Annotated in this window: 40 protein-coding genes and 1 pseudogene; 18 read left to right on the top strand and 23 right to left on the bottom strand. The window is 62.8% G+C overall.

What is annotated here, in order from left to right:
• Positions 1-99: 99 nt before the first annotated feature.
• A pseudogene (locus FFS35_RS18125) lies at positions 100-519 on the top strand (glycosidase); the annotation flags it as partial.
• A 100-nt stretch (positions 520-619) separates the two neighbouring features.
• Here FFS35_RS18125 and FFS35_RS18120 read toward each other — a convergent pair.
• The 18 genes from FFS35_RS18120 to FFS35_RS18035 all read right to left on the bottom strand — a co-directional run bounded on the left by FFS35_RS18120 (position 620) and on the right by FFS35_RS18035 (position 16,802).
• Positions 620-1,387 carry an HAD-IIB family hydrolase gene (locus FFS35_RS18120; protein ID WP_024018495.1) on the bottom strand — a complete coding sequence of 256 codons (768 nt, stop codon included), beginning with the start codon at positions 1,385-1,387 and terminating at the stop codon, positions 620-622.
• A gap of 202 nt (positions 1,388-1,589) precedes the next feature.
• The gene (locus tag FFS35_RS18115; RefSeq protein ID WP_024018496.1) at positions 1,590-2,405 is read right to left on the bottom strand and encodes a Cof-type HAD-IIB family hydrolase; all 816 of its coding nucleotides are present in this window, start codon (positions 2,403-2,405) and stop codon (positions 1,590-1,592) included.
• Positions 2,402-3,832 (bottom strand): glucose-6-phosphate dehydrogenase, encoded by a 1,431-nt coding sequence (gene zwf, locus FFS35_RS18110; RefSeq protein WP_024018497.1) that lies wholly within the window; start codon positions 3,830-3,832, stop codon positions 2,402-2,404. The genes FFS35_RS18115 and zwf overlap by 4 nt, the downstream gene beginning before the upstream one ends.
• The gene (gnd, locus tag FFS35_RS18105) at positions 3,829-4,842 is read right to left on the bottom strand and encodes a phosphogluconate dehydrogenase (NAD(+)-dependent, decarboxylating) (RefSeq protein WP_119750000.1); all 1,014 of its coding nucleotides are present in this window, start codon (positions 4,840-4,842) and stop codon (positions 3,829-3,831) included. The genes zwf and gnd overlap by 4 nt, the downstream gene beginning before the upstream one ends.
• Before the next feature lie 81 nt (positions 4,843-4,923).
• Positions 4,924-7,329, bottom strand: coding sequence for a glycosyltransferase family 4 protein (locus FFS35_RS18100; RefSeq protein WP_024018499.1), 2,406 nt, complete (start codon positions 7,327-7,329; stop codon positions 4,924-4,926).
• Positions 7,330-7,794: 465 nt separating this feature from the next.
• Positions 7,795-9,081 (bottom strand): divalent metal cation transporter, encoded by a 1,287-nt coding sequence (locus FFS35_RS18095; protein WP_052028229.1) that lies wholly within the window; start codon positions 9,079-9,081, stop codon positions 7,795-7,797.
• Positions 9,082-9,358: 277 nt separating this feature from the next.
• Positions 9,359-10,054, bottom strand: coding sequence for a cytochrome c3 family protein (locus FFS35_RS18090; protein WP_024018501.1), 696 nt, complete (start codon positions 10,052-10,054; stop codon positions 9,359-9,361).
• The gene (locus FFS35_RS18085; RefSeq protein WP_024018502.1) at positions 10,051-10,734 is read right to left on the bottom strand and encodes an iron reductase; all 684 of its coding nucleotides are present in this window, start codon (positions 10,732-10,734) and stop codon (positions 10,051-10,053) included. The genes FFS35_RS18090 and FFS35_RS18085 overlap by 4 nt, the downstream gene beginning before the upstream one ends.
• 1 nt (position 10,735) lies before the next feature.
• Complete coding sequence (locus FFS35_RS18080; protein ID WP_024018503.1) at positions 10,736-12,715, bottom strand: FAD-binding oxidoreductase; 1,980 nt, start codon at positions 12,713-12,715, stop codon at positions 10,736-10,738.
• Between the two features lie 12 nt (positions 12,716-12,727).
• Positions 12,728-13,108: a hypothetical protein gene (locus FFS35_RS18075; RefSeq protein ID WP_024018504.1), complete on the bottom strand. Its 381-nt coding sequence runs from the start codon at positions 13,106-13,108 to the stop codon at positions 12,728-12,730.
• Between the two features lie 140 nt (positions 13,109-13,248).
• Entirely contained in the window at positions 13,249-13,620 is a 372-nt protein-coding gene (locus FFS35_RS18070; protein ID WP_024018505.1) for a DUF1622 domain-containing protein, read from the bottom strand.
• On the bottom strand, positions 13,620-14,084 hold the full coding sequence (locus tag FFS35_RS18065; protein ID WP_031308715.1) for a hypothetical protein: 465 nt from the start codon (positions 14,082-14,084) through the stop codon (positions 13,620-13,622). Before FFS35_RS18065 ends, FFS35_RS18070 begins: the two co-directional genes overlap by 1 nt.
• Complete coding sequence (locus FFS35_RS18060; RefSeq protein ID WP_024018507.1) at positions 14,081-14,545, bottom strand: heavy metal-responsive transcriptional regulator; 465 nt, start codon at positions 14,543-14,545, stop codon at positions 14,081-14,083. Before FFS35_RS18060 ends, FFS35_RS18065 begins: the two co-directional genes overlap by 4 nt.
• A gap of 102 nt (positions 14,546-14,647) precedes the next feature.
• Positions 14,648-14,986, bottom strand: coding sequence for a hypothetical protein (locus FFS35_RS18055; protein WP_137788266.1), 339 nt, complete (start codon positions 14,984-14,986; stop codon positions 14,648-14,650).
• An 86-nt stretch (positions 14,987-15,072) separates the two neighbouring features.
• On the bottom strand, positions 15,073-15,288 hold the full coding sequence (locus tag FFS35_RS18050; protein WP_024018509.1) for a hypothetical protein: 216 nt from the start codon (positions 15,286-15,288) through the stop codon (positions 15,073-15,075).
• A gap of 2 nt (positions 15,289-15,290) precedes the next feature.
• Complete coding sequence (locus FFS35_RS18045; RefSeq protein ID WP_082679233.1) at positions 15,291-15,770, bottom strand: MerR family transcriptional regulator; 480 nt, start codon at positions 15,768-15,770, stop codon at positions 15,291-15,293.
• Between the two features lie 174 nt (positions 15,771-15,944).
• Positions 15,945-16,307 (bottom strand): hypothetical protein, encoded by a 363-nt coding sequence (locus FFS35_RS18040; RefSeq protein WP_137788265.1) that lies wholly within the window; start codon positions 16,305-16,307, stop codon positions 15,945-15,947.
• Positions 16,308-16,442: 135 nt separating this feature from the next.
• The gene (locus FFS35_RS18035) at positions 16,443-16,802 is read right to left on the bottom strand and encodes a hypothetical protein (RefSeq protein WP_024018512.1); all 360 of its coding nucleotides are present in this window, start codon (positions 16,800-16,802) and stop codon (positions 16,443-16,445) included.
• 612 nt (positions 16,803-17,414) lie between these two features.
• Between FFS35_RS18035 and FFS35_RS18030 the strand changes: the two genes are divergently transcribed.
• From FFS35_RS18030 to FFS35_RS17985, 10 genes are all read left to right on the top strand, one after another.
• Positions 17,415-18,005 (top strand): DUF305 domain-containing protein, encoded by a 591-nt coding sequence (locus tag FFS35_RS18030; protein WP_024018513.1) that lies wholly within the window; start codon positions 17,415-17,417, stop codon positions 18,003-18,005.
• A 127-nt stretch (positions 18,006-18,132) separates the two neighbouring features.
• The gene (locus FFS35_RS18025; RefSeq protein WP_024018514.1) at positions 18,133-20,817 is read left to right on the top strand and encodes a vitamin K epoxide reductase family protein; all 2,685 of its coding nucleotides are present in this window, start codon (positions 18,133-18,135) and stop codon (positions 20,815-20,817) included.
• A 328-nt stretch (positions 20,818-21,145) separates the two neighbouring features.
• On the top strand, positions 21,146-21,592 hold the full coding sequence (locus tag FFS35_RS18020; RefSeq protein WP_031308719.1) for a DUF411 domain-containing protein: 447 nt from the start codon (positions 21,146-21,148) through the stop codon (positions 21,590-21,592).
• 43 nt (positions 21,593-21,635) lie between these two features.
• The gene (locus FFS35_RS18015) at positions 21,636-21,995 is read left to right on the top strand and encodes a hypothetical protein (RefSeq protein ID WP_024018516.1); all 360 of its coding nucleotides are present in this window, start codon (positions 21,636-21,638) and stop codon (positions 21,993-21,995) included.
• A gap of 103 nt (positions 21,996-22,098) precedes the next feature.
• The gene (locus FFS35_RS18010) at positions 22,099-22,380 is read left to right on the top strand and encodes a hypothetical protein (protein WP_024018517.1); all 282 of its coding nucleotides are present in this window, start codon (positions 22,099-22,101) and stop codon (positions 22,378-22,380) included.
• 128 nt (positions 22,381-22,508) lie between these two features.
• Positions 22,509-23,738: a TolC family protein gene (locus FFS35_RS18005; RefSeq protein ID WP_024018518.1), complete on the top strand. Its 1,230-nt coding sequence runs from the start codon at positions 22,509-22,511 to the stop codon at positions 23,736-23,738.
• Complete coding sequence (locus FFS35_RS18000) at positions 23,735-25,216, top strand: efflux RND transporter periplasmic adaptor subunit (RefSeq protein WP_137788264.1); 1,482 nt, start codon at positions 23,735-23,737, stop codon at positions 25,214-25,216. Before FFS35_RS18005 ends, FFS35_RS18000 begins: the two co-directional genes overlap by 4 nt.
• Positions 25,213-28,356 (top strand): efflux RND transporter permease subunit, encoded by a 3,144-nt coding sequence (locus tag FFS35_RS17995; protein ID WP_137788263.1) that lies wholly within the window; start codon positions 25,213-25,215, stop codon positions 28,354-28,356. The genes FFS35_RS18000 and FFS35_RS17995 overlap by 4 nt, the downstream gene beginning before the upstream one ends.
• An 11-nt stretch (positions 28,357-28,367) precedes the next feature.
• A complete protein-coding gene (locus FFS35_RS17990) occupies positions 28,368-28,760 on the top strand; it encodes a copper-binding protein (RefSeq protein ID WP_171007680.1) in 393 nt (130 codons plus the stop codon).
• 118 nt (positions 28,761-28,878) lie between these two features.
• Complete coding sequence (locus tag FFS35_RS17985; RefSeq protein ID WP_249341734.1) at positions 28,879-29,463, top strand: YgjV family protein; 585 nt, start codon at positions 28,879-28,881, stop codon at positions 29,461-29,463.
• A 33-nt stretch (positions 29,464-29,496) separates the two neighbouring features.
• On the opposite strand, the gene FFS35_RS17980 is transcribed toward FFS35_RS17985, so the two are convergent.
• Entirely contained in the window at positions 29,497-29,766 is a 270-nt protein-coding gene (locus tag FFS35_RS17980; protein ID WP_088185138.1) for a metal-sensing transcriptional repressor, read from the bottom strand.
• A 117-nt stretch (positions 29,767-29,883) separates the two neighbouring features.
• On the opposite strand from FFS35_RS17980, the gene FFS35_RS17975 reads away from it, so the two are divergent.
• A complete protein-coding gene (locus FFS35_RS17975; RefSeq protein ID WP_137788269.1) occupies positions 29,884-31,221 on the top strand; it encodes an MFS transporter in 1,338 nt (445 codons plus the stop codon).
• Here the strand turns inward: FFS35_RS17975 and FFS35_RS20115 are convergent.
• Entirely contained in the window at positions 31,184-31,531 is a 348-nt protein-coding gene (locus FFS35_RS20115; protein ID WP_171007679.1) for a hypothetical protein, read from the bottom strand. The genes FFS35_RS17975 and FFS35_RS20115 overlap by 38 nt on opposite strands.
• A 196-nt stretch (positions 31,532-31,727) precedes the next feature.
• Between FFS35_RS20115 and FFS35_RS17965 the strand changes: the two genes are divergently transcribed.
• The 5 genes from FFS35_RS17965 (at position 31,728) to FFS35_RS17945 (ending at position 39,211) form a co-directional block, all read left to right on the top strand.
• Complete coding sequence (locus FFS35_RS17965; protein ID WP_137788260.1) at positions 31,728-32,996, top strand: TolC family protein; 1,269 nt, start codon at positions 31,728-31,730, stop codon at positions 32,994-32,996.
• Positions 32,993-34,147, top strand: a complete 1,155-nt coding sequence (locus FFS35_RS17960) for an efflux RND transporter periplasmic adaptor subunit (RefSeq protein WP_137788259.1) — start codon at positions 32,993-32,995, stop codon at positions 34,145-34,147. The genes FFS35_RS17965 and FFS35_RS17960 overlap by 4 nt, the downstream gene beginning before the upstream one ends.
• The gene (locus FFS35_RS17955) at positions 34,144-37,380 is read left to right on the top strand and encodes a CusA/CzcA family heavy metal efflux RND transporter (protein ID WP_137788258.1); all 3,237 of its coding nucleotides are present in this window, start codon (positions 34,144-34,146) and stop codon (positions 37,378-37,380) included. The genes FFS35_RS17960 and FFS35_RS17955 overlap by 4 nt, the downstream gene beginning before the upstream one ends.
• Positions 37,377-38,639 carry an aspartyl protease family protein gene (locus tag FFS35_RS17950; protein WP_349290339.1) on the top strand — a complete coding sequence of 421 codons (1,263 nt, stop codon included), beginning with the start codon at positions 37,377-37,379 and terminating at the stop codon, positions 38,637-38,639. The genes FFS35_RS17955 and FFS35_RS17950 overlap by 4 nt, the downstream gene beginning before the upstream one ends.
• Before the next feature lie 371 nt (positions 38,640-39,010).
• A complete protein-coding gene (locus tag FFS35_RS17945) occupies positions 39,011-39,211 on the top strand; it encodes a copper-binding protein (RefSeq protein WP_137788257.1) in 201 nt (66 codons plus the stop codon).
• Between the two features lie 82 nt (positions 39,212-39,293).
• Here FFS35_RS17945 and FFS35_RS20535 read toward each other — a convergent pair whose 3' ends face one another.
• Both FFS35_RS20535 and FFS35_RS17935 read right to left on the bottom strand, forming a co-directional pair.
• Positions 39,294-39,521, bottom strand: a complete 228-nt coding sequence (locus tag FFS35_RS20535; RefSeq protein ID WP_088185132.1) for a GDCCVxC domain-containing (seleno)protein — start codon at positions 39,519-39,521, stop codon at positions 39,294-39,296.
• Positions 39,514-39,885, bottom strand: coding sequence for a mercuric reductase (locus FFS35_RS17935; RefSeq protein ID WP_230189193.1), 372 nt, complete (start codon positions 39,883-39,885; stop codon positions 39,514-39,516). Before FFS35_RS17935 ends, FFS35_RS20535 begins: the two co-directional genes overlap by 8 nt.
• 89 nt (positions 39,886-39,974) lie before the next feature.
• Here FFS35_RS17935 and FFS35_RS17930 point away from each other — a divergent pair, with 89 nt between their 5' ends.
• Positions 39,975-40,388, top strand: a complete 414-nt coding sequence (locus tag FFS35_RS17930) for a helix-turn-helix domain-containing protein (protein WP_137788256.1) — start codon at positions 39,975-39,977, stop codon at positions 40,386-40,388.
• A 208-nt stretch (positions 40,389-40,596) separates the two neighbouring features.
• Here FFS35_RS17930 and FFS35_RS17925 read toward each other — a convergent pair whose 3' ends face one another.
• On the bottom strand, positions 40,597-41,283 hold the full coding sequence (locus FFS35_RS17925; protein ID WP_283214580.1) for an undecaprenyl-diphosphate phosphatase: 687 nt from the start codon (positions 41,281-41,283) through the stop codon (positions 40,597-40,599).
• Between the last annotated feature and the right edge of the window lie 71 nt (positions 41,284-41,354).

Genomic DNA, 41,354 nt, shown 5'->3' with positions numbered 1-41,354 from the left:
ACATTGGAGGATCTGGGCTTCATCTTCGTTCCTTCGTCACTACGACGAAGCCCAGATCCTCCTTAAATCACAACCTCAAATCTGTGCCATTGGTGCTGACGGCGGACAAGCAAGAACATCTGGCTACATTTTTCCGATGAGCTGCTGAACTGGGAAGGGGGCGAAAAGCTCATTACGCCAAAGTTCCCCTGGGAATTCGTGCAGGTGGGAAATTGCGGGTCGCCGATCGAGCTCGACGAAGGCTGGCTGGTGATGACCCACGGTGTCGGCACGGTGCGAAACTACTGCATCGGCGCGTGTCTGCTCGACAAGAACGACCCATCGAAGCTGCTGGCCCGCACGCCGCGCCCGGTGCTCTTCCCCAGTCCCCACGAGCGAGACGGTTACGTGCCCAACGTCGTCTACAGTTGCGGTGCGATTGTTCAGGGTCGGACGATGTTGCTCCCTTATGGCGTGGCGGACAGCTTTACTGCCTTCGCTACGGCATCGATCGACAATCTCCTCGATGTGATGGAGTAGGTCACTTTGGCTCACAGGGAATAGTCGGCCGCCGGGTGGAGAATTCTTGTTCCGGCCGGCGTGAGACGCGCCCGGGCGGCGGGTCATCTCGCACCTGTGGTTATTGCTCGGCCAGAGCGGGATCAGGCGCGAGGCAAGCGAGGATTGCCATGATCGCGGTTCGGGTCTCCGCCACGTCTCGTACGGGGATTACGTCGATTCCGGCTGCGCGAACGGGATCGTCATTGCCACCGGGATAGATCGCGTCCCCCATGAACAGCATGGCCGACTGCGGAATGCCGGATTCCTCGGAAAGACGGCGCATTCCGTAGGCCTTGTCGATACCTTGGCGAGTAATGTCGATGGAGGTTGATCCTCCCACGTTGACGGACAATTCCGGCAGTCGTGATCGAAGCGCCGCCTGCAGTGCCTTGCGCTTGGCGAAGTCGGGATCCCACGCTTTCTTTGCATCGAGCGGCGCCTCCTGTCCAAGTCCAGAGAAAGTAATCTGGCTTCCGCGGTCCTCGATCCGCTCGCCCCATATCTTCTCGTGCGCCAGGTCCATCTCGTCCAGAGCCTGTTCAAACGCGCGCAGAATGCGCTGGCGTTCGTCGGGGTCGAACACATCAGCATAGACTGGTTTCCAGCTGCTCTCGAAACGGTAGAGTTTGGTGCCCGTCGTCGGCATAATGAAGAGCTGCCGGAGGTTGGCACTGCTCGGCAGCAGCGACACGACTTGCGCTTCGAACTGCGGCCAGTCGCCACCGGAGATAACCGCGACGCCGACGAGATCGAGCAGCGCGGCAAGCAACTCGACCATATTCTGGTCGATCGGCTGCTTGCTTTCAGCCAGCGTGCCGTCGAGATCGAAGGCGAAAAGTCGCTTCATCGGTGGACTCCAATCAGGGTGCGGTCGCTCGGCAGGTAGGCGGCGCTAAGGCACGATCGCCGGCTCTGGTGGATCTCCGAACGCGATGCGCCTTTCCAAGATGCCGCAGCGGATCCGCCTTTGGCCCGGCTCGTGCGGCGCTGCACATTTTTTGCGCGCCACCTCGTCGCGCACATCGATGGCGCGACCGACAATGGCTGGATCATCTCGCAGCCTCCGTCTGGATGATATTGTCTATCGCCTGGGCAGCGCCGTCCTCCTCGTTCGACACAGTCACCTGGTCAGCGGCTGAGCGGACCGCGTCGGGACCCTGTCCCATCGCAATTGAGAGGCCAGCGCGCGCGAACATTGGAAGGTCATTGCGCTCGTCCCCCAAGACGGCAACGTTGGCGAGCGGCACTCCGATCGCGGCTGCCAGGGCGGCGACGCCATCACCTTTGTTGGCCTGGGCGGCGGTAATGTCGAGATAGTAAGGCTGTGAACGGCCGACAGTCGCAGAGCGTCCGAGCGCTGCCGCGATATCGCCGTCAAGTCGCGCGAGGAGTGCTTGGTCGTTGCTGACGCCGACGATCTTGTCAGTGTGTGCGAGCAATCCCGCGAAGTTGTCCCTGATTATCGGCTCGATGTTTGCCGCGCGGCGCTCGCGCGGAACGTACACATCGTCGGCCGCGCGTGCGTACCAGAGGCCGCCCGTGAACAGCCAGGGCGTGACGGCTGGGTGCTCGAGCAGGGCGAGCGTCCGCGCGGCGCACTCGGGATCGAGTTGGTCGGCCGAGATGACAGCCCCATCCGTCTCGACGATCGTGCCGCCATTGAAAGCGCCGATGACGCCCGGGAGTTCCAGCCGTCTCGCGATCCAAAGCATGCCGCTGGGCGGGCGAGCACTGATCAGGCTCACCGCAATACCAGCTGCTCTGGCGCGTCCAACTGCAGAGATGACGCCTTCGGAGAGGCTTTTGTCCTGGCGGACGAGCGTGCCATCTATATCGGAGACGATCAGGCGAATAGGGCTGCTCATCCCAGGTGATGCCAGCGTCGATGCGAGCGGTGCATCAGCGCATCCGCACTTTCTGGGCCGGCGCTGCCTGCGGCATAGTCCTCGGGAGTGCCCTGCGTCCACAGATCGAGGAGCGGCTGCACAGCGCGCCAGCCACCTTCGATTTGCGCGGCGCGCTGAAACAGCGTCTGGTCGCCGGATTGCACGTCATACAGCAAAGTTTCGTAGCCGGTCTGGTGGCCAACGTCGAAATGGTCACGGTAGCGGAAATCCATTGCCACTGGCGCAGTGTTCACGACGAGCCCAGGCCGCTTGACCACAAACTCGAGGCTGATGCCCTCGTCGGGCTGGATTTGCACCACAAGACGGTTGGGGGGCAGCCGGTCCACCACCGTCTCCTGGAAAAGCGCCAGCGGCACGTCGCGGAATTGGACGACGATCTCGGTATCACGGGTCGCCAGCGCCTTCCCGGTGCGTAGATAAAAGGGCACGCCCGACCACCGCCATGTCTCTACGTGCAACTTGAGTGCGGCGAAGGTCTCCGTGCGGCTGGCAGGGTCCACGTCGGGCTCGTCGAGATAGGCGGGAACGGCCTTGCCAGCGACTGAGCCCGAGCAATAGCGCCCGCGAATGGCCTCGGCCGGGTCGATCGGCAGGATGGCGGCAATCACCTTCTCCTTCTCCGTGCGGATCGCATCGGCATCGAAGCTGATCGGGGGCTCCATCGCTATCATCGCCAGTAGCTGGAAGAGATGATTGGGAACCATGTCCCGCAATGCGCCGGTGGCGTCGTAGAATCTGCCGCGGGTGCCGACGGTCACTGCCTCGGCCGCCGTTATCTGGACATGGTCAACGTAGCGGTTGTTCCAGACGGCCTCCATCATGGTGTTGCCGAAGCGTGTGACCATGATGTTCTGCACGGTCTCCTTCCCAAGGAAATGATCGATCCGGTAGATCTGGGACTCGCTGGCGCGGGAAAGGATTTGCCGGTTCAGCGCCTGCGCGGAGACAAGGTCGGTCCCGAACGGTTTTTCGATCACGACGCGGCGGAAACCATCGGTCTCGGTGAGCAGTCCTGCATCGCCGAGCTGATTGACGACGGTCCCGAAGAAAGTCGGCGCGGTGGCGAGGTAGAATATCGCGTTGCCGGCGAGTTGGCGGCCGAGACCCTGATACATTGCCGGGTCGGCGAAATCGCCTTTCAAATAGCGGATACGACTGCGGAGCCATTGCCAGTTGGCATCGTCCTCCACGCCTTCGTCAAGCGCCGCGCGCAGCTGTTCGTCGTCGATGTCATGATGGCTGACACCGACGAGCGCCAAATCCTCCTTCAGCAAGTCGGCCCGAGCGAGGTTGACGAGCGCGGGTATCAGCAAGCGGCGGGCGAGGTCTCCGAGTGCGCCGAAGATAACGAAGGTGGCAGAGGGCGCAGTCGGAGCATCGCTCATTGCGGCATCTCGACATGGCCACCGAAGCCGAACCGCATCGCCGAGAGCAGCTTGTCGCCGAACGTTGTGTCGACGCGGCTGCGGTAGCGCGCGAACAGTGCCGCTGAGAGCACGTAGGCAGGGACTGCCTCCTCCATTGCCGCCTCGATCGTCCAGTGACCCTCGCCGGAATCCGCGACCTGGCCGGAGAATTGTTCCAGCATTTGGTCCTTCGCGAGCGCCGTTGCGGTCAGATCGAGCAACCACGAGGAGATGACGCTTCCGCGACGCCAAACTTCGGCGATGTCCGTCAGGTTGAGGTCGAAGCGCTCGTCTTCCGGCAGCTTGGCCGATGACTTGCCCTTCAGGATGTCGAACCCCTCAGCATAGGCCTGCATCAAGCCATATTCGATGCCGTTGTGCACCATCTTGACGAAATGGCCCGAGCCGGCGGGACCGGTGTGGATATAGCCCTTCTCGGCACGGGCATCCTCGTTGGGATCGCCGCGATCCGGCGTGCGTGCGATCGTCCCGAAGCCTGGTGCCAGGGCCTCGAAGAGAGGATCGAGACTGACGAGCGTCGCAGCATCGCCTCCGATCATCATGCAATAGCCTCGGTCGAGGCCCCACACGCCGCCTGAGGTGCCCACATCGACATAGTGGAGCCCCTTCATGGCGCACAGCTTCGCCCGGCGGATGTCGTCCTTGTAGAAGCTGTTGCCGCCGTCGATGATTATGTCGCCTGGGGAGGCGAGGCCCATCAGCGTCTCGATCGTGCTCTCCGTCGGCGGTCCGGCTGGCAGCATCACCCAGAAGATGCGCGGCCCCTCCAGCGTGGCTGCGACCTCCTCAAGCGAAGCGGCGGGGGTCGCGCCTTCGCCGGCCAGCATGGCCACCAGCGGCGGGTTCCGATCATAGGCGACGATCTCGTGACCGCCGCGCATCAGACGGCGCGCGATATTGGCACCCATCCTGCCGAGGCCGATCATCGCTATACGCATCTGCTCATGCCTCAGCTTTCTGTACGGCATCCATCGCCAACGGACCGATGGAGTCGGTCGCGGACCTTTTGAGCGCTCGGGCCTTTTCAGCCGGCTGAGCCGATACCGTCGTCATGGATTTGGGCATCCACAGGAAAGCTGAGCTTCTGGGCGGTCTTCGGGAAGACCTGTTCGGACCCCGTTGGGTACCCGCCTGAGAGGCTTAGTACCGGCCGCGCAGAGTTCGACTACGCGTGCCGCTCTGCTCGACGAGCTATCCTGTTCGGCCGTGCTCAGGATCGCGGTCAGTGCGGAAAGATATGCGAGCGTCGATTCAGCGCCTTGGTTGGCATTGCGCCGGTCTGGATGGAGACCATCGAAGCAGGCGCCTCGTTCGACGTCCACGACGGGGATGCCAAGGTCGTTTGCCCCGAGAAACCAATTGAAGGCCCGGCGCGCTTCGCGCTTCCACCGGACGTCGCTGGTGACTCGGGCCGCGGTAAGGCATGCGCTCACCGCTGCACAAGCCTCGAGAGGCTGCTGGTCGAACGGCTGCGGGCGCCGCCTGTCGCTTCCAAATGTTTCGGTTCCGATCGGCCGAAAGTGCCCAGCTTCAGCCGTCTGCAGCGTCATCAGCCAGCGCAGCGTATCGAGGCCGGCATCAAGGTGAGACTCGTTGCCAGTGTCATGGCCGCTTTCGATGAGAGCTTCACACAATCGGGCATTGTCATAGCCGAGCCTGTCTTCGAACCAGATCCAGTCGGGCGCGGCGGCGTCAGACCAACGTTGGAACAAGCGATTGGACAGTTCTCCTCGCAGCTGTTCCAGATTGCGATGGCCCGGGAAGCGCCGGAGAAGCTTTGAGATGCCGAGCAGCCCGTAGGCCCAGGCACGCGGCGTGGTCAGCGCTACCAACGCCGGCGCCATCTCCAGCAAGCGCGCGGCGGCCCATCCGTCCAGGAATCGATCGTCTTTTCGCATTGCGACCGCCCCCAGCGCCCAGACCGTGCGGCCATGCGCGTCGTCGGCTCCCGCATCGTCGAGCCATGTGCGGTCGAACCCCATGAAATTGTGGACGCGGTTATCCTTTGGCGACCAGGCGTGCTCAACGAATGCGGCATATGTCAACGCAAGCTGCTCCTCGTGTGGAGTAAGAGAACGCAGCGTCGATAGTTCGGAGAGAAGCAACAGCGCGCGCGCGTTGTCATCGAGGCAATAGCCGTGTCTCCGGTCCGGAACCGCGAATTTTGTGTGCTGGGTTACGCCGACCATGTCGGTAAGAGCGGCGAGATGGTCCGTGTTTATCGGTGGAAGCGCCCTGTTCCAGGCTTCGTCATTTACAGGACGTATAGCCCGAGAAGCGCCGGAGCGTCTTTCAAATCGGACATCGGAGAAGACTTTCAGGTACTGCTTCGCCACGCTCGACCAGATCATCGCGCGACCGCGCTCGTACGCGCGGGTTCTAATCTCGCTACGCGACGCGCCATCGACGATCAATCGAGCGACGGCAGCTCCGAGTGCATCCGGTTCCGAAAAAGGCACCAGCACGCCACAATGGTCGGCGAGCAGTTCCTGCGCATACCAGAAGGGCGTGGAGACGACCGCTTTACCAAGGGCAACAGCGTAAGCGAGCGTTCCTGAAACGATCTGCGCTTCATTGGGGTAAGGCGATAGGTAGATATCGCATGCAGCCAAATGGTCGAGCAGCTCATCCAGTGAGAGATAACGGTCGACAAAGCAAATATTCTCGATGACGCCGAGTTCGGTTGCGAGTGCAACGAGGCTATCGCGATAGCGTTCGCCTTCATCCCTAACGAGGTTGGGGTGGGTCGCGCCGACAATCATATAGAGCAGATTGGGATGGTCGCGAACGAGTGCCGGCACTGCGCGAATTGCCGTTTCGATACCTTTGCCTGGACCAAGCAGGCCAAAGGTCATCAACAAGGTCCGGTCTGCAAGTCCCAGTTTGTGCTTCGCCATCGCCGGATCGATAAAGGCGCGGTCCGGAACGCCGTGGGGTATCACGGCGATGTGCTCGGTCGGGACATCATAGACGTCCTGCAGAATGCGCCGTCCTTTGTCCGCCATGACGACGAGGCGGGATGAGTGTTTGATGATGCCATCCATGACGCGACGTTGTGCAGGGTTGGGGTTGGCCAGTACGGTGTGCAGCGTCGTGACGATCGGAGCGTTGAGGCCGCTGAGAAGGCCAAGGATGAATTCACCGGCCTCACCTCCGAAGATCCCGAACTCGTGCTGAAGAGAAACGAGATCGACGTTCGACACGTTGAGGAAGTCGGCGGCGACTGCATAGGACGCGGGCGAGGCCTGCTGGATCTCCAGGGCGACATCGGGCGGATAGGCGTAAGTGTTGGCATCGTCCGTCAACGCGATCGTCATTGAAGAGAGATCGGAATCGCAGTTCTTCAACGCCTGCTGCAGATCGTTGGTGAAGGTGGCGATGCCACACTGCCTTGGAATGCAGGTTCCTACGACAGCGATACGCTTGAGCGGGGGAATGATCACAGAGTGGTTCATGCTCGACCTCAAATATGAAAATATCTCTCAGAGCGGCTCATGCCGCCTTGGGGGCCGCGTCCGCTGCTCCCTCGTGTTCGCGCCGCGGCAAGACGACGGTTGCCGAGCAATGGGGTTCATGATCCGACCGTGTTGTCGGGCTTCGACCACCGTCCAGAGTCAAGGCCAATATTCTGTCTCCACGCCTAAGCAGCTTGGACACAGGATTGCGCGGCCGCGCCGGCCTGACGGCGTTAATGCTGGCGCGGTGACTTGGGCGATTGGCTTGCATTTCTTCGATTTATGGCAAGCACACACACGTCGCGTTACGTAATGTGCGCAGGACTTGCTGACCGGCGTCGCCTGAGCCAGGCCGCGCGTCGGCCGGATTCACGATGCTGAAATTGCTGAGGGCGGAACGCGTCAATCTCGTGCCAAGCTTGATCTGTGCGTGCGAGCGCTGGATCGCCAGGGGATCATCATCATTTATCGCGCGGTCGGGGCGATCCACGAAACTGTGGTCATTATGGCAACACCGACCATGACCAGACAGGCTGCGCCACCGAGCAGTTGCAGCCGCCGAGGAATGGGCTGGCCGTTCATCGCTTCGGAATCCGAGCCGAGCCATATCACCAGGGCAATAAGTGGGGCTGCAACAAAGCCGTTGACGACAGCACTCCATAGCAATGCCCTCATCGGATCGATCGAGGAGAAGTGCACAAGCACACCCAGCAACCCCGCGGCAGCAATTACGCCATAGAAGGCCTTGGCCCGCCCAGCGCTTTGCGCAAGGCCGGTCCGCCAACCAAATGCTTCAGAAACGGCATAGGCCGCAGAGCCGGCGAGCACCGGAATGGCGAGCATGCCGGTCCCGATGATTCCGACAGCGAAAAGCGCGAAGGCAAAATCGCCTGCAAGCGGTCGAAGCGCCTCGGCCGCTTGAGCAGCCGTATCAATCTGGGTGGTTCCAGCGACATTCAGAGTTGCGGCCGTCGTCACGATGATGAAGATGGCAATGACGTTCGAGAACAGCATTCCGAGCCAGCTGTCCAGTCGGATACGGCGCACTTGCCAGTCTGGCCCTGGCTCCGCATCACCAGCGCTGGCCAGGCCCGCTTCTTCGGCTTCCTGCGAGGCCTGCCAAAAGAAAAGATAGGGGCTGATCGTGGTGCCAAAGATCGCCGCCACCAGCATCCACGCTCCCGAGCCGGGCATGGCTGGTACTACAAGCCCGCGCAAGACCGAGCCCCAGGATACATGCACCACAAATGCCGTCGCCGCATAAGCCAGGAGCGCCAGGGTCATCCATCGCAAGAGCCGGGCATATCGCTGATAGTCCACAAACGTCTCGAGCAATGTTGAAGCAAGCGCAAAGACGATCACCCAGGGGTGCGGGGGACCGCCGCCTATGAGAGACATCGCCGAGCCCATTGCACCCAGGTCGGCCCCGAGATTGATGATATTTGCGATGAACAGGAGGAGGACAACGAGCCTTAGAACGGGTGATGGACAACGACGACGAATGGTTTCAGCCAGCCCGGCGCGGGTACTTCGCCCTATTCGACCACAGATCTCCTGCACGGCCGCGGCAAGCGGCCAGGTGAGAAGCATGGTCCAGCCAAGCATATATCCATAAGCCGCGCCGGCTTGCGCATAGGTTGCAATCCCGCTGGGATCGTCGTCGGCGGCTCCGGCAATAAATCCTGGGCCAAATATTTGGCGGATGCGTCGCAATCGGCGGGTGCGAGACGCCTTTGGGCGTGGAGCTTTCATCAAAGGGCCGTCCTGTTGGGAATCCGGCTCGCGCGCCAACGGGGTTCTCGTGCACGCTGGTCCCATTTTTCCAGTTCTTTGGTCGGCCGGTTACGGATCCTTGAGTTCGGTTTCGTGAATGTGGTCTGCGGGCAGCGGCATTTTCGCGCGAACGGACGTGGCGCGAGGAAAAGCTGTCGGGCAGCGCCCTTTCCAACTCCGGGAAATCCTCGAATTGCTCTTTCGGGCTGGAGTAAAGCGCGCGTAGCGACTGTTGCCGGTACACCCCTATGACGGGTCAATGGACCTTCACCATGCCGACACCCTTGATATTGTTGAATGAGTCGGTCTGGTGACACGCGAAGCACTGCTCCACGCGGGCGCTCTTCTCGCCGGTGATCGTCTTGTCCATCATTTCGAAGTGCATCATGTTATGGCTCGGCGGCGGCTTGTGGCACTGCGAACATTCGGTTGATTTGGGGCTGGGGTGGAGAAATCCGCTGATCTTCCAGCTGCTCGTGAGATGGCAGCTGGCGCAGTCCGTGCCGAAGAAGCCCTTATGCGTGTCCCGGGGGGCATGACAGGACTGGCAGTCGAGCCCCGCGGGATGGTTCATGCCACGCTGGGCGATCTTCTCGAGTACGGCATGATCCATGCGGACCGGCCGAATGTCTCTCCCCTGATGTTCGACATGGCAGCCGGCGCATTCCGTGACGTTAACGTGGAAGGCGGTCTCCGGCTTCATAAGCAATTCCGGCGCCGACGCATGGCAGGCAATACAGGTTTCGGCCTTGATCCCGCGATTGGGCGTGTGACAGCTCTCGCACTTGCCTTCGAGAAATGCATGGGCGTTCGATAGCGGCCCGGGTCGAACCGACGACGCCCATTGCGGCAGCGCGGTGCTGCCCGAGCGGTAGATGGTGAGGGGGACGGCGATCGCGGCGGCCACCGCGAGCGTCGCAAGGATCAGATAGACGATGGTCGTCCGGTTCATGGCCACCACCGCAGGCCGAAGTAGATGCTGCTCCAGATGTGCATCGTCAGCAATCCGTACATGATGATCGCCGCGACGATATGCACGACGATCCACCTGTCGAGCGTGGCCTTGATGACGTCGCGTGCGGTAATCGTGAATTCGAGATCGGCTATCGCGCCGAGCAGCGAGTCCAGCGGCAGTCCTGATGGATCAACGATGTTCTGACCGTGCAGATCGGCCGATACGGCCGCCAGGACGTCATAGCGGTCGCGCAGGACCTTGAGTTCCTTTTGCTGAAACCGCAATTCCTGGCCGACCTGCGCCAGATAATATCGGCCGATGAAGCCCGTGACGACGACTGTCAGCATCGCGATCACGAGGGCGATGCCGATCGGACTTTGAAACTTGTGCCCTGAATGGATAATCCCGAGCAGCGCGCCGATCGCGCCGGCATACACATGGAAACTGAGCAGTCCGCCAAGCGAGACGAGACGCTGCGTGCGCTGCTTGACCCACGCCTGCCGCTTCACGATGCTGTAGACGAGCAGGAGCACGAAAAGCAGGGCGGCGGCGATGCCGAACAGGCCTCCCGCCAGGCTCCCGGGGAACCGCGGCGCGGAATGCAGCAGGAAGGCCGGGACCAGCAGCGCAAGAGCGGTCAAGAGAGCGCCGACCGTTACTTTCTCGGTTTCGGTCATCTCAAGCGTCCACCACGAGATCGCCCACCGATTTTGCCTGGCAGGCGAGGATGATACCGTCGGCCTTCTCGTCGGCGGCGAGAGCGTCTTCCACTTCCATCGTCACTTGGCCCTGCCGCAGCGGGACCTTGCACCTTCCGCAGATGCCGACCCTGCATTCATAGTCGATGGCCACGCCAATGGCCTCCGCCGCCTCGAGCACGGACTGATCGGGTGCGAGTGCACCGCTTTTGCCGGACTTCGAAAAAGCGATCGTCGCCTGCGCGGAAGGAATGGCGGGCGGCGTCTGCGGGGCGGCCGATGCCGAGCTGTCGGTCGCGGTCTCCGCCGGTTCATCTTCAAGGACGGGTCCGCCCTTGGGGGGCGCGAATTCCTCCGTCTTTACCTGCTCCGCCGGCACCTTGAGCTGCGCAAGCGCCGCCTTCACCGCGTCCATCATCGGCGGCGGGCCGCACAGGTGAACGCGCCTGCTGGCGATTTCGGGAACGGAAGCGGCGATGAAATCGGCCGTCAAATAACCGGAAGGCCCGGCCCAGTCGGTCCCTTCGGGCTTTGCGACGATGGAGACGATGTGAAGCTTGTGGTGGCGCCGCGCCAGATAGTCGCATTCCTCGCGAAAGATCAGATCCGTCGGCGTGTTGACACCGTAGAGGAGGTAGATGTCGTGTTCATAGGAGCGGTCCGTCAGGCTGCGCAGCACACTCATCATCGGTGTGATGCCGACTCCGCCGGCGATCAGGACGATCCCCTCGGCTTCCTTGCCGGTGAAGAAGAACCGGCCCGCGGGCGCCGCAATCTCGAGAAGGTCGCCCGTAGCGGCATGATCATGGAGATGGCGCGATTCCAGCCCATATTGTTCGCGCTTGATCGTGAGCTCGATATAGTCGCGCTGTGTGGGCGACGACGAGATCGTGTAGGATCGTCGGACCTTCTGGCCTTCGATCTCCGAGGTGATCGAGGCATATTGGCCGGGCAGGAACGTGAACGGCATCGGCCCGCGGTTCGGTTCCATGAGCCGGAACGTCTTGACGCTCGGGGTCTCGTCGAAGATCGCGGTGATCCGCAGGACGCCTTTCCACAGGCGCGGCGCTGCCGGCGTGGCGCTGCCGGGCGTAGCTGCGCCTGCAGGAGCAGCGGGCGCCGGCACGATGGGGGCCGGGGCCGGAGAGGTGGCCGGACTGGCCGGTGGTGTAGCCCCGCCTGGTGCGAGCCGCTCCACCAAGCTTGCGATGCGGCGCAGCCGCGCCCATCGGAGTAGCAGCGCCGCAACCAGAGCCGCCGCCAGCAGCGCCATCGCGATCAGGTGCCACCAGGAAAGGCCCGCCAGCTCGTTTCCGTATGCCATCTGGTCGCTGACGGCAAAACCCGACTGGGTCTTGAACCAGCTCAGGGCAATCTGCCGGGGAGGGCGGCCCTCTTCGAGGCCCCTGAGCGCGCCTGCTCCGCTGTCCGCGAGTGCGAGGCCTTCGCGGGCGCCCCTGATCGCATCCTGGGCTCCTTTCGTGTCGTTCGACATGAGAGCGTGGTGAAGCCGGGCTTGCTCCGCGGTCAGGACCTCGGCGCCCGACCCCAGGCGGGCGAGAGCCGCGGCGCGTACCGTCCGTCGTGCCTCATCGGTCAGGACGGGCCAGTCCATCAGCGAGGGGTAGAAGGGTTTGGCGCCGCCGTTTCCACAGCATCCCGCCGGTCCCGCGCCCATTTTGGTACCCGGCGACGGCACCATCATCCCTTTCATCATCGCCGCCATGGGATCGGCAGCTTTCGCCGCGGCCGGAGCTGCTGCCCCCATCACGTTGCCCGCTGGCATCGCCGCTGGCGCGGCGGCTCCGCCCGCTGGATGATGCGACGCGTGCTCTGACTCGGCCATCTGCGCCGACGCTGGCGGTGATCCGGAGATCATCGCCAGCGCGAGTGCGATACCGCTCGTCCTCAAAGCCCGCGATAGCTTGAGGCCGGTGATGTTGTTGTGAGGGCGCGTCACCTGAGGACTTCCTTACATGTCATCCTTCATGGGCATCGGCTTGTCCGCGGGCATCGGCGCCGGCTTCGCGGTGGCGGGTTTCGCATGGCGGCGGTGCGGGGCTGCCTTGTGCTTGGCCATCGGCATCTTCTTCATGCCGCAGCATCCGGCCTTCTTTGCCATCGGAGGCATGGCCGCAGGCATCTTGTCGTCCTGCATCGGCATGCCGGCCATGCCTGGCATCGCGTCGTGCTTCTCCATGCCGCCTGCCGGCATCGACCCGTTGGCGGAGGGCGCAGACTGGGTCGACGGATGGCCGGTGGTTTGCCCCTGGGCCGAGGCGATGGCGGGCGACAGCACGATTGCACCCCCTAGGGCGAGCGCGCGCAAGCGGGAAGAACGCGTCATGATCATGATCAATACTCCATTGCTATGACCGGCCGAACATCCGGCTGGCAACGGCCCCGAGGGACCACAAATCGATTTTCGCCAATATACGTAGTTTCCTGTTTCCCCGGCGTTGTCGCCCGGGCGCCCGGAGCCGGCGCCGATGCTCAATCATCGCGCGGGGTTCCCGTCGCCCGCTGCCAGGGCCAACGACCCTTGATCTCGACCTCTAGCGAGAAACTCAGGAAGGTTCGTATCAGCACAATGCCGGCAAGGACCGCGAGACTGCTAAGCGTTGGCTGGATCGCGATAGTGTTGATGATGTCGGCCGCAACCAGGAATTCGAGTCCGAGAAGAATGGCTTCACCGAGGCTCGACCTGAAGTTGCCGACGACATGTTGGTCGATCGGACCTTTCAGGGATTGCTGCAGGAATCTGATCAGCGAAGAACCGGCGCCCACGACGATGATCGCCGTCCCGGTGACTTCGATGGCACGCGTGATCCAGTGGATGCCCTCCACAATGAGGCTCTCGGTCATCACGGACACCTGTGCATCACGTGGCGAACTCTGCGACCTCCCAATGCGACGAGGCGATCGGGTTCGCGTTCGATGATCACCATGCGTTTGTCAGGCCGCCCCGGGGCGACTGTCTCTGGCCGCGCCAGGGAATAAAAGATGATGTCACCGCGTTCGTACCACGTCCCGGTGGCCTGCGGTGCACGGTCGGGCAAACTGATCTCATTATAAGATCCATCCGCCCGGAACTCCCAGGCTGTACCGGTCTTGCACCCGGACCGGGCGTCGAATGACCAGATACCGATGAGATCCGTCTTCGAGCCCAAATGCTGACCGGGCAGATGCTCGGCAACAGAAGGCTGGGCCAGGCCGCCAACCGCAGCGATAACAGCCAAGGCTAAACTTGCTCGGCTGAGGAGCGCGCGCGCTTGGCGCCGACTTGCCCAAAGCAGCAGTAAACCCAAACGCTGCAAAACAGGTCTCATATGGACGCCTTCACTGCGCGGGCGGCATGAGGGTCGCCGTCGCCAGGTGGGCTTCCCCTGGGAATGCTCGCGAGATGCGCGAGGATCGGGCAATCCGCGATGGGAATGTCGATCGAGCATTGGGCGGACAGGGCGGACAGGGCGGTCTTGATGCGGGTCAGATCATCGATACGGGTGGTCGCTTCATTTATCTTGCTCTCGGTGATGGCCAGGACATCGGCGGTTGTCGCGGTGTCGGACGCGCGCAAATCGAGCAGGCTTCCGATTTCGCGAAGCGTGAAACCCAGCTGCTGCCCCTTGCGAATGAACCGCACGCGCTCGAGATCGGCGTCGCCATAGGTGCGGTAACCGGCAGAAGACCGGGCGGGCGGAGGAAGCAGACCGTTGCGCTCGTAATAGCGGATGGTATCGGGACGGATGCCGAGCGCACGCGACAGCTTTCCGATCGTGAAATATGTCATGGCGCGTCTCCGTTGCCGCGACCATTCGAAAGGTCGCGGCATTATTCCTTCGAATTGGTCTTGCTCAGGTCGGGCAGTGCCGGGGTTTTCAGCCTGCTCGGCTTACATATCCTTCATCGGGGCGGACTGACTGTTGTCGGGCGTGCTCGTAGGCGGGGCGCCATTGGGCATCATCGGCCCACCCCGGCGCATGTCGCTGTGGTCCATATTCTGACGGTGGCGCTCATCCATATCGGCCGCCGTGTTGTCGGTCCCGACAGAGTCCGTGGCGGCGGCGGTGTCGTTTTCAAGAGCGCCGGGCGCGCTTGCAGAGGCATTGGAGGCAGCCTGGTTTTGCGTGCCGTCCGTCTTCTTGCCGCACGCAGCAAGCGTTCCGAGAAGCGCAAGGGCTGTGAGCCCCGAGACGATCTTCCCGGACGTATTCGTGAGGTGAGTCTTCATGATGTGTCTCCGAATGAGAGTGAGCGGTCGAACGCAAATCCCGTCGGACGAGCTTGATAAGCGTGCTCGACCGACAGATCAGGGTGTCATTGCTGCTTGAGAATCTGCAGGCAGCGATCGTGCGAGAGATTCATCGGGTTGCGCCCCTGTCCCTTCATCTCGTTGTGATCATGGGGCGTCGCGAGACCCATATTGTCTTCCATGGCCTTGCAGCTCGCGATCTGCGCGCTAGTCGGCGGAAGGGTCGCGCAAGCGCCGAGCAGCGCCAGTGGTAGCAATCCCAGCGAGATAGAGTATTTCATGTTCAGTCCTTCCCTGTGCAGGTGGTGTGGTCCTCTCCCACGGACATTTGTTCTGGCTGATCTGCGGCCAATTGAGACAGCCGCCCGTCCCGAACCAGAAAGAGGATCGGGCAAGGGTCGCTTTCGGCTTCGTGCGAGGGCGCTTCACCCAGCTGCTCAAGGCCTGTTTCGATAAGCTTGAGCTGTTCCACCCTGACCAGTGCTTCGCGCAGTTTGACCCGCGTGACGGCGAGGATATCCGACCCGGCGAGGGCGTCTCCGGCCCGCACCAGCAGGAGCGCGTGCGTTTCGGTGAGGGTGTAACCGAGCCCCTGTGCAGCGCGAACGAACTTGATGCGTTCGACGTCTGCAGGATGATAGACGCGGTATCCTGCACTGGTCCGTTGCGGAGCGGGGAGCAGGCCGGTGCGCTCATAATAACGTATGGTGTCCTTTCGAACGCCGGCAGCCTCGGCCAGCTCACCGATTCTAAGCCGTGACATGGCAAGTCTCGGAGGCACAGTGCCGCTTGGACCTAGGTCCAGGGTCAAGAGAAATATTTGGACGTCGGTCGATCATCGCCGCTCTCCTGTCCGCTCAAAGGCCGCGCGACTTTTCGTCGCTTGCGGCCGCCATCAGGCATCATGGGGAGCGGCAAGCCCCTCCCCGGCACGCCCTTATTTCTTGCGGAGCTCGACGATGTCGTGAACTGCGGGAGCGCCGTCGGCGACGCTCACATGCGCAAAATGGTCGTCAAATATATGATCGACCCTGACGTGGCCGATGAGGTCTCGGCGATAAGCGGGGCCGCTTCCTTTGTAGCCGGAGCCGGGCAGCGTCTTCACGCGATAGACGTCAAGCACCTGTCCGACTGTCGCGCCATCTGCTTTGCCAACACACACGATCGTTCCGGTCGTGTCCTTGCCGATGATCGATCCACGCATAAAAAAGCTGTGGCCGATGCCGGTCGCCAGAGCGGGGACCGCGCCGGCGAGGGCGATACTCGCCATGGCCATCGATTTTGACTTCTTGAAGCGCATCTCGATTCCTTTCAATTCATGTCTCGTGCACCCAGGCCGGTGTTCGTCGCTTGGTTGCGAGCGATCGTGCCGGTCTCGTTCTGCAGCGAGGTGGCGTTGATGGTGGGGACGGCGGTCGCCGTCCCCGCTGCCGACTTATTTCCTGCGGAGTTCGACGATGTCGTGGACCTTCGGCGTGCCGTCGGCGATGCTCACATGCGCGAAATGGTCATCGAAAATGTGATCGATCTTGACGTGCCCGACGGCCACGCGCCGGAAGCCCGCGCCGGGGGTCTTCGAAGGTCCAGGTGTGCTTTCCACACGGTAGACCTCGAGGACCTGGCCTACGGTCGCGCCGTCGGCCTTACCCACACAAACGACCGTTCCGGTCGTGTCCTTGCCGACGATCGATCCACGCATGAAAAAGCTGTGGCCGATGCCCTGGGCGTAGGTAGGCGCGGCGCCGAGCACGGCGAGGCCTGCAAGCGCGATGGTGATCTTCTTCTTGAGCAACATGGTGGAAGCCTCCTTGGCTGAGTTTACAAGACCCGCCGAGGAAAACTGGCGGTGAAGAACCTTTCTTCGCCACCAAGACTATGGACCCGGCTCCCGACTCAATATGCGTAATGTTACGAAGCCCCATCAAAGCTCCGGGCAAACCCCGTGCCAAAACGTCGTCGCACTAATCGCATCTTTTGATACGCTCCCGCTACTAGCGGGTTGTGCTCTGGCGATAAGGGGTACGCGTACTCGATGGCCTGTAAATTAGGGCGATTCTCGCGGTCCAGGGTGCCGTCGGGCGGTACAAGGATCAAATCACTCACGCCCGCAGTATGCAACAGGATCATCATAGCTGCTCGGGCCGCTCAAGGAATTGATAGCGACAAAGCCGGTCGACATCAGGGCGCCCTCAGAACTTGGCCGGTTAAGCGTCGCCGCCCAAGAGCCTGGCTGAACAATGCAGAGGTACGGCGCAGCGGAAACCCGGCTATGATCAAAGTTGAATGTCCATCCTCCCGGTCATACTCCAGGTGATCTTGGATCCCTTTGGGTATGAAGTGAGTTGCAGGCATGCCCCCTTGGCAGCCGAGGAGGGTGAGGAGCCTAGAGGTAGGACGGAGTCGGTCAATGGAAGACAAGAAGAATGGCATGGGCATAGGCATGGGCTATGGCCGGTTCGTGGCGATGATTGCGACGTCTACGGTCGTGATGTTCGGGCTGATGTATCTCAACACCTATGCGCTGAGCCATGTCCAGTTCAGCCAGACGCGCACCTGGATGGCGCTCGTCATGGGCGCGGTCATGGCGGTGATCATGCTCAGTTTCATGTGGGGCATGTACAAGAACACCCGCCTCAATATCGGCATCCTGCTCGGTAGCGCTGCCATTTTTGGTTTAGCGCTTTGGCTGGTGCGGAGCCAGGAAACGGTCGACGACGTCTCCTACATGAAGGCGATGATCCCGCACCACTCGATTGCGATCATGACCAGCGAGCGCGCGCACATCAAGGACCCCGAGGTTCGAAAGCTGGCCGATGGCATCATCGACGCGCAGGTACGCGAGATCGCCCAAATGAAACAGATGATCGCGCGCCTGCAAGCTAACCCGGCGCCGGATGGCGCTCCGGACCTGCCCTCCTATCGCGATCGCGGTGCGTCGCCCCCGCCACCGCAAACCGACGAAAGCACCGGAATAGATACACGAAAGCCGATTTCCTGAGGTGTGTTCTTCGAAGTAAACAGGATGGGCACATGATCGGGTACTGTCGGAAAGGCTTCGTCATGCGCATCTTGCTCAAATATCCAGCGATCGACGCTCTTCGCGAAAGAAGCAGGATGGTGGAAGTATGACCGACATCGAGCGCAGCGGTCCGAGTGGCGCCAAAGGCGCTTCTGAGATCGTCCTCGTCACCGGAGCGAGCGGTTTTATCGCCGCGGCCCTGATCGCCCGGCTCGGCGAGCGCTACACGGTCGTCGGTCTCGATCGCGCCGGTCCGCCCGAGCCACCACCGCCCGCCGCCGCTATCGACATTGATGTCGGCTCGGATGAAGCGGTTCACGCTGCGCTCGAGGAGGTTCGCGCGCGATACGGCAACCGCATTGCTTCCGTCATTCATCTCGCCGCGTATTATGACATTTCTGGCGATCCCAATCCGCTCTACGACAAGGTAACCGTCCAAGGGACACGGCGGCTGATCGACGGACTCCAGTCGTTCGATGTCGAGCAATTCGTCTTCGCCAGCACGATGCTGGTCCATAAACCGACCGCCACTCCGCAGGAGCGCATCAACGAGGAATCGCCGATCGGTGCCTCCTGGGCGTACCCGCAGTCCAAAGTCGACACAGAGGCGCTGCTGCACGAGCGTCACGGACGGATACCCGTCGTCTACCTGCGACCCGCAGGAGTCTATGCCGACGAGGGACGCTCAGCGTTCCTCGCACAGCAGATATCGCAGATCTACGAGCACCGCCTGATCTCGCATTTCTATCCTGGCATGCTGTGCGCGGCGCAATCATCGGTGCACCGCGATGACCTGGCGGAAGCCGTGGTGCGCCTGGTCGATCGGCGGCACGATCTTCCGTCTGAACTGCCCCTGCTCATCGGCGAACCCGATGCCCCCGGCTACGCCGAAATCCAGGACATCGTCGGCGAGGCGCTCCACGGCGAGGGCTGGAAGACGATCCGCATCCCGCAGCCGCTCGCGAAGGCTGGTATCGTTCTTCAGAACGAGGCACTCGGCGACGACGATTTCATCCAGCCCTGGATGATCGACAGCAGCAACGACCACTACATTCTCGATATCTCGCGCGCACGGTCGCTACTTGGATGGGAGCCGAAGCACAGTCTTCGCGAAACGCTTCCGACGATCGTTGCGGCGTTGAAGCGCCACCCGCGCGCCTGGTACCGGAACAACAAGCTCAACGAAAACCTCGTCGCCTGGAACGACAAGTCCGATCCGAAGCCGGCCGAGCTGGACCATAACCCGCCTGAAGCGGCAGCCGGCGCGATGCCCGGCATGGAGCACGGAGCTAAGGACCATGGCAACATGGATCATGCCGCTGTGGGGCACGGGGCTGGGGACATGGCGATGTCCAGCCACGGTGCACATGGCGATCACATGGCCATGATGGACCGCGACGAGCGCCGTGCGCGCTGGGCGCTCTACGCCAACATCGGCCTCGGTCTGTGGCTCGCCTCGAGCCCGCTCATCTACGACTCCATGACCGCGCAGCGCGTCGGTGAGGCGGCGCGGTTCGTAACGGTCGATCGCGGTCTGCCGTCGATCGAGTGGCGTGCAAGCGCGCTGGCCGTAAGCGATCTTGTCAGCGGGCTTGCCATCGCGCTGTTCGGTGCGCTGTCGCTTGTACCACGCACCAAGACGTGGGCTCAGTGGGCGGTCGCATTCGTTGGGATCTGGCTGCTGTTCGCGCCGTTGATCTTTTGGAGCCCGAGCGCGGCGCAGTACAACAACGATTTGCTCATCGGCTCGGCTGTGATCGCGCTGTCGGTGCTCGTGCCGATGATGCCGGGTATGAGCATGGCAGGGATGATGGACCCCAAGAACATCCCACCCGGCTGGACCTATTCCCCGTCTACCGATGCCCAGCGGCTGCCGATCGTCGTGATGGGTCTGATAGGTCTTCTTACCTCGCGCATCCTGACGGCATACCAACTGGGCCACATCGATAGCGTCTGGGAACCCTTCTTTGTCGGCTCGTTGAGCGATCCGCGCAATGGTACCGAGGAGATCATCACGTCTAACATGTCAAAGGCGTGGCCGATTCCCGACGGCGGTCTCGGCACCATCAGCTACGTGCTCGAGATCCTGATGGCGGTGATGGGCACCCGCGACCGCTGGCGCACGATGCCGTGGATGGTGACCTTCTTCGGCATCCTGGTCATTCCACTCGGCGTGGTCAGCATCTATTTCATCATCAGCCAGCCCATCGTCATTGGCACCTGGAGCACGCTGGCGCTGATCGCCGCCCTCGCCATGCTGATCATGATCCCTTTCGCGCTCGACGAGGTCATCGCCATGGGTCAGTTCCTTGTGTGGGCGAAATGCCGCGGCAAGCCGCTGATTCGCACCTTCTTCCAGGGCGACGCGAGCGAGGCCGGCAGTGAGGACGCCTCCGACCTGATGTCGTCGCCTGCCGCATTTTGGGCCGATGCAAAGCGGGGGCTGACCCTGCCGTGGACGCTGGCGGTCAGTATCGCGCTCGGCGCATTCCTCATGCTCACACGGGTGACACTGGGCAATGAGGGCGCCATGGCGAACAGCGACCATGTCATTGGTGCCCTGGTCATCACCGTCGCGATCATCGCCACCGCCGAAGTTGCCCGCGCCGTGCGCTTCATCAATGGCGCGCTCGGCGCCTGGCTGGTTGCTGCCCCTTTCCTGCTGACGGGGGCCGGCCACCTGGGAACGATCGTTTCGGTGATCATAGGGCTCGCCCTCGTCGGTCTCAGCCTTCCGCGCGGCAAGCGCAGCGCTGAACATTATGCGAGCTGGGACAAATATGTGATCTGAGGGTCGCTCTGCTCGACGTGGAATTGAACAGGAAAAGATACGTCACGTCTGTTGGGAATGCGGGACTCCGAACGGTCAACTTACGGCCGTGCGACCGGGTCGCTGAGATGTGAAATGCGGCCTGCTCGGGTGCAATAATGCTTTTCGACTGCATAAATCGACGCGAGTGCGAGAGGTCTGCAACGACCCTGGATTGCCCATCGACGAATGTCGGTTCGTGATCGCTACGGTAATCTTGCGACCGTCTGCCACTTTTTGAGGGGTAGGCGGCGGTCGCGCGTATTATGAAGAGTGGTAGCCTTGATGAATGGGTGCGGTGAAGGACGATATGAAACTCAAAGTCGCATTGTCGTTGGTCCTTGCGTCGGTTTCGGTCGCCAGCGCGGCGGCGACGCCTATCGTGGTTCACCGCGATCCGGGCTGTGGCTGCTGCGCGCAGTGGGCGGCGCAGGTGCGTAAGCAGTTCGGGCGCCAAGTAACCATCATCGACGATCGCCAGCGCTCCAGCTTCCAGCGGACCCAAGGCGTTCCTTCGGGCCTGTCATCCTGCCATACAGCGATTGTAGACGGCATGGCATTCGAGGGTCATGTCCCGATTACCGACATGAAGCGCGTCCTTGCCCAGAAGCCGCGCGGCGTGCGTGGACTTGCGGTTGCCGGGATGCCGATGGGCTCGCCGGGGATGGAAGTCCCGGGGCAACACGTGGACCCCTATAATGTCGTCGCCTTCGGTCCAGGTGGACAGCATGTCTTTGCGCGTCATGGCGGACGATGATGTCGTTGTTCTACGATAAGGACGGGTGTAAGAAGTAACGGCTGTGAAACGGGTACTGCATCTCTTCCTCCTGCTGGGAGCCTTGGTTGGCCTCATGGGCCAAGCGGCGGCCTATGCCTCTAACCCGGCCCCGGTTTCCGCGCCGATGGCGATTTCGGGAATGAGCGCAGATTGCATGAATGCGATGGCTCAGAAACAACAGCCCTCGGGCAAGCCCTGCAAGGGGCTGACGCTCGACTGCGTCGCATCAATGGGCTGTGTCGTTCCGATGGTTCTGCGCGACGCGCCGCGCGTCCCGGCATCGCCGGTGGCTCACGGAGCTATGGCATTCTGGACCACGACGTCGACCCTGCATGGCAGTGATCTGACCCCCGAGCCTGAACCACCGACTATCCTTGGCTGATCGACCACAGCCGTCAGGCTGACAGGATCGGTGCGCCTATCGCGCACTCAAACATCCTGTCCGATCTGCGGCTACCACGATGATTTGCCAAAGGATTACAGTCATGAAAAACCGTGTTTTCTACGCCCTGCTGGGCGTAGCCCTTGCCGCGCCTGCCGCCGCATTCGCCGGCCAGCCCGACCACAGCCAACAATCCGGTCATTATGAGTGGAAGTCGGTTCCCCAATATGGCCCGCGCGCCACGGGACCGGCTCAGCGGCGCGTCTGGGTGCCTGATACCGCGAAGATGGCCAACTGCGACTGCGACATGATGAAGATGAGCTCCGCGGATTGTATGAAGGAGATGCATGGCATGATGTCTCCGTCCGGCGCCTCGGCTGGCTAGCAGCAGGTTCTGGCCGCTTCAGGTCGCATAGACGGCTAGGCCAGCAGTGGCGGCGGGATACCCCTTCCTGCCGCCACTGACATGCCTGGTGTGCCACGCTTGCCTGAACCTCCGATCAGGAGATCTCCATGCGATTATTTTTGTGTATGCCGCTGTTAGCGGCAATCCCCGGCATTGCCTTCGCCGAGCCGCTCACCTTCGACGCGGCCCTCCAGCGCGCCCGGCAGGAAGCGCCGTCGCTCAAGGCGAAGGCGCTCGGTGCCAACGCCGCCCGTTCCGTGCGCGGCGCGGCCGGCGCCCTGCCTGATCCGACGCTTGCAGTTGGGATCGACAGTTTCCCGGTATCGGGACCGCTCGCGTTCGAGCCGCAGCGCGACAATTTCAGCATGGCGCGGGTCGGCGTGTCCCAGGACATTCCCAATCTCGCCAAGCGCCATGCGCAACAGGCGCGCGCCGACAGCGACATACTGGCGGCCGAGGCTGGTACCGCAGTCGAGGCGCGCACGGTCGAGGTTGGCACCGCGCTAGCCTGGATCAACCTGGCCTATGCCGAGCGCAGGCTTGCCGCGCTCGACGATGTTCTGTCCCGTCTCGAGCGTGTGGTGGGAACGACGCCGGGCGCGGTCGCATCGGGAGGTGCGCGCCCGGCGCAGACCCTTGCAGGGCGCCAAGCCGTCGCCGCGATGCAGGATCGCCGCAGTGAACTCGTCTCGAACGTGGCGCGGGCACGCGCGACGCTAACCCGCTGGACCGGAGACCCCGCGCCGGAGATCGCCGGACCGATCCCCGATTTTGCGGTCGACGCAGCGGGTCTGCGCGCAGGACTCGACCGCCACCCCACCATCCAGATGATCGATGCCCAGGCCGGGCAGGCGGATGCCGATGTGCGCGTAGCCGATGCCGGCCGGCGTTCCGATTTTGGTGTCAACCTGGCCTACCAGCGCCGCGATCCCCGGTTCGGCGACTATGTCTCGGCCGGTGTGACAGTCAGCCTGCCGTTCTTCACGCGCAGTCGCCAGAATGCCGGGATCGCGGCAGCCCAGGCAAATGCCGGACGAGTGCTGGCTGAACGCGAGGCCTCGCGGCGCGCGCTCGCCGCCGACCTTGATGCGGATATCGCCGACCATGTCATGCACCATGAGCAATGGATGCGTGCGCAGAGCACACTGCAACCGCTCGCTGAGCAGCGCGTGAAATTGGAAACCGCCAGTTATGCGGCTGGTCGTGCCAGTCTCGTCGATATCGCCGACGCCTATGCCGCGCTGGCCGATGCCACCATCACGACTCTTGATCGTGAAGCCCTGGTCACCGCGGACGGTGCGCGGCTGACACTCACCTACCGGAGCGAAAATCGATGAGCCAGGTTATGATAGCCCGCGGGTGGCTCTTTGGCGCAGCTGCTGCTCTTGCGCTTGCTGCCGGCGGTCTCGGGTTCGCTCTAGCGGGCTTCCAGGGCACAAAAGATGGTGGGGCCGTAAAGCCGGCAGCGCGCAAAATTCTTTATTGGTACGATCCGATGATACCGGCCGAGCACCATGAGGGCCCCGGTCTCTCATCCATGGGGATGCAGACGATCCCTCGGTATGCGGACGAGGGCGGAGCAAGCGCGCAGGTGCCGGGCATTTCGGTCGACGCTTCCGCCTCGCAGGCGCTCGGTCTGCGGATCGCCACGGTGCAACGCGGCGAGCTGGCTAGCAGCCTCACCGCGACCGGCACAATCGACTTCAACCAACGCGATGTCGCGGTCGTCCAGGCACGCGCCGGGGGCTTCGTGCAGCGAGTCTATGGTCGCGCGCCGGGTGACGTGGTCGGCGCGGGGGCGCCGCTCGCCGATATCCTGGTGCCGGAGTGGGGCGGGGCGCAGGCCGAGTTTCTCGCGGTCCGTCGCACCGGGAATGCGGCGCTCACCCAGGCAGCGCGCCAGCGGCTCGTGCTGCTTGGCATGCCCTCGGGCACGATCGCATCTGTCGAGCGTACGGGACGGCCGCACAATGTCGTCACAATCTCCACCCCGACCGGCGGGGTGATCAAGACATTGGACGTCCGGACCGGCATGACGATGACGGCAGGGCAGACGCTTGCCGAGGTCAACGGCCTGGGAACGGTCTGGCTCAATGCCGCCGTGCCCGAAGCGATCGCCGGGCCACTTAAACCCGGACAAAGCGTACAGGCGACACTTGCCGCATTTCCCGGTGAGACGTTGTCGGGCCGTGTCTCGGCGATCCTGCCGCAGACCCAGGCGGACAGCAGGACGCTCACCGTCCGGATCGAGCTGCCCAATCGCGGCGGGCGTCTGCGTCCCGGCATGTTCGCCACAGTCTCGCTCGGCGGCAGTACGCAGCCTGCGCTGCTGGTGCCCTCCGAAGCGCTGATCCGTACCGGCAAGCGGACCTTGATAATGCTTGCGCTCGACAAGGGGCGCTACCGGCCCGCTGAGGTGCAGACCGGTCGTGAAGCCGGCGATGACACCGAAATCCTGGCGGGTCTGAGCGAGGGCGAGAAGATCGTCGCCTCGGGCCAGTTCCTGATCGATTCTGAGGCGAGTCTCTCGGGTGTCAAGGCGAGGCCGATCGGCGGTGCTGCTGCGGCAAAATCCGCCTCAACCGCTGCTCTATATGAGACTGTCGGCAAGATCGAACAGATCACCGCCACTTCGGTGACACTCAGCCATGAGCCGGTGCCCGCCATCGGCTGGCCGGCGATGACGATGACCTTCCAGCTTCCCGACCCCAAGATCGCGCGGGGCCTGAAGACCGGCGACGGCGTGCGTTTCGGCTTTGATCGGCCGCCTACGGGACCGACCGTTCGGCGCATGACCAAGGTGGCGGGCCAGTGATCGCCCATCTTATCCACTGGTCGGTCAGGAACCGCTTCTTCGTCCTGATCGGCGTACTGGCCCTCATCGGCGTGGGTGTCTGGGCGGTGCGATCGACCGCGATCGATGCGCTGCCGGACCTCTCCGACACGCAGGTCATCATCCGCACCTCCTATCCCGGACAGGCGCCGCAGATTGTCGAGAATCAGGTTACCTATCCGCTCACTACCACGATGCTCTCGGTGCCGGGCGCGAGGACCGTGCGCGGATATTCCTTCTTCGGCGACAGCTTCGTCTATGTGATCTTCGAGGACGGCACCGATCTCTATTGGGCGCGCAGCCGCGTGCTCGAATATCTCAACCAGGTGCAGGGACGGCTACCGGCCAGCGCCCGCAGCGCGCTTGGTCCCGATGCGACCGGCGTCGGTTGGGTCTATGAATATGCGCTGGTCGACCGGACCGGTCGCCACGATCTGTCGCAGCTTCGTGGATTGCAGGACTGGTTCCTGCGCTATGAGTTGAAGACCGGGACCGGCGTCGCCGAGGTCGCAAGCATCGGCGGGATGGTGAAGCAGTATCAGGTGCTGCTCGATCCGGTGAAACTCGCTGCCTATGGCGTCACCCATCAGCAAGCCGTTCAGGCGATCAGCCAAGCCAATCAGGAATCGGGCGGCTCGGTGCTGGAGATGGCCGAGGCCGAATATATGGTCCGCGCCTCGGGTTATCTGAAGACGCTCGACGATTTCCGCGCGATCCCGCTGAAGACCGCGGCCGGCGGCGTGCCTGTACGATTGGGCGATGTCGCCACAATCCAGATCGGCCCAGAGATGCGGCGCGGCATCGCCGAATTGAACGGCGAGGGCGAAGTCGCCGGCGGCGTCGTCATCCTGCGCTCGGGCAAGAATGCCCGTGAGACGATCGCGGCGGTGAAAGACAAGCTCACCGAACTGAAGAAAAGCCTGCCACCCGGTGTCGAGGTGGTGACGGTCTATGATCGTTCGCAGCTGATCGATCGCGCGGTGGAGAACCTCACCCACAAGCTGGTCGAGGAGTTCATCGTCGTCGCTATCGTCTGCGGCCTGTTCCTTTGGCACGTCAGATCGGCGCTGGTCGCGATCCTTACCCTGCCCTTGGGGGTGCTGGCAGCATTTGCCGTGATGCGGTTTCAGGGGGTGAATGCCAACATCATGTCACTGGGCGGCATCGCCATCGCGATCGGCGCGATGGTCGATGCAGCCGTGGTCATGATCGAGAACGCGCACAAGAAGATCGAGCACTGGGAACAGGATCACCCGAACAAGCATCTCGAGGGCGAGATGCGGTGGATCGTCATCACCGAGGCTGCCGCAGAGGTTGGCCCGGCTCTGTTCTTCAGTCTGTTGATCATCACGCTCTCCTTCATCCCGGTGTTTACGCTCGAAGGACAGGAAGGGCGGCTGTTCGCACCTCTCGCTTTCACCAAGACCTACGCGATGGCGTCGGCGGCGATCCTGTCGGTGACATTGGTGCCGGTGCTGATGGGTTTGCTGATCCGGGGGAAAATCCCGCCTGAGCAGTTCAACCCGGTCAATCGCTGGTTGACCAACATCTACCGGCCCGCGCTTGACTGGACGATGCAGCGACCGAAGACGGTGCTGCTGATCGCGGCGCTCGCCTTTGCGACCACGGCATGGCCGCTTACGCGCCTTGGCGGTGAGTTCATGCCGAACATGGACGAAGGCGACCTGCTCTATATGCCCTCGGCGCTGCCGGGCCTCTCGGCGGCCAAGGCCTCGCAGTTGCTCCAGCAGACCGATCGGCTGATCAAGACTGTGCCCGAGGTCGAGAGTGTGTTCGGCAAGGCCGGCCGCGCCGAGACCGCCACCGACCCGGCCCCGCTCGAAATGTTCGAGACCACGATCCAGTTCAAGCCGCACGATCAATGGCGACCGGGCATGACGCCCGAAAAATTGGTCGACGAACTTGATCGCACGGTGAAGCTTCCCGGCCTTGCCAATGTCTGGGTGCCGCCGATCCGCAACCGGATCGACATGCTGGCGACCGGCATCAAGAGCCCGATCGGGGTCAAGGTATCGGGTGCCGATCTCGCCCAGCTCGACCGCATTGCTCATGATGTCGAGACGGTAGCGAAGACCGTGCCGGGGGTCAGTTCGGCACTCGCCGAACGGCTGACCGGCGGGCGCTATGTCGATGTCGATATCGACCGGGCCGCGGCGGCGCGGTTCGGGCTAAACATAAGCGACGTCCAAGCGATCGTCTCGGGCGCGATCGGCGGCGAGACCATCGGGGAGACGGTCGAGGGCCTCGCGCGCTACCCGATCAGCGTGCGCTATCCGCGTGAGCTGCGCGATAGCCTCGAAGGCCTGCGGACACTGCCGGTCCTGACCCCATCGGGTCAGCAGATCACCCTCGGCAATGTGGCCCAAGTCTCGATCGCCGAAGGGCCGCCGATGCTCAAGACCGAGAATGCCCGGCCTTCTACATGGGTCTATGTTGATGTCCGCGGCCGTGATCTTGCCTCGGTGGTCGGTGACCTCCAGCGTGCGGTCGCGAAACAGGTGAAGCTCTCTCCCGGCGTCAGCATCGCTTATTCCGGCCAGTTCGAATATCTCCAGCGCGCCGTCGCCAAATTGAAGCTGGTCGTGCCGGCAACGCTGCTGATCATCTTCGTGTTGCTCTATATGATCTTCGGCCGGTTCGATGAAGCGGCATTGATCATGGGGACTTTGCCCTTCGCGCTCACGGGCGGGATCTGGATCCTCTATCTGCTCGGCTTCAACCAGTCGGTCGCGACCGGCGTCGGGTTCATCGCGCTGGCCGGTGTCTCCGCCGAGTTCGGCGTGGTGATGCTGATCTACCTGAAAAATGCCCTGGAGGGGCGCGGTGACGATCCTGATGCCGATCAGGTCGAAGCGGCGGTGCGCGAAGGTGCGCTGTTGCGCGTCCGCCCCAAGGCAATGACGGTCGCGGTCATCCTCGCCGGCCTGCTGCCGATCTTGCTGGGATCGGGCGCCGGCTCCGAGGTAATGAGCCGGATCGCCGCGCCGATGATCGGCGGCATGCTGACCGCGCCGCTGCTGTCCATGTTCGTACTGCCTGCCGCCTATCTGTTGCTCAGGCGACGAAAGACTACGCCCCTCCACCAACCCGTTTCATCATGAAGGACAAGATCATGACCTATGCACGACTGACCATCGCCCTCGGCCTCGCCGCCCTGACCGCTGCCTGCGGCAAGCAGGCGGAGACGCCGGTTGCGGCGGAGACGAGCCAGGCGGCGCCCGCCGCCGCCATGAGTGGCGACATGAGCAATATGGCGATGGCGCCAGCGGCCACTTCGCCGATCAAGGCCAAGGGGCATGGCACGGTCACCGCGATCGGCAAGGCCGCAGGCACGATCACGCTCGATCACGGACCGATTCCGGAAGCCAAATGGCCGGCGATGACGATGGCGTTCAAGGCAGCGCCGACAATCACCGATGCGGCGAAGGTCGGCGACAAGGTCGATTTCGACCTTACGCTTGTTGGCAGTGCCGGTGAGGTGACGGCAATCCAAAAGAAGCCTTGAATGGCCGATTTTATGAGGGCCACCTTTAAGCGTAATTAACCTCGTTCCTTTACGCTTCAGCTATGAGAAAAAAGAAAGCCGAGCGCGAAAAGCGGATCAAGTTCACGAAAACTGCGCGGTGGCGGTTGTGATTGCCACAACCCTCGGCTGCGTGGCGTTGTTGTGCGTCGTGAGTTGGCCATTTTTCAGTGACTATCGAACGGTGGTCAAGATCCAGAGCGCGGGTGCTGCCGCATTCGCGCTCTATTTCCTGATGCTGGGCTCGCCCACCGCTGCGATAGCCTGCCTCATTTCATGCTCACAGCTCGTCATTTCCGCGTCAGTGCGCGATCGCTATGTGGTTACGAGACTTTATGGAGCGTCTCTTATTCTGTTGGCCTGCCTCTCGGTCGTGACGTGGCACGGCATAGCGTCGGCCTTGGCATTTGCCGGCAGTTCATTGGGCAGTCTCGCACGACTGCAGACCTCAACCACGCGGATGAAAGGCCTGTTCCTCATCGGTGCACCGTTTTGGCTCGCCCATAATTTGATGGTCGGAGCCTTGTTCGCATTGGGCACGGATCTGGTATCGCTGACCTCGAACATGGCAAACTTGCTGAAATTCATGGCCGGGCGACGGCGCAGCGCCGTTGAGGACAGGAGTTTTTGGCCGATCACCCTGTCGAAATCTGCCTCTACCCAACCCGCCCGGACAAAATATTGACGTTCGTCAGATTCTGACGATCGCGCGACAAAGCTAAAGATATTTCGAAATCGTCCGGAACTCCTCGACCGCCGATCCGACACCATCGCTTACTTCGGCATGGGCGAGGCAGTGATCGATATGGTCGTTGATCAGCGCTCTCTTCGCGCTGGCGACCGCCTTTTCGACGGCATGGAGCTGCTGGGCAACATCGACACACGACCGCCCGGCTTCGATCATTTCGACGATGCTCCGCAGATGACCGCCCGCTCGGTTGAGCCGCTTAACGATCGCGGGGTGACTTTCGTGCCTGTGTTCGGTCATCCGCAAACTCCGTGCGACGCGCAGCAAGGCTTTACATATCCTCCCCAGGAGGATAGCTCAAGCATGGTCGATATCCCCCCTGGGGGATACATTCCACGCGAACTGGATCAGCGTCACGTGCTCTCTGTCTTGGCAAACCGCACCTATCGCCATCTGTTCATGGCTCAGGTCATCGCGCTCATCGGCACGGGGCTCGCAACAGTTGCGCTCGGCCTGCTTGCCTATGACATCGCCGGCGGCAGCGCTGGCGCGGTGCTCGGCACTGCGCTCGCGATCAAGATGGTTGCCTATATCGGTGTCGCGCCGGTCGTTGGCGCCTTTGCCGACCGCCTGCCACGTCGCGCGTTTCTCGTCAGCATGGATCTCGTGCGGATGGTGGTGGCGATCTGCCTGCCGTTCGTGAGCCAGGTCTGGCAGGTCTATGTCCTGATCTTCGTGCTGCAATCGGCCTCCGCGGCGTTCACGCCGACCTTCCAGGCAACCATCCCCGATATCCTGCCCGAGGAGCGCGACTATACCCGCGCGCTGTCGCTGTCGCGGCTCGCCTATGACATGGAAAGCCTGACCAGCCCGATCCTCGCTGCCGGGCTGCTGACCGTCATCAACTTCCACTGGCTATTTTCGGGAACGGCGATCGGGTTTCTGTGCTCGGCGCTGCTCGTCGTGACGACGGTCCTGCCGTGCGCGGCGAAATCAGAACCAAGAACTGGGGGCATCTACGCCAAGACCACGCGGGGTACGCGCATCTATCTGAAGACCCCGCGCCTGCGGGGGCTGCTGGCGTTGACCCTTGCTTCAGCCGCGGCCAGCTCGATGGTCATCGTCAACACGGTGGTAATCGTGCGTGGCAATCTTGGCCTCACGCAGCGCGATGTTGCCTTCACGCTCGCCGCTTTTGGCGGAGGCTCGATCCTGGCCGCGCTGACCCTGCCACGCATCCTCGATCGGATCGCCGATCGTACGATCATGATTGGTGCTGCGGCAGCAATGGCGATCGGTCTCGCCCTTCTGGCGGTGCTCACGGCAAGCTTTGGGGCAGCGCCCGGTTATTGGCGAATGGTCCTGATCGGATGGTTCATACTCGGTATCGCCTATTCGATGAGCGTGACGCCATCGGGCCGATTGCTTCGACGGTCGGCCAATGCCGACGACCGCCCGGCATTGTTCGCCGCACAATTCGCGCTCAGCCATTGCGCCTGGCTGATCTGCTATCCCCTGGTGGGTCTGTTGGGCGCCAGTATCGGGCAGACGGCGGCCTTTGCGGCAATGGCGGCGATTGCGGCCGTCGGAACCCTGGCCGCTTTGTGGCTCTGGCCCAGCGCCGACCCAGATACGGTGAACCATGACCATGCGGATCTCGCGCCCGATCATCCCCATCTGCGCGGCGATCACGGCAAGGCGCGGGAGCATGCGTTCGTCATCGACGAACTTCATCAGCGCTGGCCCCGCCAATGATTTTCGTCTGGCCCGCCATGATCGGCACCATGCGACGTGCTTGTGGACCGGCCGTGTTCGCGATACCCGTAACGACATGACGGCATCGTCGGTCAGATTGCGCGCTTCGGTGCGGGCCTGTGCCCGCATGCGCCTTTTTGCGCTCTCGGCGATTCTGGCGCTGTTCGGGATGCTGGCGCTTGCCACCTGGCATGACGCTATTCCGCACATTCATGATGCCGCGCATGTCATCAGCGTCGATCGGGATCATCATGATCACGCCCCGGCCGAGCAGCCGGACACGCCCGACCTGATGCATCTGGCGGCTCATGCGGTGCTCCAGACAATCGACGTGCCTGCGCAGGCTGTGATTGTTGCGCTCTTGAAGCCTGTCACCGCAATCTGGGCGCGCGACCCTGCCGAAGCGGCGCGCTCTATCGCACCTTCGTCAATTCTGCGTCCCCCGCGAGGCTGAATTCACGCGCGTAGCGCGTGCCGTCATTGCAGCCTTTTTTGGGGATAAGAATATGAGAGCCTTTATAGGCCGGCTGCCGCGTTGCGTGGTGTCCGGCATGATGGTCGCGACCTGCGTCGCGGCGCTGTGCGCACCCGCACAGGCGCAAGTGGCGCCGCCGTTCGCTACACTGCTACGCCAGACCGCCGAGGCGCCCCGGCGCATCGAAAGCGAAGCCGAGGTCCGCCGGTCCGAAGGTCTTGCACGCCAGGCCCGCGCCCGACCCAATCCGACCATTGGCATTCTCACCGAGAATGTCGCGGGATCGTCTCCCTATCGCGGGGTCGACCGCGCCGAGACGACACTGCAATATAGCCAGCCGCTGGAAATCGGCGGCAAGCGTTCGGCGAGGATCGCAGCCGGAGAGGCCGGCGTCGCCGCGTCCCGCGCCCGCGATCGTGATGCGAAGATCCGCTACGCTTATGATCTTGCGCGCGCTTATGCAGCGGCGGACGTTTCAGACCAGCGGATAATGCTGGCCGAAGGCGAGGTCGAGCAAGCGCAGAATATCCTGCGCGCCGCTCGCGTGCTGGTCGATGCCGGCAAGGAAGCGCGGCTGCGCGCCCTGCAAGCAGAAGCCGCGCTGAACGCCGTGACCGCCGATCTTGAAGGGGCGAAAGCGGATCGCATTGCGGCCTATGCCCGTCTCTCCGCACTCGCCGGCGTCGAAGAGACCTTCACCGGCTTATCGGAATCGCTCCTGGCCGTGCCGGTCGCGGCACCGACTTATGGCCCAGTCGATCCGATGACGAGTTCGTCCTTTCTTGCCGCGCAGGCAGAGCGAGAGGCTGCCGAGCGCCGCCTGACCGCCGAACAGAAGCGGGCAATCCCCGATGTGACGGCAATCGTCGGCGTGCGGCGTCTCGATTATGAGAATGCGACCGCACTGACGGCAGGCGTCTCGATCCCGCTCAACATCTTCGATCGCAACCGTGGCAATATTGCTGCCTCGCAAGCAGAGGCACAGGCCGCCGCCGCCAGATTGGCCATGGCGCGTAACGATGCGATTGCCGAAGCCCGCGCGGCCGGGGCGCAGATTGCGGCCGCACAGTCGCGGGTTGCTGCTGCGGAGGCGTCGCAACGCACCGCCGAAGAAACCTATCGTCTCGCTCGCATTGCCTATGAGGCTGGCAAATCCCCGCTCGTCGAATTGTTGAACGCCCGCCAAGGCCTTGGCGCGGCACGCGGCATCGTGCTCGATGCCAGAGTCGCCAGTTTCGAGGCGCGCGCGCAGCTCGCCCGCCTCCAGGGCCGCACCCTTTCCGGAGATGAGATCCAATGAACCCCGAACGCAACAAGCTTTATGCCGGGGCCGCGATCGGTCTCGTCCTCGCCGCCCTTGCCGGTTTCGGTGTCGCCAGAATGGCTGGCCCATCCGCACCGACAGCCGAGACGGAGGCGGCCGCCTCCACCGCTCCAACCGACACGGTCGTGATCAACCAGGATGGTATCAAGACCTCGGGGATTGGCCTTGCACAAGCGGCAGCCGGTGGCGTCGCCGGCATCATCCTCGCCAGTGCCACCGTTGAGGCAACGCCAGATGCCGAAGCAGTGCTCACTGCCCGGGCAGCGGGCACCGTTACCCGGATCTTCAAGCGGATCGGTGATCCGGTCAGCGCGGGCGAAACGATCGCCCTTGTCGAGAGCCGCGATGCGTCGGCGATCGCCGCCGATCGCAGTACGGCTGCCGCAAGGGTTACGCTTGCAAGCCGACAACTGGCGCGCGAGCGAATACTGCTCAATCAAGGGGTGTCGCCCCGGGCAGACTATGAGACCGCTGAAGCCAATCTGGCGGTCGCGCAGGCCGAAGCCCGGCAAGCGAGCGCTGCCGCCAGCGCGGCAAAGGTCTCGCGCGATGGCAGGTCGGTTGCGGTGGTCAGTTCGATCTCCGGCCGTATAACGTCCGCACCCGTCAATCTCGGCGCGTTTGTGCAGGCCGAGACCGAGTTGTTCCGTGTCGCCGATCCGCGCCGCCTTCAGATCGAGGCGAGCATGCCGGCAGCGGACGCATTGCGTGTGAAGGCGGGTGACAGGGCCGAACTGACGACCAATAATGGCCAGAAGGTGGAAGGCCGGGTCCGCTCGGCGACTGGCGTGGTCGATCCGCAGACGCGGCAAGCGACGGTGGTCGTGACGCCAAGCGGCGGCGGCGGCCTGATCGCACCCGGCCAGCTTGTCCAGGCGCGTATCTTCGCCAGCGGCGGCGATGTGGCCTCGGGCGTGAATGTGCCGCAGGATGCGGTCCAGACGCTAGGGGATCGCTCGGTGGTGTTCGTGCGAACCCGCCAGGGGTTCAAGGCGCAGACCGTGCGGGTTGGAACGCGCAGCGGGGGCATGGTCGAGATTGCCTCGGGCCTCCCTGCAAACACGGTGATCGCCACCACCAATGCCTTCCTTCTCAAGGCCGAGCTTGGCAAGGAGTCGGCGGAATGATCGCGCGCATATTAGGGCTCTCGGTCAGAGCGCGATGGGCCGTTGTGTTCATCACCTTCCTCGTCGTCCTGTTCGGTGCCTGGCAGATCACCCTGCTGCCGATCGACGCGGTCCCGGACGTCACCAACCGCCAGGTCCAGATCAACAGCTTCGTGCCGACCCTCGGACCGGTCGACATGGAGAAGCAGGTCACCTTTCCCGTCGAGACAGCGCTTGCCGGTATTCCCGGTCTGCAGACGACCCGCTCGCTCACGCGTAACGGGTTCAGCCAGGTCACCGCGGTCTTCAAGGACAGCACCGACATCTATTTTGCTCGGCAGCAGGTGACCGAACGGGTCGCTCAGGCCAAGGACAGCCTGCCTGCTGGCGTTCAACCCCAACTCGCGCCGCTCACGACGGGTCTGGGCGAGATCTTCATGTTCAGCGTCGCGTTCGAACATCCCGACGGCAAGGGCGTTAAGGTGGTCGACGGTCAGCCCGGCTGGCAGTCCGATGGTTCCTATCTGACGCCCGAGGGCGAGAAACTGACCACGGTGGTTGCCAAGGCCGCTTATCTGCGAACGGTCCAGGATTGGATCATCAGGCCGCAGATGCGGACCGTGCAGGGTGTTGCCGGTGTCGATTCCAACGGCGGCTATGTGAAGCAGTATGTCGTCGAGCCGAATCTGACCGCGCTTGCATCCTATGGCGTCTCGGTCACTGACCTCGCCGACGCGCTCGAACGGTCGAACCTGTCGGCGGGCTCCAACTATGTCCGCCGTGCCGGCGAATCCTTTCTCGTTCGCGCCGACGCGCGGCTGCGCTCGGTCGCCGACATAGAAGAGGCGGTGATCGCCACGCGTGCCGGCGTCCCGGTGCGCGTGAAGGACGTCGGCCAGGTCGTCATCGGGGGCGCGGTGCGGACCGGATCTGGCAGCGTCGGCGGGTCAGAAGCAGTCATCTCGACTATCCTGATGCTCACTGGCGAGAACAGCCGCATCGTCGCCAATCGCGTCGCCGACAAGCTGGTCGAAATCAACAAGACGTTGCCGCCGGACGTTGTCGCAAGCCAAGCCTATAACCGCTCCAAGCTGGTCAATGCGACCATCGCCACGGTCGAGAAGAATCTGGTCGAAGGCGCACTGCTCGTCATCGTCGTGCTGTTCCTGCTGCTCGGCAACATCCGCGCGGCGCTCATCACCGCAGCCGTGATTCCGATCACGATGCTGATGACCGCTGCGGGCATGAATGAGCTTGGTGTTTCGGGCAATCTGATGAGTCTCGGCGCGCTGGATTTCGGCCTGATCGTCGACGGCGCGGTCATCATCGTCGAAAACGCGCTCCGGCGCCTCGCCGAGCGGCAGCACCGCGAAGGCAGGCTGCTGACACGGACCGAACGTCTCGCTGAAACCACTCACGCCGCGCAGGAGATGGTCCGGCCAACCGTCTATGGCCAGGCCATCATCTTCCTCGTGTTCATACCTTTGCTCACCTTCCAGGGCGTGGAGGGCAAGACGTTCGCACCGATGGCGATCACGCTGATGCTGGCGCTGGCCAGCGCGTTCATCCTGTCGATCACGTTCGTGCCGGCGATGGTCGCGTTGCTGGTGACCGGCAAGGTCAGCGAGACCGAGGTCAGATCGATCCGCTGGTTCAAGGAGAAATATCAGCCAGCGCTCACCCGCGCCGTGGCGCGGCCAATGCCGTTCATCCTGGGCGGCGTAGGCGTGTTTGCGGCGGCGGTGCTGCTGTTCGGCACGCTTGGTCAGGAGTTCATGCCGCAGCTCGACGAGAAGGACATCACGGTCACCAACTTCCGTATTCCGTCCGCCTCGATCGACCAGTCGACCGCGATGCAGCTCCAGATCGAAAATGCACTCAAGACGTTACCCGAGGTGGCATTGGTCTTTTCCAAGAACGGCAATGCCGATCTGGGCACCGATCCGATGCCGCCTAATGCGTCCGATACCTATGTCATCCCAAAGCCTGAAAAGGAGTGGCCCGCCGAGGTCAAATCCAAGGAGGACATCCTTCGGCGGATCGAGGAACGGATGAAGCCGCTGATCGGCAACCGCACCGAAATCCAGCAACCGATCCAGATGCGGTTCAACGAGCTGATCGCGGGCGTCCGCTCTGACGTCGCGGTGAAGCTCTATGGCGACGACCTGGACGCGATGAGCGAGGCGGGAGGCAGAATCGCGACAGCGCTGCGGACCATTCCAGGCGCGGCGGACGTGCAGGCGGAACAGACATCTGGTGCGCCGACCTTCGACATCAAGGTCGATCGCCAGGCGGCGGGCCGTTACGGCCTGTCGGTCGAGGAGGTCGCCAGTACGGTCGCGGCCGCCCTGGGTGGACGCGAAGCGGGCTTGTTGTTCGAAGGCGATCGGCGCTTCGCTGTCGTGGTGCGTCTGCCCGACGCACAGCGCGACGATATCGACACCCTGGGCTCGATCCCGGTCATGCTACCATCCAACGGTGCCGGGAACGCGCGTTCCATCCCGCTCAGCGAAGTCGCGCGTTTCACCTACACCGAGGGGCTCAACCAGATCAGCCGGGAGAACGGTAAGCGGATGGTCGTCATCCAGGCCAATGTGCGAGGCCGCGATCTTGGCGGATTCGTCGCCGAAGCCCAGGCGAAGATCGCCGATGTGAAGCTGCCCGCCGGCACCTTCACCGAATGGGGCGGCCAGTTCGAGAGCCTTCAGTCCGCTTCCGAGCGGTTGGCGATCGTCGTGCCGCTTTGCTTCGTCCTGATCTTCGCGCTGCTCTACATGGCACTGGGCGGTGCCTGGCCGGCGCTGGTCGTGTTTACGGCCGTTCCCATGGCGCTGGCCGGAGGTGTGTTTGCTCTGGCCCTGCGCGGGATACCCTTCTCCATCACGGCGTCGGTCGGGTTCATCGCGCTTTCGGGCGTGGCGGTTCTCAACGGCCTTGTCATGATGAGCGCGATCCGCAAGCGGCTTGATGACGGCGAAGGGATCGACGGCGCGATCATTGGTGGCGCGATGGAACGAGTACGGCCGGTTCTGATGACGGCCCTGGTCGCGAGCCTCGGCTTCATCCCGATGGCGCTTGCCACCGGAACCGGAGCGGAGGTGCAACGACCGCTTGCAACCGTGGTAATTGGGGGGCTCATCACGTCGACAGCGCTGACGCTGCTGGTTCTTCCGGCGATCTCGGCGCTAATGTTCCGGTTATTAGCGAAAGGGAAGACTGTCCAGGAGCCTCCGAGAACGGTTGTGGCGGCGTGAAGGAGTCCCCTCCGACAAATTTGGTGGAAAGCTGGGCTGAAAAGGTGACGCCCTGTCACACTAACCGGCGAACGGCACTCAAATGTCTGGCCGCCGGGCTTGTCGTAACCAGTATTCCGCTTCCGCTATGGGCGGCGAGGACCGATCGGGGTCAGTCTTGGGGCGGCTTCGCCACGCCTCCGGTCTGGCACCCGATAGAAGTTGCAACCGGGGACACGCTGATTGTGCCTGCCAAGGTGTCCGGCGTAGCAATCGACGCGGTGCTCGACAGCGGAAGCGGCGCGTCAATTATCAGCAAACCGCTCGCGGCCAAGCTTGGCTTGACGAACCTGGAGCCGCGACGGATCAACGGCCTGAGCGGCAAGGCTCCGGTCGATCTGGTCCGCAATGTCGCGGTGATGTTGGGCGCTTATGCTCCCGTCCTCCCATTCGCGGTGATCGCAGACTTGGGGGCGATCTCGGCTGCCTTTGGTCGGCCAATCGATATGCTGCTCGGGGCAGACGTGCTGGCTGGCGGCTGCGTGGCGCTCGATTTTGCGACGCGACGGTTCGCATTTGAAAGGCCGGCCAGCTTTGTGCCGGGGCCGGAATGGACTGCGCTCCCGCTCGGGCACGGTGCCAAACAGGAATTGTTTGTGCTCGCATCCATCGCCGGACTGGACCCGGTGCCGCTGATGCTCGATTTCGGCAGTTCGTCGGCGTTGATGCTATCCTCCGCCTATATCGAGGCGCACTCCGTTCTCGTCGGCAAGACCGTCTCCACCGCCGCCCTTGGCGGGGTCGAGGGAGTGCAAATCGTCAAGGCCTTCGTTGCCGACACGGTGAGCCTGGGCGCGCTCTCGAGCGCCTTAGTTCCGGCGCTCGCCCTTGATCGGTGGACCTCGGTGAGCACGGTAGGGAATGTGGGGATGCCGTTGCTCGGACAATTCGATATCGTCCTGGACGTGTCTCAAGGGCAGTTGTGGTTGCGTTCCGCCCCTCCTCGGGCGCGCCTGCCGATGCTGAAGGATCGAAGCGGCCTCGGCCTCGCCGCCTCCACTACTGACCTGACTGTGGTGCATGTGGCATCCGGCAGCCCTGCGGATCGGGCGGGGTGGGCTGTCGGTGAGCACGTCGTAGCCGTGGACGGTCGTCCTATCGACGACTCCTATACGCGGGGATTGCTTTGGCAATGGCGCTACGGCCCCGCAGGAAGCCGGGTAACGCTTAAGGTCGCGGACGGAACTACGCGGATTCTAAAGCTTGCCGATTACTACTGAGCGGTCCGGCAGGAAAGCAAAGGGAAGCTGCGGATACTTCTCGGTTTAGGCGCGGGTTTGGAGGTGATGAGCCGGATCGCCGTACTCTGTCGGTGGCATGCTGGCAGCCTCGCCGGTGTCAATGTTCGTTTTGGCGGCCGCTTACCCGCTGCTGCTGCGCAGGCCGCTACGTCCATCTTTTGAAACTACCCCAGCCTCTCAGCAAAAGGAGGTCATGATAAGAGCGCTACGCATCGCACTGTTTACCGCCGCCATTTTGGCCGCCGGTCCGGCCCACGCCTAATCCATGAGCGGAGATGTGAAAGGCATGTCCGGTATGGGGGCATGGACAAAGGGCGCCTGCCGACAAGACGGGGCAGGGTGTCGGTGTCATCACCGCGATCGATACCAAGGCGAACAAGCACACGATCCAGCACGGACCGATTCCGGCGGTGGGCTGGCCCACAATGACCATGGCGTTCAAGGCTAATCCGCCGACGCTGTTTCGCGGCCTGCGGGTGGGCGAGCGGATCGGGTTCGACGTCCAGACCCAAGGCGTGGCCGCCGAGGTCACTGCCGTGCGGCCGCAATAGGCACTATTTGCCCGAGGCGGCCATTGAGTATGTCCGCCTGGGGGAGATGTCTTGAAGAACAGCCTGACCCCATGGAGATCAGTCAGGCGCAGCAAGACGCGTCTGGACCCGAAAGTTGAATTGGTGGGCACGCTACCGTTCCATAGGAGCAGAACACGCAGCAATCTCCTGCCTTCGGGCGCAACAAGGCACCGCAGCCGGTGCAATCGTAGAAATATTGGCAGGCGTTCGTCGGCATCGTTTCCGCCTTCACCGAGCCGCATTGCGGGCAAGTGATAGTCGATTCGAGAAGGGGCGCTCGCTCAGACATAGGAATATCCAAGCCAGAGCAGGATCGCGCCGACCGTCAAGCCGACGAACACCACAACACGCAAGGCAGCCGGCGTGCAGGCGCCGTTGGGCCCACAGGTCATCGCCACGCGCTGTTGCCGCCAGAGCATGATCGCACCACCGACAAGGCAAAGTGCGCTCAAGCCGAGGAGAAGCGTCCGATAGGGAGCTGCGGCAACGGCGATCCCGCCCAGCCACCCCACACTGACGCCAACGGTGGTCAGCAAGATCGGCAAGGCGCAGCAGGAGGCTACGCCGAATGCCGACGCTATTGCGCCGAAGGCGAGAAACAGCGCCCCACGCACGCTCGAAAAGCGGCCCAGGACATATGGTTTGGACATCATCGGCGACTCCTTGCGATCAATTGGCTGGAACTCTACCATCTGTAGGAACTACAGACTCAACCCCCAATTTCGAAAGGCGAGGGGCGGCCATGGAAACCATCGCGATTGGGGAGCTGTCGCGGCGCACGCGCTGCAACATTGAGACGATCCGCTATTATGAGCGTATCGGACTGCTGCCTATGCCGGCCCGCCGGGGCCGGTACCGCAGCTTTGGCCTCGCGGATGTTGCGCGGGTCCATTTCGTCCGGCGCGCGCGCGAGCTGGGCTTTACGCTAGACGAAATTCGGGCGCTGCTCGGAATCGCCACCGCCGAAGATATGGCATGCGGCGACGCCCGCGAAATCGCGGCTTCGCACCTCCGGCAAGTGCGCGCGCGGATTACCGACTTGAGGCGTATGGAGCGCGTGCTTGCCGACACCGTTCGTGCCTGCGACGCCGGCGATCAGGTCGGATGCCCGTTGATCACGACATTGTCTGCTACCGCCCAATTGGGCACGATTTGATCGATGTTTCTGCAAGATCGGCGAACCTGTCACGGCGCCTCTCACCGTCGCCGAAATCCTGGTATCTATCGGACTGTGGCTACATCTGACTGAGCTGCACGACCATTCGCCGGATACCAGATTGGGCGCAGCTCATAGTCATAGGCATCGCGATGCGTCGATGAGGCATTGCCATGCCCATTTCCCGATGTGCTGGGAGGCTGACGCCTCAGACTAGCCAGGCGTTGGTGGTCGCGATGACCAGAAGAACGCCAAGCACTCCGCGATAGATGACGAAAGGCCAGGCGGAGAAGCGCTCGAGGACGCGCATTAGGGCCCAGATCGCCGCGAATGCCGAAATGGATGCGACGACAAGGCCGACCGCCAGAATGGACCAGCCGTGCATGTCGAGGTGGACTTTGTGCAGCTCCCACAATTCCTTCAATCCGGCGAGAGCGATAGCCGGGATGCCCAACAGGAATGAAAAGCGCGCAGCTTCTTCACGCTTAAATCCGAGTGCGAGCGCAGCGGTGAGAGTCGATCCGGAGCGTGAGACGCCTGGGATGAGGGCTCCGACCTGGGCCAGGCCGACGAGCAGCGCGTCCACCAGTGATGCGTTCTCGACGCTGCGGCGGTGGCGTGCCAGGATTTCAGTGAGCGCCATCAGCACCGCCATTACGATACACGCCCAGCCGATCACCGGCAATGCGCGAAGGGGCGAGTTGCAGGTATTGAGGCTGCTCGAAAGGAGCACGCCCGCCAGCGCGATAGGGATCGTCGCCAGCACGATCCAGGTCGCAAGACGCAGATCGGGATCGCCGAATTCGCGGCGGCTGATCGCCGACACAGACTCGACGGCAAGACGGCGAACGTCCTGTCCGTCGTCAGAACATTCGGCACAACTCGCGGCGTAGATTAGCGGAGTGCGGACCTCGTCAGGGGGTTGATGTTAGGCGGCGAACTTGCGGTGCTGCAAGCGCCGATGTT

It is taken from the genome of Sphingomonas sp. 3P27F8 (assembly GCF_005502745.1).
GTDB lineage: Bacteria > Pseudomonadota > Alphaproteobacteria > Sphingomonadales > Sphingomonadaceae > Sphingomonas.
Note: the sequence above shows the minus strand (reverse complement) of the source record. Positions and strands in the feature narration are given on the sequence as shown.

Coding starts and splice junctions, on each gene's coding strand:
- FFS35_RS18035 (WP_024018512.1), bottom strand. CDS start 16,802: ATGTTGCTCAAGAAGAAGATCACCATCGCGCTTGCAGGCCTCGCCGTG.
- FFS35_RS18115 (WP_024018496.1), bottom strand. CDS start 2,405: ATGAGCAGCCCTATTCGCCTGATCGTCTCCGATATAGATGGCACGCTC.
- FFS35_RS17960 (WP_137788259.1), top strand. CDS start 32,993: ATGAACCCCGAACGCAACAAGCTTTATGCCGGGGCCGCGATCGGTCTC.
- FFS35_RS17930 (WP_137788256.1), top strand. CDS start 39,975: ATGGAAACCATCGCGATTGGGGAGCTGTCGCGGCGCACGCGCTGCAAC.
- gnd (WP_119750000.1), bottom strand. CDS start 4,842: ATGCCGTACAGAAAGCTGAGGCATGAGCAGATGCGTATAGCGATGATC.
- FFS35_RS18100 (WP_024018499.1), bottom strand. CDS start 7,329: ATGAACCACTCTGTGATCATTCCCCCGCTCAAGCGTATCGCTGTCGTA.
- FFS35_RS17990 (WP_171007680.1), top strand. CDS start 28,368: ATGACCTATGCACGACTGACCATCGCCCTCGGCCTCGCCGCCCTGACC.
- FFS35_RS17955 (WP_137788258.1), top strand. CDS start 34,144: ATGATCGCGCGCATATTAGGGCTCTCGGTCAGAGCGCGATGGGCCGTT.
- FFS35_RS18075 (WP_024018504.1), bottom strand. CDS start 13,108: ATGATCATGACGCGTTCTTCCCGCTTGCGCGCGCTCGCCCTAGGGGGT.
- FFS35_RS18020 (WP_031308719.1), top strand. CDS start 21,146: ATGAAACTCAAAGTCGCATTGTCGTTGGTCCTTGCGTCGGTTTCGGTC.
- zwf (WP_024018497.1), bottom strand. CDS start 3,832: ATGAGCGATGCTCCGACTGCGCCCTCTGCCACCTTCGTTATCTTCGGC.
- FFS35_RS20115 (WP_171007679.1), bottom strand. CDS start 31,531: ATGAGCCGCCAGATGCATCAGGTCGGGCGTGTCCGGCTGCTCGGCCGG.
- FFS35_RS20535 (WP_088185132.1), bottom strand. CDS start 39,521: ATGTCTGAGCGAGCGCCCCTTCTCGAATCGACTATCACTTGCCCGCAA.
- FFS35_RS18060 (WP_024018507.1), bottom strand. CDS start 14,545: ATGACATATTTCACGATCGGAAAGCTGTCGCGTGCGCTCGGCATCCGT.
- FFS35_RS18085 (WP_024018502.1), bottom strand. CDS start 10,734: ATGACCGAAACCGAGAAAGTAACGGTCGGCGCTCTCTTGACCGCTCTT.
- FFS35_RS18065 (WP_031308715.1), bottom strand. CDS start 14,084: ATGAGACCTGTTTTGCAGCGTTTGGGTTTACTGCTGCTTTGGGCAAGT.
- FFS35_RS18070 (WP_024018505.1), bottom strand. CDS start 13,620: ATGACCGAGAGCCTCATTGTGGAGGGCATCCACTGGATCACGCGTGCC.
- FFS35_RS17980 (WP_088185138.1), bottom strand. CDS start 29,766: ATGACCGAACACAGGCACGAAAGTCACCCCGCGATCGTTAAGCGGCTC.
- FFS35_RS18010 (WP_024018517.1), top strand. CDS start 22,099: ATGAAAAACCGTGTTTTCTACGCCCTGCTGGGCGTAGCCCTTGCCGCG.
- FFS35_RS18120 (WP_024018495.1), bottom strand. CDS start 1,387: ATGAAGCGACTTTTCGCCTTCGATCTCGACGGCACGCTGGCTGAAAGC.
- FFS35_RS18090 (WP_024018501.1), bottom strand. CDS start 10,054: ATGAACCGGACGACCATCGTCTATCTGATCCTTGCGACGCTCGCGGTG.
- FFS35_RS18045 (WP_082679233.1), bottom strand. CDS start 15,770: ATGTCACGGCTTAGAATCGGTGAGCTGGCCGAGGCTGCCGGCGTTCGA.
- FFS35_RS18055 (WP_137788266.1), bottom strand. CDS start 14,986: ATGAAGACTCACCTCACGAATACGTCCGGGAAGATCGTCTCGGGGCTC.
- FFS35_RS18030 (WP_024018513.1), top strand. CDS start 17,415: ATGGAAGACAAGAAGAATGGCATGGGCATAGGCATGGGCTATGGCCGG.
- FFS35_RS18040 (WP_137788265.1), bottom strand. CDS start 16,307: ATGCGCTTCAAGAAGTCAAAATCGATGGCCATGGCGAGTATCGCCCTC.
- FFS35_RS18005 (WP_024018518.1), top strand. CDS start 22,509: ATGCGATTATTTTTGTGTATGCCGCTGTTAGCGGCAATCCCCGGCATT.
- FFS35_RS17965 (WP_137788260.1), top strand. CDS start 31,728: ATGAGAGCCTTTATAGGCCGGCTGCCGCGTTGCGTGGTGTCCGGCATG.
- FFS35_RS18050 (WP_024018509.1), bottom strand. CDS start 15,288: ATGAAATACTCTATCTCGCTGGGATTGCTACCACTGGCGCTGCTCGGC.
- FFS35_RS18025 (WP_024018514.1), top strand. CDS start 18,133: ATGACCGACATCGAGCGCAGCGGTCCGAGTGGCGCCAAAGGCGCTTCT.
- FFS35_RS18000 (WP_137788264.1), top strand. CDS start 23,735: ATGAGCCAGGTTATGATAGCCCGCGGGTGGCTCTTTGGCGCAGCTGCT.
- FFS35_RS17935 (WP_230189193.1), bottom strand. CDS start 39,885: ATGATGTCCAAACCATATGTCCTGGGCCGCTTTTCGAGCGTGCGTGGG.
- FFS35_RS18095 (WP_052028229.1), bottom strand. CDS start 9,081: ATGAAAGCTCCACGCCCAAAGGCGTCTCGCACCCGCCGATTGCGACGC.